Raw genomic sequence first — 57,671 nt, forward strand, 5'->3', positions numbered from 1 at the left:
GGACTTTGCGAGGTTAAGCGCCTGCGCATCCGTATTTACGGTAATAAATTCGACACCTTGTATGCCGTGGTCGATCATCCGGTTGACGGCATTGCTTCCTCCGCCGCCAACCCCGATCACCTTAATGGTGGCCTGTGATTCGATATCCAAGTCAAATTGCAACATAGACAATTGATTGCTCCCCCTTACTTACAGCTAGGATAAACGATTTCGACGTCTAAACGATCTCGATGTGGCGACCTCCGCCATAGCCGTTTAGCACGGTCGAGTATGCCGATGACAAAACAGAAAAGCGAGAAAGTTCGTTAAATGAACTCGCTTAACCAGTTTTTCATCTTCTCAAAAAGCCCTACTTTCTCTTCCGTCGCTTTCTTAACGGCCGACCGTTTCGGGGTTGCGTTTCCGCGGCTGCGGAACGACTTGTTGACAAGCTGAATGATGCCGACGCCCGCCGTATAAGACGGATCGCGTACGCCGATAAAATCGGGGGTTCCCACACGTACGGAGGAGGCCAGTTCGGATTGCGCTACGGCAACTACGCCCGGCATTGAAATGGTGCCGCCGGTTAATACGTATCCGCCAGGAGCTTCGCCGTACCCAAGACGATACACTTCCGCTCTAACCAGATGGAAGATTTCTTGAACCCTCGGTTCGATAATCGTGGCCAAGTCGACCTGCGAAAACTGCTTTTCCATATTGCTGCCGATACGCGGCACCTTAAAGACTTGGTCCTCGGCCGCATCGTCCATCGTGGCGCATCCGAATTTAAGCTTGACGCGTTCCGCGTGTTCGATTTGCGTATGAAGTCCTATGGATATGTCGTTCGTAATAAATTCGCCACCGATAGGCAGTGTAGAAGTCGCTACGATCGAGCCGCTCTCGAACACGGCGATCGTCGTTGATCCAGCGCCGATATCCACAAGAACCGTTCCGATCGACTTTTCGTCCTTCGACAACGTTAAATGTCCGGAAGCAAGCGACATTAAAGCCAGTTCGCTTACATGCAGTCCGGCTTTCTCTACGACGCGGCGCAAGTTATGTATGCCTGTTTTCGCGCCGGTAATGATAGTCGCTTCGACTTCCAACCTGACGCCGATCATGCCCCGCGGATCTTGAATGCCCTCGAGACCGTCGACAACATACTGCTTCGGTACCACCCCGATGATTTCGCGTTCCGGCGGAAGCGCGATAACGCGGGACGCTTGCAGCACTCGATCGATATCCTCATCGCCGATCTCGCGGTCGACGTTGGAAACTGCTACGACGCCATGGCTCGTTTGGAGAGCGATATGGCTGCCGGAAATCCCTACGTAAACATCCGATATTTGAATGCCGACCATACGCTCGGCATGATCTATCGCATTGCGGATTGACTGAACCGTCTGGTCGATATCGACGATGGCGCCTTTGCGGATTCCTTCCGAGTCGGCTGAGCCTACTCCGATAATATTCAGTGAACTTCCGGATACCTCGCCTATTATGGCACGCACCTTGGATGTACCGATGTCTAAACTAACAATGACGTCTTCGTTGCTCAACCGTTGGCACCTCCCATAGGTTGATAGGCTCTTGCGTTCTTATACTGTCTGACTCCTGTAACTTATTCAACATGGCTATTGTTTTCCCTCTTTTTTTCAGCAAGTTTTTTGGATAGTAATAAATTCCACAATATGCCGAGAATCGCATTAATCGGCGAAAGGGCAGTAGAAATCCATAATGATAATTTTAACAGTTTTCTAGAACGATTAGTAGTCTATTTTGCATAAAAGTATATGAGTAAAAAGTCCCCTTTTCGAGGGATTTGGGGCTAAATGCTAATTTCCTTTCACATCTCTCGGCGTTGGCTTGACGCTTTCCTTAGATGGCGTAGGAGTCGATTTGGTCGTTTCCTTAGCCGGCGTCGGCGTGGGTTTGGGCGTCGTGCCTTTGGGATCGGATTTCTTCGCGTCGCCGTTCTTGGCGTCTTTCGAATCGTTCGTTCCCGCGTCTTTGGCTGACGCTTCTCCACGGTCCTGCTCCAGAAGCTTGATTACGCCGGAACCGGCATTTTGATTCTGATCCTTCAGCTGATTGATCATCGCTCCGAGAAAAGGCAGCTTCTCCGGCAAGTACGTTACCGTAGTGGTCACGACAAAATGCGAACGGGTATAAATCTTAATTTTGTCCTCATAAGAGTCGCTTGGATCGGGTTTAATTTCGGACAAGTCGGACAGAAGCGCGGACGGGATCTCGGCCAGCGTCTGGAGCAGCTTCTGCTTCCAAGGATCTTCGTCGCGCCATCCGCTGAGAATCGGCTTGTCGAACGGAATGCCCGAGAGGGGAACCGTCGTCGCGCTTCCATCCACCAGCAGAGCCTGCAAAGTGCCGTCTTCCTTGAATTGAAAGGCGGCCCGCGCGTATTCTTTCACAACAATGGACAGATGACCGGGAAAGGATTTGGATACCTTGACGGATTCGATCATCGGCAGCTTCCCGACGCGCTTCTCCACCGCGCCCGTGCTCGTGGCAAAATAATGATTGCCGACCGCGACAGCCGAGGCTTGTCCGATCGTATCGGCCGAAACGAGCTCATTGCCCGATATCGTAATCTCGGAAATTTTACTAATCGGCGATCGGAAGAATAGGATAACCAGGACCGTAACGAAAAAGAGGATCAGCAATATAAGAAGCGCCCGGCTGCCTCGTCTTTTTTTGCGTTCGGGCTTCATGGCAGGCACTTTCGGTTCCGCAGCAGACAACCTAACACCTTCCCCTACCATTCTACCGTCAACCATTTCTTTACTAGCGGAAGCTCCGGGAAGAATGGAAAAAATCTTAGAACGCCTTTGATCCCCTCCTGCTTACAGGAAGGGATATTCGGGCGGTTATTTGCATAGTAGTGAGTATACGTTACAAATGCATGGGCTCCGTGCCGGTCTGAGCGATATCCGTTCTCGCAATCGACGAGGCGGGCCTCTCGACAGGCGTATGGTAACGGCTTATGCCGGCCCCGAGGCGGCTGAGCATATGCTCGATCCGGTCATAGCCCCGATCGATATGATGAACCTGTTCGACCACGGTCGTGCCGTGCGCGGCCAATCCGGCAATGACGAGCGCCGCTCCGGCGCGTAAATCTGTGGCCTCAACCGTTGCGCCGTACAGTCTTGGAACGCCCCGCACATAAGCGGCGTTCAAGTCTACGGAAATGTCGGCTCCCATGCGGCTAAGTTCGTCGACGTGCTTGAATCTGCCTTCAAAAACCGTTTCTTTGACGATGCTTAGTCCGTCCGCCAAAGCAAGCAGCACCATGATCTGCGATTGAAGATCCGTCGGAAAGGCGGGATGCGGCGACGTGATGATGCGCTCCAGCGCCTTCGGCCTCGTTCCGCAAGATATGTTCATTATATCACCTTCGGCGGTAATTTGAACACCGGCGCGCCGCAGGACGTGGATTGCCGAAGTAAGGTGAGCGGGGCAAACGTTTTCCAGCGTAATATTGCCTCGCGTTGCCGCTGCCGCGATCATGAAGGTTCCGGTGACGATGCGATCCGGAATGACGCGATAAATGCACGGCGTAAGCCTGTCGACGCCTTCTATCGTAATCGTATCCGTACCGGCGCCTACGATTTTGGCTCCCATCGTGACCAGGAAGTTTTGCAGGTCTTGAATTTCCGGCTCACGGGCCGCATTGTGAATCGTCGTAATGCCCTCCGCTTTTACGGCGGCCATCATAATGTTCTCCGTAGCGCCGACGCTCGGATAATCGAGGACGATATCCGCGCCCTTCAGCTTATCGGCTTTGCATACGATCGTACTGCCGGATTCTTCGATCGTAGCGCCAAGAGCGGTAAGTCCTTGCAGATGAAGATTGATTTTCCGTTCACCGATTGCGCAGCCTCCCGGCTGGTAAACGTGAACGACCCCGAATCGGGAAAGCAGCGGCCCCATCAAGAAGATCGAGGAGCGCATTTGTTTCATCAGCTCTTCCGGGATGTGGGAAGAATGCAAGGTTGACGTATGAATGGTGACCGTTTCGCCTTGATGCTTCACCCGGCAACCTAGCGCACGCAGTATACTGATCATGACATCGATATCGAGTAAGTTCGGTACGTTTTCTATTGCATGTGTTCCGTCTGCCAGCAAGCTGGCTGCTAAGATTGGTAGTGCGGCATTTTTTGCGCCATGAATCCGTATGGTTCCCGAGAGAGGTCTCCCACCTTCGATAACCAACTTCTCCAATGTTTCACCTCCAGGTCAATTCGGAAGCAATCGAACAAAGTCAACGGAGGCTTTCCGCCTTTTTTAAAATTCGCCCACCTTCAGCACTTCCGGGACGAGCTTCACGCCGAACTTCTCTTGCACGCGCTCCTGCACGTGCCCCATCAGCGCCAAAATATCGTTCGCTGTCGCCTGGCCGGTGTTGATCATAAAATTGGCGTGCTGCGTCGACACCTCCGCCCCTCCGATTCGCGTCCCTTTCAAACCGGCTTCTTCGATCAGCTTCGCGGCGAAATGGCCCTCCGGATTGCGGAACACGCTTCCGGCGCAAGGCAGATGCAGCGGCTGTGTCTGGATCCGGCGGTCCTTATAGGTCGCGAACGTGCCGGCGATTTCTTTACGGTCGCCTTGGCCGAGCTCGAAAACCGCTTCGGTGACGACGCCGGGAAGCCGGTGGAGAACGGAGTGGCGGTAAGCGTACTGCAGGTCTTCCTTCGTCATCGTGACGAGTTCCCCCGTATTGAGCATCACTTCCGCTTGTTTGAGTATGCGTGACACATCAGACCCGTGCGCCCCCGCGTTCATGTAAACGGCGCCTCCGACGCTGCCTGGAATGCCCCCTGCATATTCCAAGCCGGTTAACCCCTGTTTACTGGCTTTCACTGCCAGGACAATGAAGGAATGCGCACCTCCGGCATGGACGAGGTTGCCGTCGAATCGCGCATAATCAAGTGCCGGACCGAGCTTGATGACGACGCCGCGAATGCCTTTGTCCGCAACGAGCAGGTTGGAGCCGCGCCCGAGCACGAACCACGGCGTTTGGTGCCGGTACAGCAATTTGACCGCGCCGACGAGCTGTTCTTTCGTTTGGGGAATGAGCAGCACGTCGGCAGGCCCTCCGATTTCCCAGGTCGTGTACGGCGCCATCGGCGCGTCGAGCATTATATCGCCGACGCCGGCCTCCTGCAATTCCGCTATTACCTGTTGCATGGGATAAACCTCCTTTACAGAACAACGTGGGCGGTTTCGCAAGCATCCCAGATGTCTGTCACGGTTATAGTGTAGTTTATGTAAAAGCGGCGAGAGTGTGACAATCGCCTATATGACGATGTCCCCCACAAACAATCCCCACAAGGTGAAGCGATACTTCGAAGCTTATTCCGAATGCTTTGCGGGGAGCCCCGGAAACAATCATAAACAATCATACGTCGACGATCGTCCGGCTCCCGGCAGCGTTTTTCGTTCGTTACCGCGCCTCCGCTTCAATAAGGCCGACGATGGCGCGGACGCCGTCCTTGATTTCGGAACGGGCCATCCGCTCGATATAGTGCTCCCGCTCTTCGTATACATTGGTGACAAGAGCGTGCAGAGAATCGGCCGTAGCCTGTTCTTCCGGCAGCACCCGGCCGTAACCGGACTTTTCGAACGAGGCCGCATTGACGATCTGATCGCCGCGGCTCGCCTGGCGGGTTAACGGAATAAGCACCATCGGCTTCTGCAGCGCCAAAAACTCGCAAATCGACGTGGCCCCCGCCCGGGATACGACGACATCAGTCATCGCCAGCAAATCCGGGAGCTCCTTATTTACGTACTCGAACTGACGGTAACCTCTCGTCCCGTCAAGCTCGCGTTCGAGATTGCCTTTGCCGCAAATATGAACGATCTGGAACCGCTGCAGCAGGTTCGGCAGCTTGGCGCGGACCGCTTCGTTAATCGCTTTGGCGCCGAGGCTTCCGCCCATTACAAGCAGAACCGGCTTCGTTCGGGTGAACTCGCACATGGCGCGCCCGCGCTCGGCGGAGCCTGCTTGCAGCTCGCTGCGGATCGGCAAGCCCGTCAGGACCGCCTTCTCGCTGCCTTCCGCTGCCGCCCCTCTCTTGGCCGCCAGCGACAGCGTCTCGGGGAAGGTTACGCAAACCTTGCGGGCAAACGGCACGGACAGCTTGTTGGCCAGCCCGGGCGTGATGTCCGATTCATGAATGATGACGGGGATACCGCGCATCCAACCGGCAACGACGACCGGAACGGAGACGAAGCCACCCTTCGAAAATACGATGCTCGGCTTTAATTTTCTTAATAGCTTATAAGAATCCCAGACGCCCTTCAGTACCTTGAAGGGGTCTTTCATATTTTTCAAATCGAAATAGCGGCGCAGCTTACCGGATGAAATGTGATGAAACGGGATTCCCGCTTCATCGATAATCTGCTTTTCGATTCCGTCGGCGGAGCCGATATAGGCCGCATTCCAGCCCTCTTGACGCAGGGCGGAAATAAGCGCAAGGTTCGGCGTCACATGACCCGCCGAACCTCCTCCGGTGAAGACGATTGTTTTCAAGCCACCGTCACCTCGCGTATCGAGAAATGTTAAGCAATATGCCGAGCGCGGTCAGCATTAAGGTTAAAGACGAGCCGCCGTAGCTAATAAGCGGCAGCGTAATGCCGGTAACCGGAAACATGCCGATTACGACGCCGATGTTGATGATAACTTGAACGGCTACCATGCCGATGATGCCGACGGCGAGCAGGCTGCCGAACGTATCCGGGGCCGTAATCGCCGTTCTCAGGCCGCGCCATACGAGCAGCGTGAACAGCGCAAGCAGCAGCGTCCCGCCGATAAAGCCAAGCTCCTCGCCGATAATCGAGAAGATGAAGTCGGTTTGCGGTTCCGGCAGGTAGCTGTATTTTTGCCGGCTCATGCCGAGTCCGAGTCCGACCAGTCCGCCCGGCCCTACCGCGTAAAGCGATTGAATCGATTGATAGCCGACCCCGAGCGGATCCTGCCACGGATCGAGAAAGCCGGTGATCCGTTTCATCCGGTACGGCTCCGCCAGCACGAGGCCGACGAGGCCGACGACGCCGATCATGGCGAGTCCGGCCAGATGGGCGATCCTCGCGCCTGCCGTATAAATGATCAGCAGCGAAGCGCCAACGAGCACAGCGCCGGTACCGAGATCAGGCTGAAGCATGATAAGCCCGAACGTAACGCCTACGATGGCGAGCGGCGGCATAAGTCCCCGCGCAAAATCGGTGATCTGCAGCTTCTCTTCCGACAGCATCTTCGCCAGGAACAAAATGACGCACATTTTCATAAACTCGGACGGCTGGATCCCGAACGATGCGATCCCCAGCCAGCTTCTTGCCCCGCCGCGAACGACGCCCACGCCCGGAATCAGAACGATCAAGAGCATGACGAAGCCCAGGATCAGCGCAAGCTTGGCGTACTTCTTCCAAACCCAATAGTCGATGTTCATCATCACGATCATCGCAACGCCGCCGAGCGCGGCAAACAACAGCTGCCTCTTCAAGTAATAGAAGGCGTCTCCGAATTCGCGGAACGACAGCACAGCGCTGGCGCTATAAACCATAACGACGCCTATCGCCAGAAGCAGTATAGTGGATAACAGCATGATAGGATCCGGAGCGGAACGCGATTTGCCCATAGCCAGGCACCCCTTGCAACAAAAGTGGGGACAAGCTCCCCCTTGTTACAGGTTATGCACGGACTGCTTAAAAATGCGTCCCCGTTCCTCAAACGAGACAAACATGTCCCAACTTGCACAGGCAGGCGACAGCAGTACGACATCTCCCGACTCTGCCAAGCCGTCGGCGATGCGCACGGCTTCAGCCAACGTCTCGGCGGGAGTGTTAGCATTATCGACGCTTTTCACGGCGACTAGTCCTGCCTGCTCCGCTACGCGATTTATTTTTTCGCGGGTTTCGCCGAGCGTCACGACAGCTTTCACCCGGTTCGCGAAATACGGCAGCAGCTCCATGTAATCCATTCCGCGTTCAAGACCGCCCGCTATCAGCACGACCGGCTGGCTGAACGCTTCGATATCCATGATGGTGGCAGCCGGATTCGTCGCTTTCGATCCGTTGATGTAGGTGACGCCGTTCCGTTCCTTGACGAACTCGAGCCGGTGCTCGACGCCGCGGAACGATTTCAGCACCTCCGCGATCGTTTCGAAGGAAACCCCTGCCGCGTAAGCCGCAGCGGATGCCGCAAGCGCATTTTGCACGTTATGGCGGCCGGGTAACCCAAGCTCGCCCGCAGGAAGCACCTTGACCAGCTCGCCGTCAAACGTCCGGCAGATGATCGTATCGTCCTGCAGGAAGAAGCCGCACTCCGTTAGCTCCGACATGGAGAACGCGAGCACCTTGGCTTTCACTTTCGGCATTAGCCCGCGGCATACGTCATCGTCCGCATTCAGGACCGCGACGTCATCCGGCGTTTGGTTTGCGAACAGCTTCAGCTTGGAGCTGATGTAGTCCTCCATGCCGCCGTGGTAGTCGAGATGCGTTTGGAAGACGTTCAACAGGCAAGCGATATTCGGACGGAATGCGGAAGTTCCTTTGAGCTGAAAGCTCGACAATTCCACGACCATCCGGTTGTCCGCCGTCGCTTCCAACGCCGCGTCGCAAAGAGGCCGGCCGATGTTGCCCGCCACGATCGGCGATAACCCGGCCGCCTCCAGCATGTTGCCGATCCACGTGGTCGTGGTCGTCTTGCCGTTCGAGCCGGTAATCCCGATAATCGGCGCCTTGCAGATGTGATAGGCGACCTCCACTTCGGTTACGGTCTCGATGCCGAGCTCCAGCGCGCGGGCAACCGGCTCCGCGGAATAAGGAATGCCCGGATTTTTGACGACCAGCGATACCTCTTCGTTGATCAGTGTGAGCGGATGCCCGCCGCAAATAACAGAAATACCCAGAGCCGTAAGTTCGTCGGCTTCAGGGCATGCGTCGCGCTCCTTTTTATCGTTCACCGTAACGGCTGCGCCGTACTCGTGAAACAGCTTGGCAACGGCGATTCCGCTTTTGGCGAGTCCTAGAACGACCACCTTCTTGTCTCGATAATGCATCGGATGCATCATGCGTTAGAACACCTCGTTTACGTATAGTCCGATTCCCGCAAGAACGAGTCCGGTGATCCAGAACGTGATGACGACCCGCCACTCCGACCAGCCCGTCAGCTCGAAATGATGGTGGATCGGGCTCATCTTGAACACGCGCTTGCCTCTCGTCTTGAAGGATGTGACTTGAATGATTACGGATAGCACCTCTATCGCAAAAACGCCCCCGATTACGGCAAGCAGCAGCTCCTGCTTCGTCAAAATGGCGGCAGCCGCTAGACCGCCTCCGAGACCCAGCGAGCCGGTATCGCCCATAAACACCTTGGCGGGATGCGCGTTAAATACGAGAAAGCCGAGTACCGCGCCTACCGTCGCCGCGGAGAAAATCGCCGTTTCCGGGTTGTGGCTCTGCACCGCGATAATCACGTAAGCGCCGAAGGCGATTGCGCTTGTACCCGCAAGCAGGCCGTCCAAGCCGTCCGTAAAGTTTACGCCGTTGCTCGTCGCCAGCATCAGGAAAGCGACGAACGGGTAATACAGCCAGCCGAGCTTGATGTCGACGTTCGCAATCGGAATGTGAACGTCGGTCGAGTGCCCCATCCGGATAAGGAAGTAACACACCACCGCCGAGACGATCAGTTGACCGAGCAGCTTTTGCTTCGCGGTGAGCCCCAAGGAGCGTTTGAACAAAATCTTGATATAATCGTCTAGAAATCCGATTAATCCATAACCAAGCGAGGCGACCAGAAGGACGATCAGCTCGGAATTTTTGTCGGCAAAACGAAGCGCGGCTACCGCCAGCGCCAGTATGATAATGATACCGCCCATTGTCGGCGTCCCTTTTTTCTTCAAATGGCCCTGCGGACCGTCAGTGCGGATTTGCTGGCCGAATTTCAGCCTCCGCAAAAGCGGGATTAGCAGCGGCCCCGCAAGCAGCGCCAAAACGAAGGCGGTTGCCAGCGGAAACAGGATCTCTTTACTATCAATCATGACGGCACCCCTTGCACATTTCTTACATCCGTTTCCAAGTCGATAGCCGGACTGTTGGCAGTCCGGCAAGTTGCAGCGCGATTTCCGTTACCGTCAAACCGTTTCGTCCTCCGCTTGCAGCGCATGGATGACTTCCTCCAGCCGCATACCCCGGGAGCCTTTGACGATAACGGCGTCGCCTTCTTTAAGCAAACCGCGCAGCTCGCGAATCAAATCCGCTTTGTCGTCGAACGGACGAACCCGTTCCCCGCCGAACCGCACGGCCGCTTCCTCCGCGATATTCCGCGCTAGCTTGCCGTACGTGAAGACGCCGTCGATCGATTCCGGATCGAGGCCCCGGCCGATTTCGCGGTGGAATTCTTCCTCGCTGGGGCCGAGCTCCAGCATATCGCCGAGCACGGCGAATTTGCGGGAGTAGCCTTTAAGCTCCGTCAATAGCGACAGCCCCGCCTGCATCGAAGTCGGGCTTGCGTTGTAAGCGTCATTGAGCAGGAACGCGCCGTTCTTCAGCTTGACCGGCTCGATCCTCATGCTCGTAAGCTCAACGTCCTTGAGCCCTTGATCCAACTCGTCGTCGCAGACGCCCATGAATTTCGCTACGGCAATAGCCGCTAAAGCGTTGACGACGTTATGGAGACCGAGCAGCGGAATGTAAAAGCTGCGAGAGCCCGGCAGGTTCGTCTGGAAATGGGTTCCTTCGCCGTCTTGCATGACGCCTACCGGATATAGATCGTTCCGGTCCGAAGCGCCGAAGCGGTACCGGAGCATCGAGGCAGGCTGCGGCATATCCGGAAGCACCTGTTCGATCAAAGGCTCATCGCCGTTGTACACAAAAAAGCCGTCCGGCTTTAAACCGCTTAATATTTCCGTCTTGGCCCGGGCGATTTCCTCCCGCGTTCCGAGCTGGAGCAAATGCGCCTCCCCGATGTTGGTCACAATGACCGCTTCAGGCTCGGCGATCCGAGAGAGCAGCTCGATTTCGCCACGACCGCTCATTCCCATTTCCAGTACGGCCATTTCCGTCTGCTCATCCATTTCGAGGAGCGTCATCGGCAGCCCGATATGATTATTCAGATTGCCTGCCGTCTTGTGCACCTTATACGTCGTGCCGAGCAGCGAAGCGGTCAAATCCTTCGTCGTCGTTTTGCCGTTGCTTCCGGTAATTCCGACGATGCGCACCGGCAGTTCGTTTCTATAGGCATGCGCCAGCTGCTGCAGCGCCTCCAGCGTATCGTCGACCTCGATCAGCGGCAAGCCGTCTTCCGGCTTCGGCCGTCCGATTTGCCACAATGCTGCGGCCGCGCCTTTGGCCAGCGCCTCCAGCACATAATCGTGCCCGTCCCGCTGGCCTATGAGAGGCACAAACAAATTGCCCGGCTTTATGTTGCGCGTATCGAAGCAAACGCCCTTCACGACGATTTCGGTTACATCCGTGCCTGAAGGGCTTCCGGCATCGGTCAAGCTCTTGCCGACCATTTGTGCGATTTGCCCGCATGTGCGTGTAATCATTTGTTAAGTCCCCTTATCGCTTCCCTGGCTTCTTCGCGGTCGTCGAAATGATGCGTGACGCCCCCGATCAATTGGTACGTTTCGTGACCTTTTCCCGCAATCAATACTACATCGCCAGGGCTTGCCATTTCAATAGCCTTTTTAATCGCTTCGCGCCTATCCTCTAGCAGCTCGTACCGGTCTGCCGGAAAATGCGCTTCCTGCAAGCCCGGCTCGATGTCGAGTAAAATGGCCTGCGGATCCTCCGTACGCGGATTGTCGGAGGTGACGAATACATAATCGCTGTAGCGCGCAGCGATATTCCCCATGATCGGACGCTTGGTCCGGTCCCGGTCCCCGCCGCAGCCGAATACGGTAAGGATTCGCCCTTCGGCGAACTCCTTGATCGTTGCAAGCGCGTTTTCCACGCCGTCCGGCGTATGCGCGTAATCGACCGCCACAAGAAACGGCTGGCCTTCGTCGACCGTTTCCATTCTTCCGTCGACGACAGGCATTGTCGCAAGGCTGGCTCTGATCCGCTCCACCGGGACGCCTTCAACGAGCGCCGCAGCGATAGCGCCAAGCGCGTTGTATACGTTGAACTTGCCGATAAGCTTAAGCGAGATGTCGGTCCCGCCCGCAAAGGAATGCAAGCGGAAGGAAGTGCCTTGCGCCGTAATCCGAATATCCGTCGCACGGACGTCGGCCTCGTTCGCAATCCCATATGTAATCACCTGGGCCGGCGTTACGTTCGCAAAATAAGCGGAAGCCTCGTCATCCGCGTTCAGAATCGCGTATTTGCGATCTTCAGGATTCGCATAGAACTCGTTGCCCAGCCGCGAGAAGAACAAGCCTTTCGCTTCGCGGTAGGCGTCCATCGTGAGATGGAAATCAAGGTGATCCTGCGTCAGGTTCGTAAACACAGCCGTCCGGAATCGTGTCCCTAGCACCCTTCCGAGCTGGAGGCCATGCGACGACACCTCCATAAAGCAATAGTCGACATTCGCGTCGCTCATCCGGCGAAAACTTTGCTGCAGATCGGGACTTTCCAGCGTATTGCCTTCGTATTCGATTCTTTCGTCCCCGATTTTGAGACCGAGATTGCCCATCAATCCTGTTTGGAAGCCTTGCTCCCTCATGATATGTTCCATTATATGAGCCGTCGTCGTTTTCCCGTTCGTTCCTGTTACGCCGATGACCTGCAGTTCGCGGCTCGGATAGCCGTACAAATGATTCGCGATGACGGCCATCGCAAACCGCACGTTCGGTACGATCAGCATCGGAACGTTGACATCCAGTTCGCGCTCGCAAAGCAGCGCAACGGCGCCGTTAGCTATGGCGTCGCCGGCAAACTGGTGACGGTCTTTAAATTTCAAATTCGGCGGCGTCGGCACACACAAATATAAATCGCCGGATTGTACCAGGTGCGAATCGATCTTCAGCCCCGTAAATTCGACTGTGCCGTCCCCAATCAGTTTCTTTACAGGCAATAGCGCCGCCACTTCGTTCAGCCTCATGGGAAATCCCCCTCTCCTCGGCCTGCCGCTCGCCGTCCGCTCCCGGATTCGATCGCTCATGCGACAGGCGATGCCCCTCTACTATCTTTATTACCTATTTCAACGTTTCATTGACATAAATATCGAAAAATGAACAAAAAATCAACTGCCGGCTTCCTTTTTGGCGTCCGACATAAAGATACGGATCGTCGAGCCCTGCTCCAGCCTTGTGCCTGCGGCAGGCTGCTGCTTGACGACCATATTGCCTTCACCCGATTTGCTTAGCTGAAAATCCATGTTCATATCTTCGTAAATATCCTGAACCGTCATGCCTACAAGATTCGGCACCTCGAGTATTTTTGTGTCCCCGTATACGTATTCGCGTTCGACTTGCTCTTTGCTCGGCTCCACGTTCATATAGCGCAGCGCGTCGCCCATAATGTTGCGCACGACAGGCGCCGCGACCAAGCCGCCGAACTGGATGCCTTGCGGATTGTCGATCGCCACGTATACGACGACTCTCGGTTTGTCCGCCGGCGCGAAGCCGATGAACGATACGATATGCTCGTTCGCCGAGTAGCGGCCGTTGATGACCTTCTGCGCGGTTCCGGTTTTGCCGCCGACGCGGTAACCGTCGAGAAACGCATTTTTCCCCGTCCCTTGGGCTACGACTCTTTCGAGCGCGTAACGAACCTGCTGGGACGTTTCCTCCGAGATGACGGTACGCACCAGCTCCGGCTCGATTACATCGATCACTTCGCCCGTTTCCGGGTTCACCCAGCTTTTGGCGATGTGAGGCTTGAACAGCTTCCCGCCGTTAATCGCGGCGGATACGGCGGCAACCTGCTGGATCGGGGTGACGGAAACCCCTTGCCCGAAGGAAGTGGTCGCCAGCTCGACCGGACCGACCTTCGACATTTTGAACATAATGCCGTTCTCTTCGCCGCCGAGATCGATTCCCGTTTTCTTGCCGAAGCCGAACCGGTTAATGTAATCGAACAGCGTTTCTTTGCCGAGCCGGTTCCCCATGACGACAAAGCCGGGGTTGCACGAATTTTCGACGACCTCGAGGAACGTCTCGCTGCCGTGGCCGCCCCGCTTCCAGCAGCGCAATCTGGCGCCGGCCACTTCGATGTAGCCGGGATCGTGGAACTGCTCTTTAAAATTCACTTTCTTTTCCTGCAGCGCCGCAGCCAGTGTGATGATTTTGAACGTCGACCCCGGCTCGTACGTCATCCAGATCGGCAGGTTGCGGTTAATGACCTCGGACGGAGAGTTTCTATAATTCCCAGGCTCGTAGGAGGGCTTTCCGGCCATCGCAAGCACTTCGCCGTTCGTAGGATCCATCATAATGGCGATTGCATTGTTCGCTTGATATTTGAGCATCGCTTGATCGAGCTCGCGCTCGAGGACCGATTGCAGATAGCTGTCTACCGTCAGCTGCAAATTCAAGCCGTCCATCGGCTTGGAATAGCGGTCGGTCGAGTTCGGCATCTTCTTGCCGGAAGCGTCCGACAAGAACGACACGCTGCCTCTGATGCCGGTCAGCTGCTTATCGTACTGCGCCTCTACGCCGGTCAAGCCCTGGTTGTCGATGCCTGTAAAGCCGAGAATATGCGCGGCAAGCTGACCGAAAGGATAGTACCGCTTGTTGTCTTCCGCGACGACGATGCCGGGCAAGTTCAGAGCCCGGATCTGATCCGCCTTCTCCTCGCTTATTTTCCGGCCGCCGGGCTGTATTTTGACTATGAGCTCGCGCTTCGTAATCTGATTGTATATCGTTTGCTCCGAGAACTGCAACGCAGCGGACAGCTTGGCCGCCGTCTGCTGCGGATCCTTGATCTGCGCAGGAATCGCCATCACGGAGGGCGAGCTGATATTGTACGTCAGCTTGACGCCGTTGCGGTCCCATACTTCCCCGCGCTTCGCCGCGAAAGGAATATTTCTGCGCCAAGACTCCTCGGCCTTGACCGCAAGATCGGAGCCGATCCACAGCTGAACATAGCCGAGCCGTACGACCAGCGCCGCAAAAACGAACGTTCCGGCAATAAGCGCAAACAATAAACGTTTGCGAATCGTTACGTTGGAAACCTTCATGACATGTCCCTCCCGAGCCTATGAAAATGATTCGACCGCCGCCTGTTGACAGACAAGCGGACAAGATCGTTTCATATCCAGACTATTCGGGACAAACAGGGGTTAGAACAAGCTTATCCGGCATCGCCGGATAAGCTTGTTCGTTATCGCTTCGCGCCGGATCCGCTCTGCTGGCTGGACGCCCCGGCAGAGCCCGTCTTCTTCCCGTCTTCGGTCTTGACGGGATCCGCAGCTTTCTTCTCGTCGGCGGCGGACTGCTCGTCGATCGGCTTGAGCTCCAGGGCGACAACCTTGGTGCCTTTCTCATCGCTGACGGACTGCGAGGCCACGTACCCTTCCCCGCTCGCCTTGCACTGCACCTCGAGCTCGGCGCAAATCTCCATCGCCTCGCGCAGAGATGAGCCTTTCATATCGGGAACCTGCGCGCCTTGAGACTCTTGGGTCATCAGCAGCACGCGCTGCGACATCGCGATTTCGGTTCCGGCCGCCGGAGATTGCTTCAGCACCTTGCCGCCGGTGCCGAGCACCTCGGATTTCAATCCGGTTTGCTTCAAAAGCGTCCCCGCTTCGGCCAGCGTTTTGCCGGTTACGTCGGGAACGACTGCGATCGCTTCGACGCCCGCCGTCGTCTTCGAAGCGGACGAGCCGGTATTGCCGCGTACGTTCATGTAACGGAGGCTTTGCGTCATGATGTCCTTGAACACCGGCGCCGCTACCTCGCCGCCCTTGTGGTAGTTTCCGCCTAAATCCGGCTGATCGGCGAGAACGGCGACCAGCAGGCGGGGATTTTCCACAGGCGCGAAGCCGACGAAAGTAATGACCCATGTATCAGTCGAATATCCTTTGCCCGGAATAACGATGTTAGCCGTGCCCGTCTTACCCGCAACCCGATAGTCGCTAATGTAAGCGCGGCGGCCCGTTCCGATATCCTGGTTGGCGACGACCTGCTCCAGGTAAAGGGAGGTCTGCTTTGCCGTTTCCGGCGAGATGACTTCGCGGACGACTTTGGGTTCAAAAGATTGGATGACTTCGCCGCTCTGCGGATCGATAACGTCTTTGATGATATGCGGCTCCATCAACTTGCCGCCGTTCGCGACCGCAGCATAAGCAGCTACCTGCTGGAGTAAAGTAGTGAGCACTTGACCTTGTCCGTAAGTCGCTGTTCCGTACTCCGAATCATATTTCATATTGACGATTCCCTTTATCTCATTCGGCAAAGCGATACCCGTCTTTTTGCCAAAACCGAAATTCATTATGTAATCCGTCAGCAGTTTAGGCCCAAGCTTCTCGAAGCCAAGTTTAACGAAGGCTACATTACTGGATCGAAGCAAGCCTTCCATATAGGTAATCGTACCCCATCCCTTCGTTTCATGGTCATGAAGCTCTCGACCGCCAATCGGAATTTTACCTGATACGAATCTGTCGTTCGGGTCGAACTTACCTTCCTGTACGGCACCGGCCAGCGTCACGACCTTAAACGTCGAGCCCGGCTCGTATTGCGATGCGACCGCATGGTTGATGTAATCGCTTTGGCTGTTAACATCCCAATATTTATTCGGGTTGAAATCGGGCGCATTCGCCAGAGCCAGTATTTCCATCGTCTGCGGATCGACCGCAATGGCCGTCATGCTTTTGGGCTTCCATTTGTCATAGGATGTTTTAAGTGCGGTTTCCACATAATATTGGATGTTTTGGTCGATCGTCAAGCGGACGGTTTTACCATTTTCCGCCGGATTGATCGAAATCTTCGAATTTGGCAGCTCTACGCCCATCGCATCTCTTTCATGATAAAGCGTTCCGCTCTTGCCGCGCAGCATCTCGTCCAGCGTCGACTCGATGCCCCCGACCGCTTTTCCTTCCTTATCGATATAGCCGAGAACATGGGACGCCAGCCGGTTGGAAGGATAGTACCGCTTCTGTGTCTCCGTGATGGAGATACCGGTTAGCTTCGACCGCGTTCGCTCGGTCAGTTCGACGATGAAGGCATCGAGCCGCTTTTTCGTTTCTCCGTCAATTTTCCACCCTTCGGGTTTGATTTCCACATTTCTCAGAAAGCCGCTTCCGTCCGACTTTTTCTTCGTCACGAGGCCGTATATTTTTTTCTCCAGCTCCGCAATGACGGCGGGATCTTGACTAGTGGTCAGAATACCGGCCAAGCCGCGGGCGATGTCCCAGTCGAGCTGGGCCGAATTGATCGCTTTCGGATTCGTTTTCTTCTGATTGATATAGTCGGGATCCACCGAAACCGTATAGGCGACCGCCTCTTCGGCGAGCGTTCTGTCGTTGCGGTCCAGAATGTCGCCCCGCTTGGCAGCCAGAACTTCCGACTTGCTCCAAATATCCTCCGCCTTTTCGCGCAGAGAGGATGCTTCGACAACCTGCACCCAATACATGCGGGCAACCAAACCGGTAAACAAAAGCGTAAAAAAGACGCCCAGCAGAAGCGAGCGCAATTTGGTTTTCTTCTCCATCTTTTTCCCTCCGTTACGGTTTTTCGGCTGCCTTCGGCGCTTGAGCGACCGGTTTACCCGGAACGTGTACGACTTGCGTTTCATCGATCGGCTTCAAGCCGTTTTTCTCGACTTCGATCTTCAGACGGTTCGGATCCATCAGCTTGTTGACTTCCTGCTTAAGCGTGCTGTTCTCTGCTTCCAGTTTTTTTAGCTTGCTTTGGATACTTTGAATATTGTTGTTCATTTCATAGATTTGCGCGTAGCGCCAAATAATGACGCCGGCGACTACAACGCACACGAATACCGTGAACAAATACATCAGCTTTTCTTGTACCGGAATCGTCCTCGCTTTATATACGACCTTGCGCGTTTCGCGAATGCGGACGCGGCCGGCCTCCTTCGGTTGTTCCTTCGGTTTCGTAGCTAAATTGCCATGCATGTAAGCCATCCGGAGTCACTCCTCTCGTTTATAAGGGTAAGGGCGCAATGCCATATCGATAAGGCTTGATTGTAAGGCGGCTCTTTACACTCTTTCCGCCACGCGCAGCTTCGCCGAGCGGGCCCGCGGATTCGCCTCCAGCTCTTCTGCGGAAGGATCGAGCGGCTTTCGGTTAACCAGCTTGAGCAGCGACTTTTTTTGACAGACGCATAGCGGAAAACCGGGCGGACATGTGCATTTTTCTACATATTTCGCGAAAAGCTGCTTGCAAATCCGGTCCTCGAGCGAATGAAACGTGATGACGGATATGCGTCCGCCCGGCGACAGACAGCGGATCGAGCTTTCCAGCGCATCTTCCATCGCCCCGAGCTCGTCGTTGACGGCGATTCGTATGGCTTGAAAGCTTCGTTTGGCCGGGTGCGGCCCCGTTCGGCGCGCTGCCGCCGGAATGCCTTCTTTAATGATTTCCGCCAGCCTGCCCGTCGATTCGATCGGCGATTTTTCCCGCTCCGACACAATTCGAGCCGCAATGCGCCGCGAAAATTTTTCCTCGCCGTACTCGTACAAAATTCGCGCAATTTCGCTCTCCGGCCATTCGTTTACGACCTCGCGGGCGGTAAGCCGCTCGGAACGGTCCATCCGCATGTCCAAATCCGCGTCATGATTATAGCTGAACCCTCGATCCGCTTCGTCCAGCTGAGGCGAAGATACGCCAAGATCGAACAGGATCCCGTCCACCTGGGGTTCGCCGTCTTTTACCGGCACATCCAGCCCAAGCAGCACGTCCCGAATATCGCGAAAATTCGTTTTGACCAGCGTCACGCGGTCGGCATACGGCTTCAGTCTTTGCTCGGCATTGGCTAGCGCCGCATCGTCCTGATCGAGTGCGATCAGCCTGCCTTGGGGCCCCAGCTTCGATGCGATCAGCTCGCTGTGACCTGCGCCCCCCAGCGTGCAGTCGACATAAATGCCGTCCGGCTTAATCCGTAATCCTTCAACCGCTTCTTCCTTCAATACCGTGATGTGATGAAACACCTGCAGTCCTCCTTGATGTCCGGCGAACGGCTCCTGCATGGCTGCAGGGAGAACGCCGATTGGCCTTTCTATATGAATCTTGGTGAGCGATCGCGGCAAACGGCATGTTACAGATCAAAATTAAAGTCGACAAGCTTCTCGGCAATCTCGTTAAACGATTCTTCCGATTGGGCGAAGTAGCTTCCCCATTGCTCTTTGCTCCAAATTTCCACCCGGTTCGAGACGCCAAGCACGACGCAATCCTTGGCCAGCTTGGCATGTTCCACCAAATTGCCGGGTATATTTACCCTTCCCTGCTTGTCTAGCTCGCATTCCGTGGCGCCGGAGAAAAAAAAGCGGGTGAACGCGCGCGCGTCCGACTTCATAAGCGGCAGCGCCTTGAGCTTCTGCTCGAGCACGGCCCATTCCTGCATCGGGTACACGAACAAGCACTGGTCGAGGCCGCGGGTAAGAACGAAAGTCGAGCCGAGGGCTTCGCGAAACTTGGCCGGTATGATCATACGGCCCTTTTCGTCGATGCTATGCTGGTATTCCCCCATAAACATCGAACCCTCTCCCCCTTCCCCCACTTTGCCCCACTTTTCACCACTAAATATGAGTTATTCGCCACCAAAACAAAAAGTCCTGCTCCATGTGCAGGACTTTTCGCAATCCGATTAAGTTTTTTATTGCGCGAAAGTGCAAGCCTAAAGCATTTTCGGCGTTATTTCTTCTCCTGATCGTTCTTTTCTTCGTCCGTATCGCTTGCTTTCGGGGGTGTCGAATCGATCTTTTCGCCATATACGCCTTGGTGCTGCTGCGGGTTATTTCTGCGGCCTTTGGCGTAGCTGTAAATAACCGGAATGCCCACTATACCCAGCACGAGCAGGATCGGGAGCGCCCCGGCTAGAAAGACGAAAATCCCTTCAAACAGATCGACGAGAAAATCGGTGCTGCCTTTCAAGGCATTTCCCGCTTTGGTAACGGCCGACTTCGGCGGTTCTCCCTCGTTTGCCGTCTTCGCCCCGCTTAAACGCTCATACAAACGCAATTCGATCGTGGACAACGATACATTTTGATCGATGAATCGCATGCGCCCTTTGATTTTCTCGATATCTTCCTGAACTTTGCCAAGCTGGTTCGAAAAAGCGACGAGATCGTCGGCCTTCATCGCCTTCTCCATGAAAGAGAGGAGACGCGATTCCTCCACTTCCTTCCCTTTCAGCCTGGAGGCGAGATCGACGTATTCCTCCGTAACGTCCTGCCCCTGTACGCTGCGCTGCAGCTTCAGGTGGCCGAGCTTGCCAAGATCGGCAAGAAACGTCGAGAAGCCGTTCGCCGGCACCTTAATGGTAAACGTTCCGCTTTTTTCGCCGCTCGTTTGATTTTCGGAAAACACCAAAATATACCCGCCGTTCAACGTTATCAAATTTTGTATGTCCGTTTGCGCGTCGTCATAGCTTTTGACTTCCATCGCGATATTCGCCTTATAGATCAGCTTGCGGCTGATTGCATCGGATGCGTCGCCCATCCCCGATCCGGCCGCCGTTTTCGGCTGCGAGGTTGCGGCGGGGGAAGTCTGATTTTTATCGGCGGCAGCGGTGCCGGCCGTTTTGGCATCGGCCGCCGATTTTTCATTCGCCGCCTCCGGTTTGGCGGCGGCATTGTCAGCGGTTTGCGCGGTGCTTCCGCTCTCGGATAAAGCGTTTTCATTCGCGGCGCTGCAGCCTGCCAGCAACGCTGCCGTGATCAGAAGTGCAGCTGCCGCTTTCCAGCCGTTCCTTTGCGCCCCCCTATCTTGCTTGTGACCGGAAATAGACTGGCATTCCGCTTGCTGTCTTCCCCTATCCCGTTCGCCCGAACCTTTAAAACCCGCACCTCTCGCGTTCACCAAACTGCCGTTTTCTTCTGCATTTTTCTTTACACTGTCTCTGTTCTGCATACCAAAAACCCCCTTCGTCCCGGTTTACGGATCGGATAAAACGCCTTGCGGCATTCAATCTGTAAACGAAGGGGGTCTTGGAAATGTTGCATATATTTGGAGGATGAGCCCAAATATAGTTGCGTTCCGCTAGAACGATTCCCTGACGATCAGCTGCTCGATCGGAAAACGAACTGTCGGATGTGCGGCGGCCGCCTGTTTGCCGACGGTAATCATCATGACGGGCACGTACCGCTGCGGAATTTGAAAGGCTTCTATGAGCATCGGCCTGTTAAAACCGCCCATCGGGCACGTATCGTAGCCTTTCGCTTTGGCAGCCAGCATGACCTGCATGGCGGCTAAGCCCGTATTGAGCATCGCCTCGTCGCGCGGCGTTTGCCCGCCTGCGGCGTAAGCCTGCTCGATATTCGCCAGCAGCGTATCGTAAGCCTGTTTCGGGAAAGCCCCTGCCTCCAAAGCAGGCCGATAGACGGCTTCCGCGGATAAATTCGCTTGCAGATCGCCGAGCATGACGATGACGGCCGAGCATTCGCTAACCTGCCGCTGATTATTGGCAATAGCCAAAAGCCGGTCTTTGTTGCGCTGTTCCGCAATGACGAGAAACCGCCAATGCTGAAGATTCCAGGAAGACGGGGCGTTTGCGGCCTGTTCCAAAATAGCGGTCAGTTCTTTTTCCGGAATCGTAAATCCGGCCTCGTATTTCCGAACGGAATGGCGGGAACGCATTGCTTCTTCCACGGTCATAAGCGTCGTTTGTGCGGCAGATGCCATCTTGACCTTCCTCTCGCAAGGGAATAATGGAACGGAGAATTACTCGATTAGTTTCTCCCGTTTCGAAAGCCGATCGTATGGTAATTTCCCGCAGTACGCTTCGGCTATTCCTCGTTCCCTTGCCGTCCCCGTCTTTTCTCGTACCGGTCGTCGACTTCGCTCGCCATCTGACGGTATCTTTCCGTTTCCTCGCGCACAGGATCTTTTGCCGCCTGAATGCGTATCTCATATTTGGCCGAAAGCCTCTTTACCGCCGTCTCTCCGGGGTCATCCGCCTTAAGCTCCCCCTCGGAAAGCGCTTCGCTTAAGTGCTGCTCCAGTTCCGACTTCTTATCCAATCCGCCGCCTCCTCTCTGGCTCCCATTGATTAAGCTTAGTATGAAGCAAACAGGCGTCATGTCATACAAGCTAAAGGCTTTCCCCTTGCTGCTGCGGCGGTCATGCAAAAGAAAAGCGCTCCCCCGCAAAGAGGAACGCCTTTTTCTTCTAGTGCTCTGCCCAGCTGTCCAGATACGCCTTCTGTTCCGCCGACAGCGAATCGATCCCGATGCCCAACGATTCCAGCTTGAAGCGCGCCACTTGCTCGTCAAGCTCGTAAGGCACGTTTACGACTTGGCTGCCGATTTCCTTATACTGATCGTTCACGTACTTCAGCGACATGGCTTGGAGCGCGAACGTCATATCCATGATTTCAGCCGGATGCCCGTCGCCTGCCGCCAAGTTTACGAGACGTCCTTCCGCCAAAATATAGAACTTCCGTCCGTCCGCAAGCTGATACTCCACAATGTTGCGGCGCACCGTGCGGATCGAGACGGCCAGCGCTTCCAGCTCGGGCTTGTTTACTTCGACGTCGAAATGGCCGGCATTGGACAATATCGCGCCATCCTTCATCACTTTGTAGTGCTCGCCGGTGATGACGTCGCGGTTGCCCGTTACCGTCACGAAGAAATCGCCGACCTTCGCCGCTTCGCTCATCGGCATAACGGCAAAGCCGTCCATGTACGCCTCAACCGCTTTGATTGCGTCGATCTCGGTAACGACCACGTTCGCGCCAAGCCCTTTTGCGCGCATCGCAACCCCTTTGCCGCACCAGCCGTAGCCGGCTACGACGACCGTCTTGCCCGCAACGACGAGATTCGTCGTCCGGTTAATGCCGTCCCATGCGGATTGGCCTGTACCGTAACGGTTATCGAATAAGTATTTGCAGAATGCGTCGTTCACCGCGACCATCGGGAACTTCAGCTGCCCTTCTTTCTCCATCGCCTTCAAGCGCAAAATGCCTGTCGTCGTTTCTTCCGCGCCGCCGCGAACGTTAGCAAGTAAATCCTGACGTTCCGCATGAAGAATGGATACGAGATCGCCGCCGTCGTCAATGATAAGATCCGGAGCGGTCTCCAGCGTTTTGATCAGCAGCTCCTTGTATTCCTCCGGACTCGGATTGTATTTCGCGAATACCGTAATGCCGTCCTCGACCAGCGCCGCACAAACGTCGTCCTGCGTCGACAGCGGGTTGCTGCCAGTAATGGCGACTTCCGCGCCGCCCGCTTTGACTACCTTAGCCAAGTAAGCGGTTTTCGCTTCGAGGTGCAAGGAAATAGCGACTTTCAATCCTTTAAAAGGCTGTTCTTTCTCGAATTGCGCTTTGATCCGATTCAGCACCGGCATATGCGCGCTCGCCCAATCGATTTTCAAATGGCCTTCCGGCACAAGCGCCAGGTCCGTTACGATGCTTCTTTCTTTCGCAGACATATACAACCTCCAAGTGATTATTGATAATAGATTTTCGGGTCCCCCGCAAAGTACCGGAATAAGCTACCGTGCATGACGTCACTTTATGGGGATCGTTATAGATGGACGACGCGGTGGAAACCGTCCGATTCGTATGGCGTTTCGGCTAGCACGTGCAGCCATGAATCTCCATACTTGTTCAAGTAAGCATACACATTATACACTCTTTCCTGCAGTTTGCCGATAGGTGATATCGTTAATTTGATTCGATCCAGCTGCCGCACCGCCGATTCGTGCTGCGATTGCCGGGCGTCGATCGCCTTTGCTTTCAGAAAGCCGATCTGCTCGGAAATTTTCTGCATATTCGTTTCCCCCAGCTTGCGGAGGCCTGCATTAATGCCCGCAATATCTTCGACAAGCGGAGCATACATATCGTGAAACTTCGTAACGATCTCGTCAAAGCGCTCTTCGATGCGAAGTTCGTCCTGTCCCTTCAGCCATTCGTTCTTCTTCTCGTCGAAACGGGCCAGCGCATCTTCGAAGGAGAACTCGTACTTGGCCATGTACTTGACCAGCGTACCTTCCAGCAGCGTATATTCCTGCCTTGGAACGATGACGGGCATCCGCATGCCCAGAGCATGAAATACGCCCTTCAGCTGCGACCAATAAGCGATTTCGCCGGGTCCCAGCACCACGCCCAGCACGGGCAGCACGAAGTCCTGCATCGCCGGCCGCGTCATCACGTTGTTGCTGAACCGTTCGGGCGATTGCTCCGTCCACTGCAGCAGCTCCTCCATTCCGATCCGGAACTGCTTCTTGCGATCGGTGAATTCATCTTCCTCCGCTAGGAGCAGCACTCGCTCGCCGTCCTCCCGGTACAGAAACAGGTTCGCGCTGTTCTCGGCCGTTTCCGCTTGCGGGCGGTAGCCTAGCGCTTCGACCCTTGCCATTCCGGCCTTTACGGCATCTTGAATGTCTCGGTGCGACTTCAAGATTTGTCTGAACATCGGGCCTTCCAGCTTGCGCAGATCGGGATCGTCGGAATCCAGCAAAACCAAGCCGTGCCTGCCGAATAAATCGGCAATAATCCGCGCGAAAAAAGCGACCAGCGTATCCGAACGATCGGCGAACGCACGAAGCTTATCAAGCAGCGGCGCTTTGAATTCGGTATCGGGCAGCAAGCTCCCGAGCTGATTGACCGCTTCGTTCCATTCCGGGATTTCCAGTCTGCTGATGGACGTCCGAATTCCGGTTGGATGGCTGATTTGGATTTTCTCCAGCGATTGCTGCGCGTTCAGGACGTATGTATGATTCACTTCATCGAAATCATGGTCCTCCCCGGCAATCCAGAAGACGGGCACGACGGGTCTGTTCAGTCTGGACGAAGCTTCCCGGGCTGCCTGCAGCACCGTAATCGCTTTGTATACGACAAGGAGCGGCCCTGTAAACAGTCCCGCTTGCTGCCCGCCCACGACAACCAGCGTACGCGGATCGCGAAGCAAACGGATATTTTCGATCGCTTCCGGCGCGTTCTCCATCTTCTCGTTAAAAGCGAGCAACAGCTCGGTAAGCTCGGCGCGACTTACTCCCGTCGTCCTCCCGTTATCAAGCCACTCGGCCCGTTCCGTCCAAGCCTCCGGAGCATAATCGTAAAGCGTTTGGACATCCTCTAAAGCGGACGTATATTGTTCGGCTAAAGGCTGGCTCTTGGGCCAGCGAACCGTTTCGATTTTCATCGTTATTGCCTCCCCTTGGCACGTGCGTGCCGGCATGCTAGCACAACTTGATTGTACACATCCGTTTTCGTTTCGTCAAAGCTTACGCGATAAAAGCTACTAACATGCCTATAGCCGAAGGCAGGTTTTGCTCCGATTCGTTCCATTAGTCAACGATAGTCAATTCGGGGAGCGAGCTTAGCATTGATTCCTTGATTCTCTTCCAATGCGGAGCCAGACGTTTCGCGTCTTCTTCGCTTACCAGATGGATAGGAATGACTTGATAACGGCGAAAATTCTCATATTTATTATAAGTGGGAATGAATGCGGGGTCTTTCAGTTCAATCGACGAACCGGCGGAATCGGTTGTTTTGATCACGCGAATTTGGGCGATTCCTCCGATCAGTTGTCTTACTTGATCCTGTGCGGACAAGAAATTGCCGAGCGAATACATGACAAGACTTCGTTTGCCGTCTTCGCGCGGCAGCCAGACGATGGGCTGCAGCACATGGGGATGCGTTCCGACGATGATGTCTGCGCCCCAATCCGCTAGCCTCCGGGCCAGCGCCTTCTGCGCTTCGCTTGGAACCGTCTCGTTTTCTTCGCCCCAGTGAGGAGAAACCACAACGACGTCGGCCTTTTTTCGGGCCTCCTCAATATCCCGCTTGATCGTGTCTTCATCGAGAAGATTGACCAAATACGGCTTATCGCGCGGAACGGGAATGCCATTCGTGCCGTAGGTGTACGCGAGGAACGCAAAGGTAATGTCATTCTTCGTCAAAGTTCGGATCGTATCCCGGTCTTCCTGCGATACGAAGGTACCGGTATACGGCATGCCGATCTTTCGCCAGTGCGCAGCCGCGCTTACAATCCCTTTCTCCCCCATGTCCATAGCATGATTGTTCGCCGTAGTCACGAGCGATATGCCTATGCTGGCGAGAGCGTCGCCCACTTCGTGCGGACTGTTGAACAGCGGATAGGAGGATAGCCCCAGCTCGCTCCCGCCAATAACGGTTTCCTGATTCGCAATCGCGATATCGGATCGCTCCAGCAAATCCTTCACCTCTTTCAGCATCGGCTTGAAATCATAAGAACCGTCAGGTTTTGACGCATCTTGGTATACCGTATTATGAATCAGGATGTCTCCGATCGCCGAAAACGTAACGGAATGGACAACGGGAGCCGGGGATGGTAAAGGTGATGGTGATGGCAACGGCGGCGCAGACGAAGGAGTCGGCGCTTGTGTAGGCTGCTGCGTCTCGGGCGGACCGGCGGATTGCGAAAGGGACGTAGGAGAAGGTGTGCCACTCGGCGATTGTCCGCCGCCGCAACCGGCCAGCATGAGTCCAAAAAGCACGAGCACTGCCGAGCACATCGTTTTTCTGCTTCTTTCCATGATCGACCTCCTTCCGCCTGCTATGGAGCGTTCACCATTTCCGGACTTTTTAACAATGTATCCTAAAGGATGCCCTGCATGATCCCTATTCGAAAATATGACGAGGTATTCGGCAAAAATAACCGCGAGCCGCGAGCCTATTATCAACCGAAAATCGGCAGTCGATTCTGTAAGGTTATTGGTAAACGACGGAAAGGTCCAAGGTTCCGCAGCAAGCGGGCCGCCGGTATTAGAGGTTGTTTAAAAAGTCCCCTTTTGATAACGAAGCAGAACAGTGGGTTATTCGACATCGAATCTTGCATTCATCCGGTAACTGTGGTACTCACGTAGGTTTTGCCTACGCTCCGTGTCCTCGTTCCTCGGATTCATCCAACCTTCTCGGTTCTGAAAAGTGGCCTTTTTAAACACGCACTATTAATGAAAAACGCCGCTCTCCTTTGAAGAAAGGAAAGCGGCGTTCCCGCGTTTAGGCAAGCAGCTTCAAGCCGATAGCGGACGATAAAATCATGGCGATAAACAATACCCGGACCCACTGCTTCGGCTCTCCGAAAAGCAGCATCCCGGCAAGTGCCCCGCCGGCCGTTCCGATACCGGTCCAGACCGCATAGGCCGTCCCCATCGGAATTTCGTTCATCGCCAGCGACAGCAGCAGGAAGCTGACCGCAAAGCCGCCGATTAGGACGCCGAACGATTTCCATGAACGTTTTTCGTTTACTTTTTGAATGCCGATCACGCCAACCACCTCGCCGAGCCCGGCAAAGACGAGAAACAACCAGCTCATGCCGTTTCCCCCTCCTCGTCCTTCGACTTGGTTACCATCTTGAGACCGATGACGCCGGCCAGCAAAATAAGAATAAACAATACTTTCGTCCAGCTGAACGGCTCTCCGAATACGATCATTTCCATGATAACCGTGCCTGCGGTCCCGAGTCCGGTAAATACGGCGTACACCGTTCCGACCGGCAGCACGCGCGTGGCGCGTATCAACACGTCGAAGCTTATTGCGATAAAAACGATCGTCAGCAGCCATTCCCACCATGCCGAGGAATGCTTGAGACCCGTTACCCAAGCGACCTCCATCACGCCGGCGCCGATAACCATCAACCAGTTGCGATTCATGCTGCTCCCCTCCCAAGGTAAGCAGGCGTAACCTTTCTATTTGTCGGTCCGCCTTACTGCCGAATGTCCAATCCCCGCCAGTACAACGTCCACGCCGATTCCAGACGCTTCGAGTACCGGTCCTTGCCTCCGTACATCAGTTCCACCAGCAAACCGTCGAGAAGACACAGGAAGGCTACGGCCGCCTGATTGGCCTTCTCTCCGTCCCGCTCCTTCCGGAATGACGGAGCCTTCTCGAAAACGGCGACTAGCGCCTCCTCGATCTTGTCCAAATATTCGTCATACATCGAATCCAGCGTGTCGCCTTGCAGCGAGGCCGGCGGAAAAAACATCATCCGCATCCAAAACTTCATCGCGCCGTCGCCTTCGAACCGCTCCTTGAAGTGAGCGATCAGCCCAAGGAGGGTCCTGTCCAGAAGCGCATCCTCGAACCGCGACAAGCAATCGGCGACAGACTCGATTTCCCGCTGCGCGACATCGCTGAATATGCCCAGAAACAGCGCCTCTTTGCTCTTGAAATGTGCATAGATCGAAGGCGTCCTTATGCCGACGTCCGCCGCGATCTGCGAAAGTGACGCGCCGTCGTATCCGTGCTTGGCAAAATGGACGAGAGCTGCTTCTTTAATACGGCTGGCTGTCATGTTCTTCACCACCTAACGAACGTTAGTTAGGTATACTATCTCACAACCTATATGGGATGTCAACGGCATTTCGATAAAAATTCGGTGTTCGGTTACCACTCCGCAATCGTTCCGTCCTCTTGACGCCACACCGGATTCCGCCATTGATGGCCTTCCGCCGCCATTTCCCGAACCTTCGCTTCGTTAATCTCGACACCGAGCCCCGGACCGGTCAAATTCGCGACAAAGCCGTTCCGGTATTCGAAAATCGCCGGGTTGACCAAGTAATCGAGCAAATCGCTCCCTTGGTTATAATGAATGCCTAGGCTTTGCTCCTGAATGAAAGCGTTCGGCGTACAAGCGTCGAGCTGCAAGCAAGCCGCTAGCGCAATCGGTCCGAGCGGACAATGCGGCGCGACAGCCACATCGTACGCTTCCGCCATCGCCGCTATTTTACGCGTCTCGAGAATGCCGCCTGCATGGGACAAATCCGGCTGGATAATATCGACCACGCCTTGCGCAAGCAGCTCTTTGAAGCCCCAGCGCGTATACATCCGCTCACCGGTGGCGATCGGGCAGCTCGTATAGCGGGCGAACTCCGCCAGCGCCTCGTTATTCTCCGGGAGCACCGGTTCTTCGATAAACATAGGCCGGAATGGCTCAAGCTCTTTGGCCAGCACTTTAGCCATCGCTTTATGTACGCGGCCGTGGAAATCGATGCCGATGCCGATCTCCGCTCCTACCGCGTCGCGGACGGCCGCGATACGCGCCACCGCTTGATCGACTTTCGCGAACGAGTCGATGTAGTGCATTTCTTCCGTTCCGTTCATTTTGACCGCCGTGAAGCCCGCTTCGATTTGCCGCTTGGCAGCGTCGCCGACGTCGCTCGGCCTATCGCCGCCGATCCAGCAGTAGACGCGAGTCCGATCGCGGCAAGCTCCCCCAAGCAAATCGTACACCGGCGCTCCGTAACATTTCCCTTTAATGTCCCAAAGCGCCTGCTCGATGCCCGACATCGCGCTGCACAGCACCGGCCCTCCTCGGTAAAACGCCCCCCGGTACAGCACCTGCCAAATATCCTCGATCCGCATCGGGTCTTTACCGATCAAATAATCGGCCATTTCCAGAACGGCCGCTCGCACGGTATCCGCCTTGCCTTCGACGATCGGCTCTCCCCAGCCGGCGATGCCTTCATCCGTATCGATCTTGAGGAACAACCAGCGCGGCGGCACTTTAAACAATTCCAGTTTCGTTATTTTCATCGATCGTCATCCTTTCACGGCGCCCGCAGCTAGACCGCTGACAATATACCGCTGGGCGACGAGAGCGATAATCAGCACCGGAAGCGTAATGATGCAGGCGGCTGCCATGAGCGCGCCCCAGTTGATTTCCGAATAGGACATAAAATTGAATACCGCGATCGGCAGCGTCTTCGTTTTGTCCCCGGCTAAGATGATGGAGAACATGAAGTTGTTCCACGAGAAAATGAACGACAGCAGCGAAGACGTAATGACGCCGGGGCCGGAAATCGGCATAATGATCCGCAGAAACACCTGATGCCGCGTACAGCCGTCGATCAAGCCCGATTCCTCGATTTCGACCGGCAGCGCTTCGAAGAAAGAGATCATGATCCAGATAATGAACGGAAGGCCGACAAGCATATGGCTCAGAATCAGAGCCGTGTACGTATCGACCAGATTGATCTTGGAGAACAGGATGAACCATGGAATCAAGAAGGTGATCCCCGGAATGATCCGCGCTACAAGGATAACGAGCCCGAGCTGCTGCAGCTTGTATCTGGCGATCGCATAGGCGGCCGGAAGTCCCAGGACGAGCGACAGCACGGTCGACCCGACGGCGACGATAAAGCTGTTGACGATAAATTTCATGAAATCGTATTCTTGAAAAACGCTCGTATAGTTATGTCCCGTCGGCTTGAAAAACAAAAAGTTGCTCGTCGACATGATTTGCGCTTGCGTCTTGAACGAGGCGAGCAGCATCCATAGGAACGGAAAAGCGAATACGAACAGAACGACGAACGTCAAAACGGCCATCGTCGTCCTGCCACCCTTTTTACGCTTCATTACACGGCCTCCAATCGTTTGCGAACCCAGATCATCAACAGCGTTAAAGCCATAACCAAGGCGAAGAAAATAACGAGCAGCGATGAAGCCATTCCCAGCTTAAAGTACTGGAAGCCGAGCACGTAGCCGTACAGATTGAGCGTCTCCGAAGCAAAATTCGGTCCGCCCTGAGTCGTCGCATAGATGATATCGAATGTTTTCAGAACGTCGATTAGCCTCAGCATGGCCGCAACGATAATCGTGGGCCTCAGGAGCGGCAGCGTAATGGCGGTGAACTTCGTCCAGGCGGAAGCCCCGTCGACGTCAGCCGCTTCGTACGGATCGCTTGGCAGCGTCGATAGTCCCGCCATAATAATAAGCGAGATCATCGGCGTCCATTCCCAAACGTCGATGACGATAAGAGACGGCAGCACTTGGCTCGGGGAAGCCAGCCAGAGCAGCGGCTTCAGGCCGAGCGATTTCAGCAGCGTGTTGGCTACGCCGATAGAAGGCTCGTAAATGAGCAGCCAAACCAGACCCATCGCGACGGGCGTGGCGACCATCGGCAGCAGAAATACCGTCTTCACCAGATTTTTGCCAATAAACTCGCGGTTCAATAGAACGGCAATGGCGATCCCGAGCACGGTTTCGAAAATAAGCGCGACGAACGTAAAATAAAACGTCGCCCTCGTAGCGTGCCAAAACCGACTGTCATGAAAAAGCGCCACGTAGTTTTCGAGTCCCACCCATTTCGGCGGAGTCGTCGCGGACATGCTCCATTCGAAAAAGCTGATCCGCAGCGTATACACGATCGGAAACACCATCATCAAGAGGACGAAAAGAACGGCCGGCAGCGTGTATACCCATTTGAGATTGCGGTCAAACCAGTTGTATCCCACTTGCTTCATCCTTTCGCTGGCACCGATCGGGATAAGCGGGAGAGCCTCCTGTCACCCTCTACGCAACGCGCGAAAAATATGCCCTGGAGGCTTACTCTCCCTTCCGATACCCGTTCGTTACTTGGATTTATCTTTGTCGATAATGGTTTGCAGCGCTTTATTGGCGCTTTCGGCGGCGGCCTGCACGTTCGAATCGCCGTTCATGATCTTCTGCACGACTTCGCCGACGGCATCGCGCGCCTCGCCGACGCTGATGACGACCGGACGGTCATGATCGACGCCGACATTCGACGATTCCTTAATAATCGGAACAAGCTCGGACGGGAATCCGGTTACGCCCTCCGCTTTGTCCCATACGGTCATACGCGCGCCGGGGTTGCCCTGCTGCTGCGTCTTCAGCACGATATCCTTCGAGGTCGCCCATTTGATAAATTCCCAAGCCGCATCCTTATTGGCCGCCTTGGCGTTGACCGCAAGCGCCCATGAAGTAATGCTGTAAGGCTTGGATCCGGCTTTGCCGCCCGGAAACATGGCGAACCCGACTTTATCGGCTACCGTCGACTTTTCCTTATCGGTAACGTTCTTATAGAGGGAGTTGGCGTCCGTCATAAAGGCCACTTTCCCCTGCGCGTATATGCCGAACGCTTGCGGCCAGGACATGTTCAGCACGCCCGGAGGACCGTAATCCCTTAAAAGCGTCCCGTATGTGGTAAACGCCTTGACCGCTTCCGGCGTATTGATTGTAGCCTTATCCCCTTGCATGTAGTCCGCTCCCTCCGAATACAGGAACGAAGACAATTGAGTGACGAGCGGGGAACGCTGGCCGCGGGCGACGAAACCGTACATTTCGTTTTTGGGGTCATGCAGCTTCTTGACGGCCGCCGAAAGCTCATCAAGCGTTTTCGGAACGGCGATGCCCGCTTTCTCGAGAAGATCCTTCCGGTAATATAAAATTTCCTGTTCGGTAATAATCGGAATGCCGGCAAGCTTCTGGTCGACGGTTGTCGAACCGATCGCCGATTTGGAGAAATCCGCGAAATCGTAGGCCGCGTCCTTGTTCGAATACTCGTCAAGCGGATGCACCCAGCCGTTCTTGTAAAACAGCTTGCCTTCCTGCAGCGGACGGTACATGAAAACGTCCGGAGTCGCCGAGCCCGATGTGAACTGAACGGTCAGCTTCTGCGTCAACTGATCCTCGAAGAAGCTTTCGACTTTCACCTTCATGCCGGTCTGCGCTTCGAAATTCGGGAGCAGCGCTTTGATCGCCTCGCCCCATGGATGGTTCGCCGTTACCAGCGAGACCGTTTTGCCTTGAAACGGCTTCGCTCCCCCGGCCTGATTCGCGTTGTCCGCGCCTTCCTTCGGTTTATTCCCGCAACCGCCGGCAACGGCTGCCGCAATCGCAAGCGTCAGTGAAACGCTCAGGCCCTTTTTCCAATGATTGATCACTCTGGCTCCTCCTTATGCTTGGTTTGGTTTATGCAGCCGGGCGGTCGCCGCAAGCCGCAATTTTTCCCGTAGTCGATAAATCGCATGCATTTCATAGACTCCCTTTATTCGCTTCAAAATAATCGCGTCCGCATACGAAAAAGGGCTGCCCGAAGTAGGAAATCTACTCCAGACAGCCCGATATGGCGGAAGCTTCTCCCGTTACAGGAGTCCTAAACGTTTCATTTCGGCAGCGTATGCTTCGTACAGCCCGATTGACGATTCGTGCCCCGCATGCGCCGTCGAACCCGGCTTGTTCATCATGCCCAGGTATTGGTAGCACAGCACCTTGTCCGCATATTTCGATAAAATGGCCAACTGCCGCTCGACTCGCTCGAATGCCCCCGGCATAAGAACCTTGCCTTGAAAGCGGAACAGCTCCAAATCCGCCCAAAGCGGCTTCCCGGCCTTGTCATGCGCCTCCCGCAGCCGAACGAACGTCTCCTCTACCGCAGCGAAGGACGTACGGTCAACGCCGATTTCGTCCTGGTAAGCGATATAATCGACTTCAAGCGCACGAAGCTGACTGACGAAACGGTCGTCCCCGTTAATGGAACGGGTCCCATACGGCGCGATCATCACCTTATGCGGTCCGATCTTGCGGCAGTAGCCGGCCAGCTCGTTGGCATACGAAATATACTCGTCGGGAAAGTAAGTGAAAATCGCGGCCTCGACCGGAAAATACCAGCCGGCGAACGAACGGTGATGCCCGTAGCGCTGCACAAGCTCGTCGGCCACCTTAAACCGCAAATCGTTCTTGTCGCCGCGAGTCGATAAACTGCCCATAATCGGGGTCGTAAAGAAGCCCAGCCCCAAATAGAAGGAAAGCCCCCTGCTGTCCCCTGCCGCAAGCACCGCTTCTAACGGATCCCGACAAACGAGATCCCAGCGCCAAGGAATCGCCTCCGATGGGTAGAAGGACTTCCCGTGCAGGGCAACGTTAAGCAAAACGAACGTGTCCATGCCGATTTCGGCCATTTCTTCGATTTTGGCTGTCCAGTCGTCCGCCGTAAATTGCTGGGTCGTGGCATTCCACGTATCCCCTTCGTAGGGATTCGGATGATAAAAATCGAACCAGGTGCCGCTAATTGCTTTCATCGGTTTGCTTCCTCCATTCCTATCCGGAAAACCAATCGTCCTTTACTCTTCCATAGCCATCCGATCCAGAATCAAATACGAAACCGTCGCCGCAAAGCCTGCCGCTTTCCGGAACGTCGTCGTCACGGGAGAACGTTCGGGATCGTCCGTCTTTACTTTCGACTGAAACAGGCCAAGTCCTTCTCCGGCCAGCCTCTCGTTAACGGCCCGCAGCCGCTCCGTAACATAGGTTTCCGCTTCGGGAATATCCGGGAATTGCACGTAAGCCAAGCAGATTTCCCAGACGCTGGCCCAATCCCGGCACCACCATGGGGCTTCGTTGTCGTCATCCGGCTCCCGTTTCATCGCCTCCAGCATCGTAAGCGTCGCCGCTTCCGCGATTCGCGTCCACCGCCGCGCAAGCTCGGGCTGCAAATGCTTGACCGAAGAGGCGCCGAACGCGACGATCGTCGCCTGATAGCTGACGCTGTTGCCCATCCCGACGGTGCCGTCCCAATATTCGGTATACGGCCACCAGCCGGGGCTATTTCGTCCGAAACGGTCGGCCAAATGCCGAAAGGTTGCTTCCAGCCGGCGCAAATAAACTTCGTTTCCGGAAAGCTCATAGGCTCTGCCCCATGCATGAGCGGCATACATGTCGCCGTTCAGGACATCATGGCCTTTGGCATCCGGACGCTTATAAACGGCTCCCGGATTTTCGGCCGCCACCTGCGTCAGCAGGTAATCGGCCGCAAGCAGCAGGCTCCGTTTGGCAGGCTCGCTGCCCGTAATACGGTGAACGTGATACAGGCTGTTCGCAATTGCTCCGATTTCGGCGATGTCGACGGTCTGCGGCTCTCCCTTCTTCACGTAGAACGGCTGTCCGAAAGCCCCGTTCGGAAGCTGTCTCGATTCGACGTTCGCCGCAAGCTTCTCCGCGATTGCATATCCGTCGCCGCCGTGCAGCAGCCCATCCAGGGCAAACAGGCAAGCGGCTTGCCCGACGGTGCAGCAGCTCGCCCTGTCCCCAAGCTCTTCGTCCCAAACGGTCAAGCCGACGCTTTCGGGATCTTCCTGCAATAAGCCGATGAAATACGGCTTTATTTTAGTAATGATAGAAGCAATTTGTTCGTTCATGGCCGTTTCTCTCCCGTTTTCGAAAATAGCCCGGCTCACCGCGTACGGTTGCCGGGCCGACTTCCGTTTCTCTTGTTTGTTGGTCCGCTCTTCGAACAAGAGCTGTCTCGAAGCTATTCCGTCAACGCTTGATGATCCTTGCTGCCGGACCATGCCTCTATGAGCGCATTGGCATCGGCATCCAAAGCCGTTCTGGCTGCATCCGAGATGTAATCCTTCTGAGGCTTTCGCTCTCTTTCCTTCTCCTGCTTCGAATCGTCAAAATCCTTTTTGGACGGCTTATGCAGCGTCTTCAAGAAGTCTTTCATTTCATCTGCCGCATCCTTCGTTTTTCCTTTCGCCAAATCCTTTTTGGCATGCTCGAGATGCTTGTCGAGCTTCTCCTTCAGCGATTTGCTCAGTTCGTCGGAAGAATCGTACCGGTCCAGCAGCTGCTCCATGGATGCAAGGCTTGTTTTCACGGTAACGCGAATCGTCCCCTGAGACTGATTGCCCGCCCGGTCGGTCACCGTGATTTGGATCGTATGCATGCCGAGCTTGCCGGCCCAGTCGATCTTCGTCCCGAAGGCATATGGTTTGCCGTCCACCGTTACGGTTTGCTCCGCTACGCCCGAGAGCGAATCCTCCGCCTGCAGGGCCAGCGTAATCAGCTTGCCGTCGAGGATTGTCGCCCCTTCGGCAAGCGGGCTGCCGTTCGCTTTCAAGATATACGAAGGAGCAGTTCGGTCAATCCAAACGTCGGCGCGTTTAACGGTTTCCGAATTGCCTGCCCGATCGACGCTGTAGTAGGTGACGGTATGCTTGCCTTCCTGGCCGATCGCCGCTTGCGTCCCTTCCTCTGAAGGTTCGCCGTCGACGCCAATATATGTCTTCGCAACGCCCGACAAATCGTCGGTCGCTTGCAGTCTTACGGTCTGCTCGGTGCGATGCCAGCCCGGAGCCGCATCGTCCGTCGTTACGGGAGGCGTATGATCGGGAAACGCCGGATAAGTGCCCTTGATCGATGCGTACATCTTGTCATACACTTCCCGCTGGGTTTCTACGGCGCTTGCTTGAGCTAGCTGGAGCGTATCGGTCCCCATGTACCAGGCGCGCACCGAGTTGTTCATATATCCCGCGGTAACCCCTTGGTCCAAATAGCGCAGAAACTTTTGCCTGTCCGCTTCAACCGTCAAGCCGTTCCAGTGAATTTCCATCTCGACCCCGAGTCCGAAACGCTTGGCGAGGTTTGCCGCCTCGGTCGGTCTCGTATCGGGGCTTTCAAAGAATGCATAATTCGGCTGCATAATAGCATAATCGAAGCCTAGCGCCTTCCATTTGTAGAAGCCGTTCGCTTGATAGAACGGGATCCAATAATTCATCTTGCCGTTCTGATGAATATAGGCGTTTAGCTGCTGAAGCAAGCTTTCTTCGGCATTGTTCGGCAGCACCTCGATCGACTCGCTTAGCCAGTAAAATCCGTCGAAGCGCAAATTCGGATAGCGCTGCGGATCCCATCTTTGCAAAATCTCATCGACGTACCATTTCACCGCGGCCAGCCGATTGGCGAGCGCTTGCTGCTCCCCGATGCCGGAAGCGTTAAAGCTTAGCGCGTTGCCGTTTACCGTGCCGAAGTTCGTCTGTGCGGTAAGCGGCTTCGGAATGGAGATCTTCACTTTAGCCTTGTAGCCCGGCTGATTCAGAGCCGCTTTCGCTTGACCGGCGGCTTCGTTCAAGGCCGCAAGCTGGTTCGTCCCGTCGAACAGGAAATCGATGTATTCCTGCCAATCCGTCTTGTTCGCCGATGCGGCAGCCGTAGTCGCGGACACGTACGATCTTCCGCTTGAGGCGGTTGCGTACGGCAAGAACGTGAACGAATCGAACAGCATATCCTTGATTTGCCCGTCCCGGTTCATGTAAGCGACGGCCGGCAGCAGCTTTTCCGCAGTTTTGGATTCCTGAATCGTACCGTTCGTGTGCCAGCCGGCGTAGATCAGGTAGTCATTGCGGGTTCCCCAAGTCTGATCGGAGCCCGGAGCGGGGAATGCATTGAATTCTTTATACGGATCCTCGTAACCGAGATCGGGCGCCACGACGGCACCGTCTGCGATACCCTTCCGTCCGTTAACCTCCACCTCGTCGACGAACGCCCAAACCGATACGTCGAAGCCGATCTTCACTTGGTTCGCAATGTAATGCAAACCGCTCAGCTTGAATGCCTTATGCTTGGCGTCAATCGTCTCGATATTCGAAGCCGGTACGCTCCCGATATACCGCCAAGTTTGCCCGCCGTCGTCGGATAGCGAGAAGCTGACGTTCGAAGGCATGCCGATGCCTGCTGCGGCGTCCTGCATCACCCTCATGCTCACTTCGTTAACGGTTGACGTTTGGCCGAGGTCGATGACGAGATTTCTGCCGATATTCCGGTAGAAATCGACGTATTTGTCCCGGTTTTTGTTCCAATCCCCGTTGCCGAACACATTATCGGTCAATCGGCCGAGCATGGCCTTTTCTTTGACCGTCTGCGGCTGATCTCCGGAAATCAGGCTAAGAACGGGCATTTTGCCGTAAGCGAGATTGGATGCCAGCTGCTCCGGCGTTTTGGGGAATGTGCCCTTGACCGATTTGTACGTCACTTCATAAATATCGCGCTGGGCCGGAACGGTGCTGTTATAGGCGTCCTGGAGCGTCAAATTGCCCAAGTACCAGCCTCTGACGGAATCCTTCATATAACCCGCGGTTGTCCCTTGGTAGACGTATTGATAGTACTTTTGACGGTCCGTCTCGTTCACTATGTTGCGAAGCTCCATTTCGATGCCGAGACCGTAGCGCTTCGCGAGTACGGCGGTGTCGGTCGGCCTCGTGACCGGGGCGGCATCCTGGAACGCATAATTCGGCTGCATGACCGCATAGTCGAAGCCGTAATATTTCCACTTCTCGAAGCCCGATGCCTGGAAGAAAGGAATCCAGTGAACGATTTTGTTCTGCTGGTGAATATAAGCGATTGCCTGCATGACCAAACTCTCTTCGATATTGTCCAAGTAATAATGAACCGACTCGTCGAGCCAGTAAAAGCCGTCCAGTCTCAGGTTCGGATACTTGGCCGGATCCCACCGCTGCAAAATTTGATCGACATACCATTTCACGGCCTTGACGCGGTTCGCGAGCGCCTGCTCGTTGCCAACATCGGCTTGGTTGAAATTGAGGTTGACGCCGTCGATTACGCCGAATGCGTTTTGCGCGCCGACCGGATTCGGGATGGCAATCTTGACTTTGCCTTGATAACCCGGCTGGTTCAGAGCGGCCTTGGCCTCACCGACCGCCTCGTTCAAAGCGGCGAGCTGATAGGTGCCGTCAAACAGGAAATCGATATATTCCTGCCAGTCCTGTTTGTTGGACACTTGATTTGCGGTTGCGCCGCTTTTGAAGATGAGGGACCGTCCGCTCGAAGCCGTCGCATACGGCAGGAATGTAAACGAATCGAACATCATGTCTTTGATCTGTTTGGCCGGGTCGATATACGCGACCGCCGGGAGAAGCATCTCCTTCGTTTTGTCATGGCGAACGGTACCGTTCGTATGCCAGCCGGCATAGACCAGGTAATCGTTGACCGCCCCTCTCGTCTGCTCGGAGCCCGGAGCGGGATACGCATTGATTTCCTTATACGGGTCGAAGTCCCCTCCTGCCGGAATCGTCGCCCCGTCTACGATCCCTTTTTTGCCCATGATCTGCAGTTCGTCGGCGAATATCCATACATCAACGGGGAAGCTGATCCGAACCTTGCTTGCCTGGTAATTCAGACCGCCGAGACGGAATACCCCCGCTTTCGCGTCTACTTTATCGACTTGGTCTGCCGCCACGGAGCCCAAGTAGGTCCACGTTTGGCCGCCGTCGTTCGACAGCGAGAAGCCTACGCTTTGAGGGAAATAGATGCCGGCGCTTGCGTCCTGCATCGCCCGGAAGTTCAGCTCCTTCACCGTGGAAATCTCACCCAGGTCGATCACCAGATGCCGGCCGATATTCCGGTAAAAATCCACGTAAAGCGTACGGTGACCGTTCCAGTCGCCATCGCCCAGAACGCCGTCTGTCAGCCTGCTTGCCATGGCCGCTTCCTTGGCCGTTTGCGCCGCATCCCCTGAAATGAGCGAGACGGCGGGTGTTTTGCCCGAGGCCAAATTGTCGTAATACACATTCTCGTAGACGGAACCCGTAACCGCAGGCGAGCCCGCTTCCGCCAAAGCCGTTCTCCCGGCGAGCGCCGGCGCAATAAGCGTAAACAAGACGGCTGCAACCAGCCATTTGGACAGGAGTACTTTATATCGCATGCATCAAGCTCCTTTTCACCTAGCGAGTGAACTTGCTTACAAGCCGGATCATTTAAACCCGGTTAACGTAATACCCTGAATAAATCTGCGCTGCACGAAGAAATAAAGGACGATGATCGGAACGGTAAACAAGGCGGAGGCGGCCATGAGCGGCCCCCAGGATACCTTGTATTCGCCGATGAAAGCGCGCAGGCCGATCGACAGCGTCCACATTTTGGGATCGTTCAAATAAAGCAGCGGCCCGAGAAAATCCCGCCACTCGTTGAGGAAGGCGAACAGCGCGACGGAATAAAGCGCCGGTCTGGCCAGCGGAATGATAATCTGCCAATACATGCGAAATTCGGAGGCGCCGTCGATTTTGGCGGATTCCGATATCTCGTAAGGAATGCTCATGAAGAACTGGCGCAGCAGGAAAATGTAGAACGGGATGCCGAACAAGTTCGGCAGGATGATCGGCCAATACGAATCGACCATGTTGAACTTGTTGAACATGACGTATACCGGAACCATCGTCGCCTGCGCCGGCAGAATCATCGTTGCCATCATGACCAGGAAGATGAAATTCCGGCCTTTGAAACGCAGCCTCGAAAGCCCGTATGCGACAAGCGGAGCCGAAAACAGCTGCCCGATCACGGCGAGGATGCACAGAAACACCGTATTCAGCGTATATCTCAGAAACGGAATCGTCTTAACGGCGCCGACATAGTTGGACCATTCGATCTTCGACGGAAACCAAACGGTCGGAATCGCGAAAATTTCGTCGTTCGTCTTGACGGACGTCAGCATCAGCCAGTAGAAGGGCAGCAGGAACAAAATGCCGACGATCCCCAGCAGCAAATGCGGCAGCACCGATTTGCGCAGGACGACTCCCAGGCTCCTGCTCTTCCTCGCTTCCGGCTGCGGCCGAACGGACGGAACGGAAGCTTCCCTCATTATTTTTCACCCCCGTAGTACACCCAGCGTGCGGACGTCTTGAATACGACCAAGGTCAAGGCAAGCACGAAAATGAACAGCATCCACGCCATCGCCGACGCGTAGCCCATATTCAGGAACGAGAACGCCGTCTGGTATAAGTAAATGGCGTAGAACAGCAGCGAGTTGCCCGGGCCGCCGACGGATTGCGACGCTTCCGCGAATACGATCGCTTCGGTGAAATATTGGAACGTACTGATGAGGCCGATAATCAGAATAAACAGCGTTACCGGCGAAATCGCGGGCAGGGTAATGTTCCAAAATTTGCTCCACTTGCCGGCTCCGTCGATTTCCGCCGCTTCGTAATACGTCTGCGGTACGTCCTGCAGGGCGGCCAAATACATGACCATGTTCGTGCCCGTCCCCCAGAAGCCCATCAGAATGATCGCAGGCTTCGTCCAATTCGGATCGATCAGCCAGTTCGGCTGGATGAGGCCCAAATAACCGAGAAGATCGTTGACGAGCCCGTATTGCGCGTTAAGCAGCCACATCCACAGCAGCGAAATCGATACGGACGGGACCAGCGTTGGCAGGAAGTAGATCGTTCGATAGATCGATTGCCCGCGCACGTTCATGTTGAGCAGCAGCGCCAAGGCGAGCGCGAAAGCCACATGCGGCAGCAGCCCGACGACGACAAGATAAACCGTATTGTAGAGCGACATATAAAATTTTTCGTCTGCGAACAACGCGGTATAGTTTTCCAACCCCACCCATTCGGGAGCGGAAAACAGGTTATACTCCGTCAAGCTGTAAATGAACGACATGATCGTCGGGTACAGCTTGAAAATCAAGAAACCGACCGTAAAGGGACTCGTAAACAAAAGGCCGACGAGTATCGCCTTCCGTTCCCGTTTTTTGATGCCCGTCATGTTCCGGCTCAGGTCAGCCAAAGTCTTCAGCCTCCTTTCCTTGCAACTCTGCATGGAGTAGAGGACGGGCGGCCTCTCAGCCGCCCTCCCCGCTCATGCCGCACTATTTCTTCGCTTTGTCGGCGAGCGGCTGAACCTTCTCGGCGACTTTATCCATCGCTTCTTTCGGGCTCTGCTGCCCTTTAAGCGCTTTCTCCGTTTCCTCGGACAAAAACTGCAGGTATTGGTTAATGTAAACGTTGTTCGGGAAGCCCTGCAGGTTTTTGCTTTTCGCTCGATCGTAGAAATCCCACAGCGTCTTCAGCTGTTCGTTCTTTTTGAGACGGTCGTCGTCAAGCACCTTGGTCAGCGTCGGGATTACTTTAGAGGCCGTTGCAAATTCCACTTGCGCGTCGGCGCTCATCAAATATTGCACGAACTCCCAAGCCGCTTCCGGATTTTTGGCCTTCTTCGGAATAAAGACGGCGCGCGGTGATACGAGCCCCGCTCCTTTCAAATCCGGCCGGTCCTTCGGATAAGGGAACGGCGCAATGCCGAGCGGGCCGTCCGCTTTCCGCTCATCCGGGAAATTGTATTCCCAGCCGATCATCATCGCCATTTGACCGGTCAGCAGCGGATCCTGCGGCGTTCCCCGCTGGCCGAGCCCCGACCGGAACTTGCCGATCGCGTCGACGCCGAATTCCTCGTAGTACTTGCGCTGATAGGCGATCGAATCGACGTTCTCCTTTTTATTCGGCGTAACTTTGCCGGTCGCTTCGTCCACCCAGGATCCGCCGAATACGAGCGGCCAGAACACGTTGTCGATCCACGGGTAGTCGGGTAAGAAGCCCATATTCGTCAGATTGCCGTTCGCATCTTTCTTGGTCAGTTTCTTCGAGTACTCAAGAAGCTGTTCGAGCGTTTCCGGCGGCCCGGTCAGGCCCGCGTCCTGGAACGCTTTCTTGTTATACATCAGCGTGCTGCCCATACTCATCGTGAACGGCACGCCGTAATATTTGCCGTTAACCTTCATCCGATCCATAGCCGAAGGAATGACGGCAGCCGGGTCGAACTTATCTTTCTTGAAATACGGATCCAGTTCGAGAATCGCGCCGGCGTCCGCCCATGGGCCGAGGTTGTTCCAGAACGTAAGCGCCACGTCCGGCGGATTGCCGCCCGATATCGCCGTAAGCTGCTTGGTCGCGTCCTGGTTGCCGAGCACCTTAACCGTAATCACGTCCTGCTTCTTGTTGAACGCCGCAACCTGCGCTTCGATCGGACCGGAATCCTTCTCCGACCATACGTGCCAGAACGTAATTTCGACCTTCTCCTTCGGCTTCTCCGACGGCTTGACAGAAGCTGCCGCGGACGGCGATGCGGAAGGACTTGCCGACGCCCCTTTCGAATCGGTATTGCTGCTGGAACATGCCCCCAAAACGGATAGCGCGAGCACAGAGGAAAGCATTGGGGTTACCGCTTTTTTCATTTTACTCAACCGAACTACCTCCCCAATCAATTTTTGATGCCCCTACCGAAAACCACATGCTTACTCCTTGCAAACCTTTAGGCTCATGGCCCTTTCGGCATCCCCCCTCTCATTGACGTTCGCCGGATTCTAGAAGTCTTTGACGTCTTCTAAACCTAACGACTAAGACCTCAAGGACTGCTAATTTCCGCTTCGAATGCCTACAATTAAAATGTAACCGTTTACACACGCCGTCAGGAAGATCCGGTACGGCTTCGCATACCCCCTCCCCCGGATTGCTCCGGGGAAAAGGCTCTGCGTTTCCGTAACCCTTCATTCATTGCAGCGCTTAATAGGGATACTCCCTTCGACGCTTTGCATAGGTCAATCCATTACTTCCAGTTGCCTTGAACATTTGCGGCTTTCAAGGCGTCGTTCACTTCCTTGATCATTTGCGCTCCGCCTTTGTCCTTCCATTCCTTGACAAGCTTATCCCAATCGGAGATCGGACGCTGTCCGTAAATCATTTTCGTTTGCTCTTCGTACATGTATTTCCACAGATCCACTTCTTTGGACAACCTCGTTTCGGAGAATACGGCATTGACCGGATTGAAATAGTGCTTCGTATCCACGTGCAGTTTTTCGAATTTGGCGGCTACATCGGCAAGCACAGGCACTTTGTACGTTTTGGAGTAAGCGTTCGCGTCGTCGCTCGGCGCCCATGGTACGGCAAGCGGCATGTAGTCCTGCGGCTTCAAGCCTTTTTCGCCGCTTTCTTTCTTGACAGTGCCGTTCTCGACCTTGTAGCCTTGGCCGTCGTTGCCCGTGATCCAGTCGAAGTCTTTGTTCGTCGCGTTCTGCTGGTTGATCGGGTAAAACTTGCGGCTGTAATCCAGCATTTCGAGAATGCGCTGCAGCTTCTCCGGCTCTTTGGCCAGTTTCGCATTAAGCAGCGTAATACCCGAGAAGCCTTGGTGCGCGGTGAAGCCCTGCGACCCGTCCGGTGCTTTGAAAGGCGGAATCGGCTCCAGCTTGGCGCCAGGGGCGACGTCCGCAAGACCTTGCGCATACGTTTCGTTCATCCCGCGCGGCGTGCCGATGAAAATGCCCGCTTTGCCGCCGTAAAACTCCTTGTTCGTCTGTCCCCAGTTCATAACCGCGAAGTCCGGCGTTGCGGCGCCTTGCTTGTAAAGATCGGCCATCCAAGTAATCAGCTCTTTGCGCGGCTCGGTAATGATGCCCGGCACGTAGTTGCCCTCGGTGTCCTTGTGGTACCATGCCAGGAAGTCCCAGTACGCGCCCATCGAGAACGGCGGGTTGATGTTTTGCGACATCGCAAGGCCGTACGTATCGTTTTTGCCGTTTTTGTCCGGGTCTTTCGTCGTAAAGGCGATTGCAACTTGCTTCAGCTCTTCGTAGTTGGTCGGCATTTTCAGCCCCAGATTGTCGAGCCAATCTTGGCGGATCATCGGCGTCAGCTGGTAGTTAAGTGGGAAGTAGGCCGGAAGACCATACATTTTGCCGTCGATGGACACCGACTTGCGGACGTTATCCGGAATGAGCTTGAACGAATCGTATTTATCTAGATAGTCGTTCAGCGGGAGGAACGCACCTTGCTTCGCCCATTTGAAATATTGCGAATCCTGATGATTTTCGAGCGTAATGATGTCGGGCAGATCGCCGGATGCGACGGTTGCGCTCAATTTCTGCAAATAGTCGGTGACGACTACGATTTGCGGCTTATATTCGATGTTGAATTTCTGGTTGATCATGTCGATTCCTCGTCCATTGGATGGAGGAACGGACCCGGCGTAACGGAAGTCCAGCGTCGTGACGGTATATTTCTTCGGAGCTTCGCTCGGTTTGGCGCTAGCCGCTGTGCCACCGCCGCTTGGGGACGGCGATGATTTTTCGTTGGAGCTCGAGCCGCAAGCGGCGACGCTAAGCGACAAAGCTGCGATAGCGGCAGCGGATGCGATTTTTTTAATCTTCATGTGTAAACCCCTCCGTGTGATGGTCATTTCATCGAATTTGAATCGTATGCATTCTACGTTACCCTTTTACAGAGCCCAGCATCACCCCTTTCGCGAAATGCTTTTGCAGAAACGGGTACAGCACCAGAATCGGAACCGTCGCCAGCAAAATGGCAGCCATCTGAATCGTCTCTGCGGGAGGAGCGAACTCCGTCGCCATTTCCAAGCTTGCCTGCGGCTCGCCTACGACGACGATCTGCCTAAGTACGACCTGAATGGGCCAATCCGCGGAATTGTTCAAATAAAGCAGCCCGGTAAAATAGTTGTTCCAATGCGCCACCGCGTAGAACAAGCCGAATGCGGCCAGCGACGGTTTGGACAGCGGCAAAATGATTTTCCAGAACACCTTCAAATCGTTCGCCCCGTCGATCACGGCCGCTTCCGTAATTTCGGAAGGAATGCTCAGGAAAAACTGGCGCATCACGATAAGATAGTAAGGGCTGATCGCCGCAGGTAGAATGAGCGACCATATCGAGTTAATGAGTCCGGTCTCTTTAACGACCAAGTAGGTCGGAATCATGCCCGCCGTAAACAAAAGCGTAAAGACGACGAAAAACATTATCGTCCGCTGAGCGAACACGGGACGAGACAGCATATAGGCCAGCGATGCCGTAAACAGCAGGTTGACGAGCGTCCCGATCACCGTAATCTCGATCGTTACGCCGATGGATCGGACAAACGGCTTGGAATTCAGAATATATTCGTAGGCCGTTGTCACCCAAGTTTTGGGGAAAAGCATAAACTCGCTCTGCAAAAACTCCTTATACGTCGAGAACGATATCGTAAACACGTACAGGAACGGGAACATCATCGCAGCGCCGATTACGGCAAGCAGGAGGTAGTTGACGCCGTTGAACAAGTAGCTGGAAGCCGATTTCCGGTTCATTAGAACATACCCTCCTCGCCGAAGCGTTTCGCCAGATAGTTGGCGCCCGTTACGAGCACCAGACCGACGAGCCCCTTAAACAGCCCTACCGCGGTAGCGAAGCTGTAATCCGATTGCTGCACGCCCTTTACATAAACGTAAGTATCGAGCACATCCCCGACTTCCTTCGTAAACGGATTCAGCATCAAATAAATTTGCTCGAAACCGACGTCCATGACGTTGCCGAGGCGTAAAATAAGCAGGATGACGATCGTGCTGCGAATCGCCGGTAGCGTAATGTGCCAAATTTGCCGCCATCTGCCGGCACCATCGACGATAGCCGCCTCATAAAGCTGAGGATTTACACCGGCCAGCGCCGCCAAGAAGATGATCGTTCCCCAGCCCGCTTCCTTCCAAATCACCTGCGCGATCAGCAGCGGCTTGAAATAGGCCGGATCCGTCAGAAATGGTATCGCTTTCATCCCGAACGTATCCTTCAAGAAATGGTTGACGAGACCGTCTCCCTTCAGAAAAACCACGCAAATGCCGACAACGACGACCCAAGACAAAAAGTGCGGCAAATAAATAACCGATTGCACGAACCTTTTGAACAGCTGGTTCCGTACTTCGTTCAACATAAGCGCAAGCAAGATCGGAGCCGGAAAAGCAAACACGATCTGCAGGAACGAAATGTTAAACGTATTCCAGAGCACCCTCAGCACTTCTTTATTTTCGAAAATCGTCTGAAAATGCTTGAAGCCTACCCACGGGCTGCTAAAAATCCCTTGAAACGGGCTGAAGTCGTTAAAGGCAATGACCAGTCCCGCCATGGGAATGTATTTATAGACGAGAAAATATAACAATCCCGGCAAGCCGATAAGCAGTAAATAGCGATCCTTCCATAGCTTGGTTAACAGCTTGCCGCGAGCTTTTGCCGGCTGGGTCTGCAAGCGTTCCGCTGTGCCAATCCCCGATGTCGTATCCAAAAAGAAGCAGCCCCTTTCCCTGATGTTGGTTTCGTTTACGCATGCCTATTTGGTTCTGTCCGTGCGTCTTTTTTTCCTAATGCGTTCTGTGTGTGACCTTCCCTTCAATATTCTGTACTCTTCAGCTTGTTCTTGTCCTCGTTCGACTGTTCTTGAAAGCTATGCAGGCCGTCTGGCGAAACCGCCTGTAATCAACATAGCCGTATCCCGCTTTAAGGGCAATTATCACTTCCCGCTTGCTCGAGCATATAAAGATAAAAGCTTTGCACCAAAAGAAAAAAGCCCCCCGAAGCATGCGGGGAGCGGATTTATAGCGGCAAGTCACAGTCGTCGGTCTTCCGTTCAGTCCTCATGGTGTCGGAATTGCTTGCGGTATTGGCCTGGCGGCATATCCGTCACTTGCTTGAAAATGCGCGTAAAGTTTTGCACCGTCGTGTACCGGAGCCGTTCGGCGATATCCTTGATCGGCATCTCGGTATGCGCCAGCCATTCCTTGGCTTTGTCCATCCGGTAGTCGATCAAATAATCGCCGAACGCAAAGCCCGTCTCTTCTTTAAAAATCCGGCTGAGCTGGGAAGTCGAAACGCGGATCGTATCGGCCACCTGCTGCAGCGACAGGTCCGATTCGAAATGCTCGTGAATGTAGAAAAGCGCCTGCTGCACGAGCTTTTTGTTTTTGGGCACATTCGCATCCTGAAGCGCTTGAACGACGGCAGGAAAGACGGTCTGCTCCAGCCACTCCTTCACTTCGTTAAGCGATTTCATCCCGTATAGCTGCTTGTAGGTGTCCCTATCGAACCATTCGCGCGGTTCCTTGCCCCATTCTTGAAGCAAATAATCGAGCTCGCCGAGCAAATAAGCGAATAACCCCAGGACGGTTTCGGAATTGTGCACGTAATGCGGCACGACTTGAATCATTTGCTCCAGCTGATTGTTGGCCTCGGCCAGATCGCCCTTGGCCAGCGCCGTGACGATCTGCTTCTGCCCGCGCAGCAAGGACGAGCTGGATTGCCGGATCGAAGGCTCGATCGCGTTGCGCGATATGGTGACGTCATGCCCCATCAGAAGCCGGTAGCCGAGCAGCTCCAGCCCTTCCTGATAGGCTTCGCCGATACCGTTGTAGCCCTTTTGCCCATTGCTGACGGCGACGGTAACGGTAAATTGGAAATAGTGACGTACCTTCGCGCGAAATTCGTTCGCCAGCGCAGACAGCGCCTGATCGGATTGCTCGTTCGTTTTCTCGACGCCGACGATAACCACGACCTGGCCGGGCAGCGGTGCCGCCGTCAAGCAGGAGAACGATTCCTCGGCGATTTCCTCGACCATTTTGCGTAGGGCGTAGAGCATCAGCGATCGGTCGTTTTCTTGATAATGCTGCTTGAACACGCCGTATTCGTCCACATCGACCAGGCATACGTAGAAAGAAGCGCCCCTGAGCGGCACGCCGTATTGCTCCATCTTGCCGCGAAAATCCGCGTCGTTCATTTCGCCGCGCAGCAACTGCTGAACGAACGACTCCTTCCAATAAGGCATCCGCTCGCTTAGCTCGGTACGCAAATGATCGTTCGCTTTGGCCATATGCTGAATAATCGAATCCAGCTCCTCCAGCCCGTCCCGAAAGCTCTGTCCGGGCTTGCGGTCGCCGGCGAACTTTTGCAGGAGCCGCTGAATCGGATTGTACAGCTGACTGGAGCCGATTAAGGAAAACAATACCCACAGCAGCGTAAGCAGCCCGACCAGGCTCCACGTCACGTACTTGATGTTGTCCGATTTCCGGGACAGCTCCTTGGTAGGCGTCATCGCGATATACGTCCAGTTGTTTAAGGCGGACTTCTGCGAAGTGAGATTATAGCTGACGCCGTCCAGCGTGAACTCGTCCGTAAACGACTCGGGATTTTGCCAGAACCGGTACAATTCCGAGGAAGTCGTCAGCTTGGAGCCCAGCTCCCGCTTGTCCTGGCTCATGACGATCGTCCCTTTGTCGTCGATGACGAGAAGCTTCCTCTCCTCGCCAAGCTGCGCCTGATTGAACAGCTCGATGAGCCGCTCCGTCTGGACGTGGATGACCAGCACGCCGTCGGGGGATTCGACGCTGAAGGTCGGCACCGGACGAACGATCAGCAGCTCGTTCAAGCCCTGATCCTGGTTCGGCGGGATGACCGCAGCCGCATTATATTTGTATCCCGTGCGTTTCACCAGCTCGTTGTACGCAAAATCCGACTGGTTGATATAGCCTTCGCGGGTGGAATACACTTTTTTGAATTTGTTGTAGATGAGGGAGATATCCAGATTGATATCCGAATACGTCCGCAGCTTCTGCACCGTATCGATCGCCGCGAACGTTTGACCGAGGTCTGTCGTTACCGGCCCGATCTCGACGGACTTTTCAATGACGATATTGCTTGCAAGCTGCAGCGAAGCGCTTTCGAGCTTCTTCAGAAAATCGTTGATTTGGTACTGGAATTGACGCAAAATAATTTGATGGTTATGATCCACCTCTTCTTGCACGATTTTCGCGGTACTGAATGTGGAGAACGTACCCAGCACAAGCAGCGGCACGATGCTCAGCAAAAACATGTACGCGAAAAGTTTTCTTTTAAATGAGGCTTGCTTCATCCATGGTAACATTTGCAACCGTTCCAACCCTCCTTCTATACGGATCGGTCAGACATAGCGCGCGCCAGACAAGAACGAATCTATCATAACATACTCCGTTCGAATCAAACAGCGAACTTCGGGGAAGACCGCCGGATTCGCAGCCCGACGCTGAAACGAGTATCTTTCCACACAAAAAACGCCCTGTCTCAAGGAGACAAGGCGTTGTTCGATTCCCCTTATTAGGCGTTCGTTTCCTTCTGGAATACGGATTGCCGCGCGTGCGAGGTTACCTTCTCGATCGCATGCGACAGCTCGCGGTAAACGTCGGTTTCGACCTGCGCCCGCAGCTGGGTTTTGGCGAACACCTCGCCCTTGTCGGTCGACACGTATTTAGGCGGAAGGCTGTTGAGCGCGATCGCCATGACATCGTTTTGCGATTTCTCGTCCAAAGCGCTCGCCTGCCCGCCGGCGGCGATAAGATCCCTCAAACAGTTTCTTACGATCTCTTCCATCATGTTGTGTACGCTCATTGGCGGCTCCTCCTCGTTGTTTGGTTGAATTAGCCTAAGTCATCGTCATATAACGAGCGATTCCGATCAGAAGCAGTACGAAATATAATAGCGATAACACGAAAAAACCGAGCCGTGACAACATTTTCAGCAGCTTCACGACGTTTACTTGACCGTACTTGCGGTTCTGCTCCCTGCCGATCCAGGCTGCAGCCAAAAGAAACAGCAGGATGACGAACCAGTAAAGCAGCGACGAGCCGAATACATTCGCCGTCATGATGGATAGAGTCGCTAACAGCAGAACGAACGTGACATCCATGGATACGCGCGTCGACTGCTTCTTGTCTTTGGTCACGCCGAAGGTGACGAACCAAACGCCGAAAAACGTGACGAACGGCACGATCGCAATCGCTGCCACAATATGCCGAAAAACAACGACGATCGCATCCATCCGCATCGGCCCCCTGATCTTCTTTCTCTATCTCTCTTTGACCACCGAACGTTCCCTGGCTTTCACCAAAGCATATATGGTGCGATTAACCGGCAGCTCAAGCTTGTGCTTGGCGGCCTCCCTCAGCAGACTCCCGGTAATCCAATCGATTTCCGTCGTTCTGCCCGCCTCGAGATCCTGCAGCATAGAGGAGCGGTTTAAGGCCGTCTTCCCGCAAACGGCAAGCAGCTCGTTTTTCAGTTCATCCGTTTCGAACCCCAAGCCCTTGGTCCTCGCGACTTCGCAGCCTTCCGCCAACAGCCCGTCCATCAGCTCCATGCTTTCCGGCATTTGCGGAAGCTTGCCGTTCGTCACGCCGAGCAGCGCGGTCAGCGGGTTGATTACCGCGTTTACCAGCAATTTTTGCCAGACGAATCTATCCATGTTGTTCGACAAAAACGTCTCGAATCCTGCCGAAACGAACATTTCCCGCAAATTATTTTCAATTTCGTCAAAAGAGGCGCCGGCGTTCGCGTCCTTATCTGCAGCAGCCGTCGCACCTGAGCGAGGGAACGCTTTGCCGATTCGCGTAACGCCTCTTCCCGTATGGCAGACACGGTTGAGACCGTCTTTCCTGGCCCCTTCCGTCGTCACCGCCAAATAAATGCGGTCGGGCGCTACCTCTTGCGCAAGCCGCTCTACGTGCCCGACGCCATTCTGCATGCATAACAGCCTTGTCCGGGCTCCCATCCGGTTAGCGAGCCAACGAGCGAGGCCAGCCGTTACATGTTTCTGTTTCACGGCAAGCAGCAGCCAATCCGCCTCGGCCTCGGCAGCCGGAGCCTCGAGCTCCCGGTAGCGGTCCGCCTTAACCGTACTTAGAACCGATTGCCGCCCCTCGACGAGCTCAAGTCCCTCCGCGTTCAAGCGGTCCGCCTGCTCACCGGTGCGGGTTACTAGCGTGACGGCGGCTCCGGCAGCCGAAAGCCGCCCTGCGTAGAGCATGCCGATCGAGCCGGAACCGACACAAACGACTCGCATATTCGCGTCACTCCTTCCTTTTGCTTCACTATACCATGCTGAGGGTAAAGCCCAAACCCCTATCTCTCGGCTCCCATCCCCATTTCGTCTAAACTTCGGAGGAGCAAGCCTATGAATCGTTCCGGGCAGTAAAAAAGACCCCTTGCAGGTCCATATCCGAACCCCGGGATCTTCTGTGCTTGCTATTCGATTCGTTCGAGATTGCCGTTGGCATCCATTTTGAAGCGGGCTTTGCTCTCCTCGTCTTCTTCCACGAGAAACGCCAGCTTGCGGGCCCGGTCCATGATCTGAATCAACGCTTTATAGTCGTCGTTCACGACCCGATAATCGGTTTCTACCTCATTGACTTGCTTGCTTAATCTTTCATTTTCGAGACGCAGTCTATCTAGCTCCTCCTGCGTATCCTGCAATTCCTTCTCCATATGCCGGCTTTGGCGCGTCATATCCTGATAGGCGTTCTTCCAGTGGCGCAAATAGCGAATGACCGCATCGATCGAAATCGAATCCTCGGAAGCCATCTCGCTGCGCGGAATGCCCACTTCCAGCTCCACCGTCGATACCGTCGCCAGTCCGGGCAGGACGGACGAGTGTTTTTTCATCTGATTGCGTTTTTGTCTTTGCGCTTTGGCGATTTGAATCGCCGCCTCGTATTTTTTGCGAACGCAGCTGTTCCAGCGAAACCCGCAAGCGGCCGCCGTCCGTCCGATTCTTTCGCCAACTTCCTCGAATGCGGACAATTGCGTGCTTCCCTCGCGGATATGTCGCAGCGTCACCTCAGCCAATATTAGATCGTCCTCTTCACTCCATGCATCTTGTCGAATCGCCGACATCCCAATACCTCCCAACAAAATACTCGTTATCTCTTCATGGATTAAAATCGCAAAAGTTTCGGCAGCCTATACGCCAAGCCCATTCGCAGCCGTTACTTATTTTTATGCCCATAATAGAGTTCATAGAATCTATTTCATACTAAATGGTATTGCCATTTTTTTGCGCCCTCATACATGATTTCAAGTTAAAAAGGTTACACTAGCTTTAAAGCGGAACGCCAACCTTCGAACAAAGTTTTCGATTTCGTCACCGATTAACGGTTTACACTCCGAAAGGCAATATGTATAATGGAGGAAGCGTAAAGCGACCGTCGTACAGAGAGGGGGATTTCGAGTGTCACGCATGTTTCGCGTACTTGGCTTTTGGGCGCTTGTGATCGGCATGATGGCTGTTGCCGGCGGCATGATCCCGATGGCCTTAATATTTTTCTTCCAAGCAGCCTTATTTGTTATGCTCGGCTACATGAACTTATCTGAGCGTACCTACATAGTGATGTTCTGGGGGTACATGCTTTTGTCGTTTACCGGTTTTACTTACTGGTCATTCTTCCACATGAGCATCTAACGGACAACAATAAAAGGCGATCTTCCGGACAAGCCGGAGGGTCGCCTTTTTTATGGTGATGTCGAAGTCTTACGCGGTCCCGGGATCACCTTCCGCTTTCTGCTGAATCAGCACCTTGAACAGCTCGCTCATCTGATCGCTCAGCAGCAGCTGCCGAACGGCCCGGTTTCGTCTTGCTTCCGGTCCGAACGGATCGGTCGAGCGGTGCTCCTGCAGCAGCTCGAGAATGCCCGCTTCCAGCAAAAACTGCTTCTGCGTCATCAGCTTCCAGCTAGTAAGCCCCGCTTCTTCGCCGGCGCGGATGCACGCGCTGAAATTGACGTGCGCAGTCATATCCTGTTCGCCGGTAAATCGGTAAGGATCGTCATGCGCACGGTGTTCCTTGTAGCAGACGAGCGTTCCGTTCATCCGGTGCCGGGCATACAGCTCCTCCGCCACGTCACCGTAGTCGATCGTCATCAGCACGCCTTCTCCAAGCGTTTCGGCCATCCGCTTCATCCAGCGGGGAGCGTCCAAATTGATTTCGGCTGTTTGTCCGTCAGCAAGCCGAATCCCTTCCTTCGCCAAATAGGCAAGCACGTCATCGTTGTCGCAAGGGATTTCCCGTTCGCAGAAAGACGCCTTCTCTTCGTCCCAGCCTACGAATAGCTCCATTATGACTTGCCCGCCGCGCCGAATGCGATGAACGGCGAACGCATCGAGCAGTTCGTTGGAAATGACCGCCGTTCGATACGTACGATCTTGCGCCGCTATCGTCAGCCATTCGTCCGGCTCCATGATCCTGACCCGCTCGGCATGCGAAGCAAGTGTTGTCATGAGCAGCTCCGCATGGTAGCCGCTGCGTTCGACCGCTATGTAAGAAAGGCGTTCATAGAAATCCGGATAGCTTAGCTGAAGCTCGTCCAGCAGCTGCAAAGCCAGCTGGCCGGTTCCCGCCCCCCATTCGGCGATCCGGATCGGCCCCTCGCTCCACCGATTTCCCATAAGCCGAATTAGGGAACGCCCGACCATCGCTCCAAAAATGCCTCCGACGGCGGAACTTGTATAGAAATCGCCCGTTTTGCCGATTTTCGGCTTCCTGCTGCCCGAATAATAACCGAATGCCGGGTGATACAGGCAGTACTCCATATATTCGCGAAACGGTATCGCTCCTTGCGGTCGTTCGGCAATCAGATCCTTGATATATACGACCAACGGGTTCTTATGTTCCCCTGCTTCGCCCATGATGAATCCCCTCTCGAATAGCTTAGGCTCTATCCTTAAATGTACCACTTTGACTACAGACAAAAAAGGGCGAAAACGATATAATGTAAGAATCGAAATCACCCAGTAACGTTTGCAAAGGAGCATTTGCCTTGACTCGTACGACCCGCAGCAAGCTGAAACCGTTCGTTCTTGCGGCACTCGTCGCCCTCACGGGAGCGTTCGCTGCCGGATGCAGCGACGACAACGGAGAAGCGTTAAAGAAAACCGTTCTCGACTCTTTGAACAAACAAGCGGACATGAAATCGCACTCGTTCTCCGGAACGGCCGATTTGAACATCGGCGCGCTGCCCCAATCGGCCGATGCGAATCCTGTAGCATCCAGTCTTCTCTCCATGTTCCAGAACAGCAAGCTGGAATGGAACGGAGCCGCTACGACCGAGCCCGTTCGACTGGAGGCAACCGTCAAATCGACGCAAGCCGGCTCAGCAAACGCGCTTGAGCTGCCGCTGCTGCTCAAGGACAACAAGCTGTATGTCAATCTCCCTCTGATCAATAAGAAGGACGAATTTTTTCAGATCGATCTTGCCCAGCTCAGCGCAATGAGCGGTCAAAATAACGCTTTGTCGGCGGAAAGCTTCAAGCAAGCCACGCAAACGGCTTCCGGAATCGGCAGCGTCCTCATCTCGGATCTCAAACCGAAATGGTTCGCAGAGGATAAAGAGCCCGCCGCTTTCCAGGATGGAGCCAAAGGAACGCTTATCCGGATCGACATTACCGACAAGAACAAAAAAGAAGTAACGGACGCCATGCGCGCCAAGCTGCCGGAGATGATCGACAAACTGGCAGCGGGCGGCTTCGTCGCTAAAGGGCAGGCCGACAAGCTCAAGGAAGACGCAAAGACGATATCCGTGGAAACGCCCGGCAAGCTGACCTTTGCGATCGATGAACAGGGCTTCGCGCGCGAGCAGCAAATCGAAATTGCCTACACGCAAGCAGGCAAGGACGGCCTGCCTGTCAAACGTCATCTGAACCTGCACCTGAAAGCGGAAGGCATTAACAAGGAACCGAAATTCGTCAAGGAAGTCCCTACCCAGGTCAAGCCGTTTGAGGACGTGCTGCGATTATTGTTCGGCGCGGGCAAAGCCCCCCAAAAGTGACGCAGCGCTTTTACAGGTTATCCGGTTACTTTTTGGGCCTATCTTAGACCTTCATCCCTTGCTTCCTGCATATCCGAATTGCGGGAAGCATTTTTTGTGAGCTTGTACGATACGATTAGTAGTAGGATTTTTTTAGGAAGGAGGAACAGCTATATGAGCAAGCTGCTCCGCGTAGCGGCAGCGCTGCTGCTTTTCGGTACATTTGCGCTATTTGCGCGCTCGCAAAGCTTAGCCGAGCCTTCGCTTGAAGAAACTCGCAAGCTCCTGCAAAAAAGCTTGACGATTTATGAAATCGATCAGGAAATCGACCGGCTTACCCAGCAGGAAAAAGGCATTGCGCTCCAATTATCCGATACGAGCGAACAGATCGGCAAGCAGGACGCACAGGTCGGCGAAACGCGCCAGCATGCCGGCAAAGTGCTGCGGGCCTATTATATGGGTGAACGGGATTCACTATGGATGCTCATGTTTTCCGCCAGGTCGTTCTCCGATGCCATTGCCGTTTACGAGTATTTGAGCATGATCGTCGAGAATGACCATAAATCGCTCACCACCTATCAGGAAGCGTACGCCAAGCTCAAAAAGCTTCATGGCGAGCTGGAAACGACTCAATCCGAGCTTCGGAAGGTAAAGGACGAATTTATCGCCCAGCGCGAGAAAGCGGTAGCCCTGCAGAAGGAATTAGACGAACAAATCGCCGCCGTACCGGCAGCCCAAATGCAGGAGGTACGCAATCAAATCGAGGACTTTACGAAGGAATGGAAGGAAAAAGGCGTTCCGCTGTTCCGGACATACTTGTCGGCGATCTCCGAATCGATGCAGAGCTTGCCTGAGCTGCTAACCGGCGAGAATGCCTCCAAATATTTAAAAGGCACCACGTTTACGATTACGGACGCGGAATTAACCGAATTTTTCCGTTCGAAGAACAAGATGTTCGATAATTTGACCTTCCGGTTCGCGAACGGATCGTTTATCGTAAACGGCGTCGAGAAAGAGATTAAAGTAGGCTTAAAGGGCCATTATACGGTTGAAAACGACCCTGTCAACAAGCTGCAGTTTCATGTCAGCGAATTGACCTATAACGACTTTACGCTGCCGGAAACGTCCAACCGGGCGCTCGAGCAGGAATTCGACCTTGGCTTTACGCCAAGCAAATATGTGAAGCAGATTCAAGTTTCCAGCGTAAGCACGGATGACGGGAAACTAACGATAGCGCTAAAAATTTCGCTTAAGTTTTAGACGGACTTCTTCTCTCTCCTACCAGGCTACTCCCATAAAAAAGGACAGCGAGCAATCGCTGTCCTTTTGGTATTCGGTACCCTTACTATGCAAAAGCTCAAAATCTTCTGTATCCGGCGGTTTACGGTGAGGGTGAAACCGATTCGGTTTTCTTCGCAGCCGTCCAAAGCTTCGAAGCTTTCTCGGCAAACGACTTCGGATCCTGCTCGCCCTTATACAACTTGCTCATTTCATTTTGCAAAGCGCTCAGCTTCTTGCCTGCCTCCATATCGACCGGATGCACCTTGCCTTGATCGAAAATCAGCCACTTGTAGGAGTTGAAATGCTCATCCGACCGAATCGGCGCGAGGTTATACGCGATGATTTGCGCCGGAAGCACCTTCGCTTCCGCCCAAAGCTTGTTGCCGGCATCCGCCGTCGTCATTTCCTTGATCCAATCGATCGCCGCCTTCGGATTTGCGGATCGGGACGAAATGCTAAAGCTTCTTCCTTTGAGCCACACGCCCCCGTCGTTCGTTTGGGGAGCGTTCTGCGGCAGCGCGGCGATCGACAGATCGGATTTCGCTTGCTGCTTGAAGGCGGAAACCGTCGTGACCATGGCGGCCATTTTTCCTTTGGACAGCAGGTCCCAAGGGTTCAACTGGGCGGAAAGCGGCGGGAAGTTTTTGGCAAATTGCTTGGCGTTCCAGCCCTCCTCTTGCGGTACGAAAAACGACTCCAGCGCTTTGAGCGACTGCGCTTCGTTCAGTTTCATCGTCAGCTGCTTGCTGTCCGGCCAAGCTCCGCCCAGTGCTATGAACAAGGCGATCAAATCGTTCGGCTCCGTTAAATCCGTATAAACGCCATAGCTTCCTTCGTCCGGCTTCAGCAGCTTTTTGTTCCAAGCGATCAGCTCAGCGGCCGTTGCCGGCGGCTCGGTCCCGAGCTTGGCCTCGGCGGCCGTTTTTTTGTTCCAGGCCATGATGTACGGATCGACGTCCTTGGGAATGCCCCATATGTATCCATTCCACTTCATCTGATTCATCAGCAGCGGAATCACTTGCGCTTGCTGCTCCGTCGTGAAGTATTCGTCAACCGGCAGCAAATATCCCAAAGCCGCAAGCTCGTTTACCCAAGCGTTGTCGAGCAGCATGATATCGGGCGCCTCGCCTAGCTGGCTTTGCTTTTTGAGCTGTACGAAAGCGTCGCGGGACGCTACGTTCTCCAGCTTCACGGAAATGCCCGGATGCGTATCCGCATATTGCGTACTCAGCTTTTGGAGTATCGTAAATTCGGCATCTTTCATAGAGACGACGGCACGCAGCGCATTCGCAGTTTTGCCTTTATCGCCTTCGGCCGCACCCTTTGCGCTTTTGGCGACGGCTCCTTCATCCGCGACCGTGCTCTTTTCCTGAATGGAGCCCGTGCATTGTGACAATAAGATGATCGATACGCCTAATATGGTAAAAAGAACGAGTAAGCTTCTTCTTTTGGTCAACATAAACGCTCCCTTTTTAACAACAGCTATGCAATCGCTTCCTCTACTATATCAAATCTTCCACTATCGCAACAAGCAAGACGCGCACATATTGTCGAATCGATTTGCATCGGCCTGCCGATTTTGTTACCGTAGTAGAAGAAACGGACGCAAGCGGCGCTTCT

The 57,671-nt window shown here is 54.5% G+C and carries 48 protein-coding genes (1 of these 48 running past the window's edge); 3 read left to right on the top strand and 45 right to left on the bottom strand.

Annotation, left to right across the window (positions count from 1 at the left end):
• The 43 genes from ftsZ to ACKGJP_RS23765 all read right to left on the bottom strand — a co-directional run.
• Window positions 1-165, bottom strand: the 5' end (the start) of a protein-coding gene (ftsZ, locus tag ACKGJP_RS23555) for a cell division protein FtsZ (RefSeq protein WP_409347237.1). Its footprint begins 966 nt before the window's first position; only the first 165 of its 1,131 coding nucleotides appear in the window; the start codon lies at window positions 163-165; its stop codon lies off the left edge, out of view.
• A 140-nt stretch (window positions 166-305) separates the two neighbouring features.
• Window positions 306-1,538: a cell division protein FtsA gene (gene ftsA / locus ACKGJP_RS23560; RefSeq protein WP_409341237.1), complete on the bottom strand. Its 1,233-nt coding sequence runs from the start codon at window positions 1,536-1,538 to the stop codon at window positions 306-308.
• Between the two features lie 276 nt (window positions 1,539-1,814).
• Window positions 1,815-2,738, bottom strand: a complete 924-nt coding sequence (locus ACKGJP_RS23565) for a cell division protein FtsQ/DivIB (RefSeq protein ID WP_409341238.1) — start codon at window positions 2,736-2,738, stop codon at window positions 1,815-1,817.
• A gap of 151 nt (window positions 2,739-2,889) precedes the next feature.
• Window positions 2,890-4,218, bottom strand: coding sequence for a UDP-N-acetylglucosamine 1-carboxyvinyltransferase (gene murA, locus ACKGJP_RS23570; RefSeq protein WP_409341239.1), 1,329 nt, complete (start codon window positions 4,216-4,218; stop codon window positions 2,890-2,892).
• A gap of 63 nt (window positions 4,219-4,281) precedes the next feature.
• Complete coding sequence (gene murB / locus ACKGJP_RS23575) at window positions 4,282-5,187, bottom strand: UDP-N-acetylmuramate dehydrogenase (RefSeq protein ID WP_409341240.1); 906 nt, start codon at window positions 5,185-5,187, stop codon at window positions 4,282-4,284.
• Between the two features lie 256 nt (window positions 5,188-5,443).
• Window positions 5,444-6,532 carry an undecaprenyldiphospho-muramoylpentapeptide beta-N-acetylglucosaminyltransferase gene (locus tag ACKGJP_RS23580; RefSeq protein WP_409341241.1) on the bottom strand — a complete coding sequence of 363 codons (1,089 nt, stop codon included), beginning with the start codon at window positions 6,530-6,532 and terminating at the stop codon, window positions 5,444-5,446.
• 7 nt (window positions 6,533-6,539) lie between these two features.
• Window positions 6,540-7,637, bottom strand: a complete 1,098-nt coding sequence (spoVE, locus tag ACKGJP_RS23585; protein WP_409341242.1) for a stage V sporulation protein E — start codon at window positions 7,635-7,637, stop codon at window positions 6,540-6,542.
• Between the two features lie 45 nt (window positions 7,638-7,682).
• Window positions 7,683-9,071, bottom strand: coding sequence for a UDP-N-acetylmuramoyl-L-alanine--D-glutamate ligase (murD, locus tag ACKGJP_RS23590; RefSeq protein ID WP_409341243.1), 1,389 nt, complete (start codon window positions 9,069-9,071; stop codon window positions 7,683-7,685).
• Between the two features lie 3 nt (window positions 9,072-9,074).
• Window positions 9,075-10,040 carry a phospho-N-acetylmuramoyl-pentapeptide-transferase gene (mraY, locus tag ACKGJP_RS23595; protein ID WP_409341244.1) on the bottom strand — a complete coding sequence of 322 codons (966 nt, stop codon included), beginning with the start codon at window positions 10,038-10,040 and terminating at the stop codon, window positions 9,075-9,077.
• Between the two features lie 93 nt (window positions 10,041-10,133).
• Entirely contained in the window at window positions 10,134-11,549 is a 1,416-nt protein-coding gene (murF, locus tag ACKGJP_RS23600; protein WP_409341245.1) for a UDP-N-acetylmuramoyl-tripeptide--D-alanyl-D-alanine ligase, read from the bottom strand.
• Window positions 11,546-13,045: a UDP-N-acetylmuramoyl-L-alanyl-D-glutamate--2,6-diaminopimelate ligase gene (locus tag ACKGJP_RS23605; RefSeq protein ID WP_409341246.1), complete on the bottom strand. Its 1,500-nt coding sequence runs from the start codon at window positions 13,043-13,045 to the stop codon at window positions 11,546-11,548. The genes murF and ACKGJP_RS23605 overlap by 4 nt, the downstream gene beginning before the upstream one ends.
• 141 nt (window positions 13,046-13,186) lie before the next feature.
• Window positions 13,187-15,121 (bottom strand): stage V sporulation protein D, encoded by a 1,935-nt coding sequence (locus ACKGJP_RS23610; protein WP_409341247.1) that lies wholly within the window; start codon window positions 15,119-15,121, stop codon window positions 13,187-13,189.
• A 143-nt stretch (window positions 15,122-15,264) separates the two neighbouring features.
• The gene (locus tag ACKGJP_RS23615) at window positions 15,265-17,592 is read right to left on the bottom strand and encodes a penicillin-binding transpeptidase domain-containing protein (protein WP_409341248.1); all 2,328 of its coding nucleotides are present in this window, start codon (window positions 17,590-17,592) and stop codon (window positions 15,265-15,267) included.
• A 13-nt stretch (window positions 17,593-17,605) separates the two neighbouring features.
• Window positions 17,606-18,022: a cell division protein FtsL gene (gene ftsL / locus ACKGJP_RS23620; protein ID WP_409341249.1), complete on the bottom strand. Its 417-nt coding sequence runs from the start codon at window positions 18,020-18,022 to the stop codon at window positions 17,606-17,608.
• A gap of 75 nt (window positions 18,023-18,097) precedes the next feature.
• A complete protein-coding gene (gene rsmH / locus ACKGJP_RS23625; protein ID WP_409341250.1) occupies window positions 18,098-19,048 on the bottom strand; it encodes a 16S rRNA (cytosine(1402)-N(4))-methyltransferase RsmH in 951 nt (316 codons plus the stop codon).
• Between the two features lie 107 nt (window positions 19,049-19,155).
• Window positions 19,156-19,593, bottom strand: a complete 438-nt coding sequence (gene mraZ, locus ACKGJP_RS23630; protein WP_409341251.1) for a division/cell wall cluster transcriptional repressor MraZ — start codon at window positions 19,591-19,593, stop codon at window positions 19,156-19,158.
• A 158-nt stretch (window positions 19,594-19,751) separates the two neighbouring features.
• On the bottom strand, window positions 19,752-20,969 hold the full coding sequence (locus ACKGJP_RS23635; RefSeq protein WP_409341252.1) for a DUF4349 domain-containing protein: 1,218 nt from the start codon (window positions 20,967-20,969) through the stop codon (window positions 19,752-19,754).
• A gap of 129 nt (window positions 20,970-21,098) precedes the next feature.
• On the bottom strand, window positions 21,099-21,740 hold the full coding sequence (locus ACKGJP_RS23640; RefSeq protein ID WP_409341253.1) for a nitroreductase family protein: 642 nt from the start codon (window positions 21,738-21,740) through the stop codon (window positions 21,099-21,101).
• Between the two features lie 104 nt (window positions 21,741-21,844).
• Window positions 21,845-22,078 (bottom strand): hypothetical protein, encoded by a 234-nt coding sequence (locus tag ACKGJP_RS23645; RefSeq protein ID WP_409341254.1) that lies wholly within the window; start codon window positions 22,076-22,078, stop codon window positions 21,845-21,847.
• Between the two features lie 148 nt (window positions 22,079-22,226).
• Window positions 22,227-23,489: an adenosylhomocysteinase gene (locus ACKGJP_RS23650; RefSeq protein WP_409341255.1), complete on the bottom strand. Its 1,263-nt coding sequence runs from the start codon at window positions 23,487-23,489 to the stop codon at window positions 22,227-22,229.
• A gap of 95 nt (window positions 23,490-23,584) precedes the next feature.
• Complete coding sequence (gene bshC / locus ACKGJP_RS23655) at window positions 23,585-25,204, bottom strand: bacillithiol biosynthesis cysteine-adding enzyme BshC (RefSeq protein WP_409341256.1); 1,620 nt, start codon at window positions 25,202-25,204, stop codon at window positions 23,585-23,587.
• Window positions 25,205-25,349: 145 nt separating this feature from the next.
• The gene (locus ACKGJP_RS23660; protein WP_409341257.1) at window positions 25,350-26,579 is read right to left on the bottom strand and encodes a CapA family protein; all 1,230 of its coding nucleotides are present in this window, start codon (window positions 26,577-26,579) and stop codon (window positions 25,350-25,352) included.
• Between the two features lie 466 nt (window positions 26,580-27,045).
• Window positions 27,046-27,360, bottom strand: a complete 315-nt coding sequence (locus ACKGJP_RS23665) for a DMT family transporter (protein WP_409341258.1) — start codon at window positions 27,358-27,360, stop codon at window positions 27,046-27,048.
• Window positions 27,357-27,698, bottom strand: a complete 342-nt coding sequence (locus tag ACKGJP_RS23670) for a DMT family transporter (RefSeq protein ID WP_409341259.1) — start codon at window positions 27,696-27,698, stop codon at window positions 27,357-27,359. Before ACKGJP_RS23670 ends, ACKGJP_RS23665 begins: the two co-directional genes overlap by 4 nt.
• A 53-nt stretch (window positions 27,699-27,751) precedes the next feature.
• Entirely contained in the window at window positions 27,752-28,339 is a 588-nt protein-coding gene (locus ACKGJP_RS23675) for a TetR/AcrR family transcriptional regulator (protein ID WP_409341260.1), read from the bottom strand.
• Between the two features lie 92 nt (window positions 28,340-28,431).
• Window positions 28,432-29,580, bottom strand: coding sequence for a galactonate dehydratase (gene dgoD, locus ACKGJP_RS23680; RefSeq protein WP_409341261.1), 1,149 nt, complete (start codon window positions 29,578-29,580; stop codon window positions 28,432-28,434).
• Window positions 29,581-29,586: 6 nt separating this feature from the next.
• Window positions 29,587-30,402 (bottom strand): carbohydrate ABC transporter permease, encoded by an 816-nt coding sequence (locus ACKGJP_RS23685; RefSeq protein ID WP_409341262.1) that lies wholly within the window; start codon window positions 30,400-30,402, stop codon window positions 29,587-29,589.
• Complete coding sequence (locus ACKGJP_RS23690) at window positions 30,402-31,280, bottom strand: carbohydrate ABC transporter permease (RefSeq protein ID WP_409347238.1); 879 nt, start codon at window positions 31,278-31,280, stop codon at window positions 30,402-30,404. Before ACKGJP_RS23690 ends, ACKGJP_RS23685 begins: the two co-directional genes overlap by 1 nt.
• A 117-nt stretch (window positions 31,281-31,397) precedes the next feature.
• A complete protein-coding gene (locus ACKGJP_RS23695; RefSeq protein WP_409341263.1) occupies window positions 31,398-32,729 on the bottom strand; it encodes an ABC transporter substrate-binding protein in 1,332 nt (443 codons plus the stop codon).
• 201 nt (window positions 32,730-32,930) lie between these two features.
• A complete protein-coding gene (locus tag ACKGJP_RS23700; protein ID WP_409341264.1) occupies window positions 32,931-33,866 on the bottom strand; it encodes a DUF4434 domain-containing protein in 936 nt (311 codons plus the stop codon).
• A gap of 42 nt (window positions 33,867-33,908) precedes the next feature.
• On the bottom strand, window positions 33,909-34,982 hold the full coding sequence (locus tag ACKGJP_RS23705) for a hypothetical protein (protein WP_409341265.1): 1,074 nt from the start codon (window positions 34,980-34,982) through the stop codon (window positions 33,909-33,911).
• A gap of 113 nt (window positions 34,983-35,095) precedes the next feature.
• The gene (locus ACKGJP_RS23710) at window positions 35,096-39,286 is read right to left on the bottom strand and encodes a DUF4855 domain-containing protein (protein WP_409341266.1); all 4,191 of its coding nucleotides are present in this window, start codon (window positions 39,284-39,286) and stop codon (window positions 35,096-35,098) included.
• A 48-nt stretch (window positions 39,287-39,334) separates the two neighbouring features.
• A complete protein-coding gene (locus tag ACKGJP_RS23715; protein WP_409341267.1) occupies window positions 39,335-40,219 on the bottom strand; it encodes a carbohydrate ABC transporter permease in 885 nt (294 codons plus the stop codon).
• A complete protein-coding gene (locus tag ACKGJP_RS23720; RefSeq protein ID WP_409347239.1) occupies window positions 40,219-41,127 on the bottom strand; it encodes a carbohydrate ABC transporter permease in 909 nt (302 codons plus the stop codon). The genes ACKGJP_RS23715 and ACKGJP_RS23720 overlap by 1 nt, the downstream gene beginning before the upstream one ends.
• 103 nt (window positions 41,128-41,230) lie before the next feature.
• The gene (locus tag ACKGJP_RS23725; protein ID WP_409347240.1) at window positions 41,231-42,592 is read right to left on the bottom strand and encodes an ABC transporter substrate-binding protein; all 1,362 of its coding nucleotides are present in this window, start codon (window positions 42,590-42,592) and stop codon (window positions 41,231-41,233) included.
• Between the two features lie 371 nt (window positions 42,593-42,963).
• Complete coding sequence (locus tag ACKGJP_RS23730) at window positions 42,964-44,565, bottom strand: extracellular solute-binding protein (protein ID WP_409341268.1); 1,602 nt, start codon at window positions 44,563-44,565, stop codon at window positions 42,964-42,966.
• Between the two features lie 58 nt (window positions 44,566-44,623).
• Window positions 44,624-45,490 carry a carbohydrate ABC transporter permease gene (locus ACKGJP_RS23735; protein WP_409341269.1) on the bottom strand — a complete coding sequence of 289 codons (867 nt, stop codon included), beginning with the start codon at window positions 45,488-45,490 and terminating at the stop codon, window positions 44,624-44,626.
• The gene (locus ACKGJP_RS23740; protein ID WP_409347241.1) at window positions 45,490-46,419 is read right to left on the bottom strand and encodes an ABC transporter permease; all 930 of its coding nucleotides are present in this window, start codon (window positions 46,417-46,419) and stop codon (window positions 45,490-45,492) included. Before ACKGJP_RS23740 ends, ACKGJP_RS23735 begins: the two co-directional genes overlap by 1 nt.
• A 378-nt stretch (window positions 46,420-46,797) precedes the next feature.
• A complete protein-coding gene (locus tag ACKGJP_RS23745; RefSeq protein ID WP_409347242.1) occupies window positions 46,798-49,083 on the bottom strand; it encodes a helix-turn-helix domain-containing protein in 2,286 nt (761 codons plus the stop codon).
• A gap of 209 nt (window positions 49,084-49,292) precedes the next feature.
• The gene (locus ACKGJP_RS23750) at window positions 49,293-49,583 is read right to left on the bottom strand and encodes a late competence development ComFB family protein (RefSeq protein ID WP_409341270.1); all 291 of its coding nucleotides are present in this window, start codon (window positions 49,581-49,583) and stop codon (window positions 49,293-49,295) included.
• 34 nt (window positions 49,584-49,617) lie between these two features.
• Window positions 49,618-50,013: a DUF3397 domain-containing protein gene (locus tag ACKGJP_RS23755; RefSeq protein ID WP_409341271.1), complete on the bottom strand. Its 396-nt coding sequence runs from the start codon at window positions 50,011-50,013 to the stop codon at window positions 49,618-49,620.
• Window positions 50,014-50,040: 27 nt separating this feature from the next.
• Window positions 50,041-51,033 (bottom strand): ketopantoate reductase family protein, encoded by a 993-nt coding sequence (locus tag ACKGJP_RS23760; RefSeq protein WP_409341272.1) that lies wholly within the window; start codon window positions 51,031-51,033, stop codon window positions 50,041-50,043.
• Window positions 51,034-51,215: 182 nt separating this feature from the next.
• Window positions 51,216-51,863, bottom strand: a complete 648-nt coding sequence (locus ACKGJP_RS23765; RefSeq protein WP_409341273.1) for an RsfA family transcriptional regulator — start codon at window positions 51,861-51,863, stop codon at window positions 51,216-51,218.
• Window positions 51,864-52,197: 334 nt separating this feature from the next.
• On the opposite strand from ACKGJP_RS23765, the gene ACKGJP_RS23770 reads away from it, so the two are divergent.
• Window positions 52,198-52,428, top strand: coding sequence for a DUF2626 family protein (locus ACKGJP_RS23770; protein ID WP_409341274.1), 231 nt, complete (start codon window positions 52,198-52,200; stop codon window positions 52,426-52,428).
• A gap of 69 nt (window positions 52,429-52,497) precedes the next feature.
• On the opposite strand, the gene ACKGJP_RS23775 is transcribed toward ACKGJP_RS23770, so the two are convergent.
• The gene (locus tag ACKGJP_RS23775; RefSeq protein WP_409341275.1) at window positions 52,498-53,652 is read right to left on the bottom strand and encodes a class I SAM-dependent methyltransferase; all 1,155 of its coding nucleotides are present in this window, start codon (window positions 53,650-53,652) and stop codon (window positions 52,498-52,500) included.
• A gap of 131 nt (window positions 53,653-53,783) precedes the next feature.
• Here ACKGJP_RS23775 and ACKGJP_RS23780 point away from each other — a divergent pair, with 131 nt between their 5' ends.
• The gene (locus ACKGJP_RS23780) at window positions 53,784-54,791 is read left to right on the top strand and encodes a hypothetical protein (RefSeq protein WP_409341276.1); all 1,008 of its coding nucleotides are present in this window, start codon (window positions 53,784-53,786) and stop codon (window positions 54,789-54,791) included.
• 153 nt (window positions 54,792-54,944) lie between these two features.
• Window positions 54,945-56,030, top strand: a complete 1,086-nt coding sequence (locus tag ACKGJP_RS23785; RefSeq protein ID WP_409341277.1) for a hypothetical protein — start codon at window positions 54,945-54,947, stop codon at window positions 56,028-56,030.
• Between the two features lie 121 nt (window positions 56,031-56,151).
• On the opposite strand, the gene ACKGJP_RS23790 is transcribed toward ACKGJP_RS23785, so the two are convergent.
• Entirely contained in the window at window positions 56,152-57,510 is a 1,359-nt protein-coding gene (locus tag ACKGJP_RS23790) for an extracellular solute-binding protein (protein ID WP_409341278.1), read from the bottom strand.
• Window positions 57,511-57,671 lie beyond the last annotated feature (161 nt).

Origin of the sequence: Paenibacillus litoralis, assembly GCF_046244365.1 — a bacterium.
GTDB lineage: Bacteria > Bacillota > Bacilli > Paenibacillales > NBRC-103111 > Paenibacillus_V.

Coding starts and splice junctions, on each gene's coding strand:
- ACKGJP_RS23785 (WP_409341277.1), top strand. CDS start 54,945: ATGAGCAAGCTGCTCCGCGTAGCGGCAGCGCTGCTGCTTTTCGGTACA.
- bshC (WP_409341256.1), bottom strand. CDS start 25,204: ATGAAAATCGAAACGGTTCGCTGGCCCAAGAGCCAGCCTTTAGCCGAA.
- murB (WP_409341240.1), bottom strand. CDS start 5,187: ATGCAACAGGTAATAGCGGAATTGCAGGAGGCCGGCGTCGGCGATATA.
- ACKGJP_RS23735 (WP_409341269.1), bottom strand. CDS start 45,490: ATGAACCGGAAATCGGCTTCCAGCTACTTGTTCAACGGCGTCAACTAC.
- spoVE (WP_409341242.1), bottom strand. CDS start 7,637: ATGGGCAAATCGCGTTCCGCTCCGGATCCTATCATGCTGTTATCCACT.
- ACKGJP_RS23650 (WP_409341255.1), bottom strand. CDS start 23,489: ATGTCTGCGAAAGAAAGAAGCATCGTAACGGACCTGGCGCTTGTGCCG.
- ACKGJP_RS23665 (WP_409341258.1), bottom strand. CDS start 27,360: ATGAGCTGGTTGTTTCTCGTCTTTGCCGGGCTCGGCGAGGTGGTTGGC.
- ACKGJP_RS23745 (WP_409347242.1), bottom strand. CDS start 49,083: ATGTTACCATGGATGAAGCAAGCCTCATTTAAAAGAAAACTTTTCGCG.
- ACKGJP_RS23750 (WP_409341270.1), bottom strand. CDS start 49,583: ATGAGCGTACACAACATGATGGAAGAGATCGTAAGAAACTGTTTGAGG.
- ACKGJP_RS23660 (WP_409341257.1), bottom strand. CDS start 26,579: ATGGAAAGAAGCAGAAAAACGATGTGCTCGGCAGTGCTCGTGCTTTTT.
- ACKGJP_RS23640 (WP_409341253.1), bottom strand. CDS start 21,740: ATGGCATCTGCCGCACAAACGACGCTTATGACCGTGGAAGAAGCAATG.
- ACKGJP_RS23635 (WP_409341252.1), bottom strand. CDS start 20,969: ATGCAGAACAGAGACAGTGTAAAGAAAAATGCAGAAGAAAACGGCAGT.
- mraY (WP_409341244.1), bottom strand. CDS start 10,040: ATGATTGATAGTAAAGAGATCCTGTTTCCGCTGGCAACCGCCTTCGTT.
- mraZ (WP_409341251.1), bottom strand. CDS start 19,593: ATGTTTATGGGGGAATACCAGCATAGCATCGACGAAAAGGGCCGTATG.
- ACKGJP_RS23720 (WP_409347239.1), bottom strand. CDS start 41,127: ATGACGGGCATCAAAAAACGGGAACGGAAGGCGATACTCGTCGGCCTT.
- ACKGJP_RS23715 (WP_409341267.1), bottom strand. CDS start 40,219: ATGAGGGAAGCTTCCGTTCCGTCCGTTCGGCCGCAGCCGGAAGCGAGG.
- ACKGJP_RS23790 (WP_409341278.1), bottom strand. CDS start 57,510: ATGTTGACCAAAAGAAGAAGCTTACTCGTTCTTTTTACCATATTAGGC.
- ACKGJP_RS23775 (WP_409341275.1), bottom strand. CDS start 53,652: ATGGGCGAAGCAGGGGAACATAAGAACCCGTTGGTCGTATATATCAAG.
- dgoD (WP_409341261.1), bottom strand. CDS start 29,580: ATGAAAATAACGAAACTGGAATTGTTTAAAGTGCCGCCGCGCTGGTTG.
- ACKGJP_RS23685 (WP_409341262.1), bottom strand. CDS start 30,402: ATGAAGCGTAAAAAGGGTGGCAGGACGACGATGGCCGTTTTGACGTTC.
- murF (WP_409341245.1), bottom strand. CDS start 11,549: ATGATTACACGCACATGCGGGCAAATCGCACAAATGGTCGGCAAGAGC.
- ACKGJP_RS23605 (WP_409341246.1), bottom strand. CDS start 13,045: ATGAGGCTGAACGAAGTGGCGGCGCTATTGCCTGTAAAGAAACTGATT.
- ACKGJP_RS23755 (WP_409341271.1), bottom strand. CDS start 50,013: ATGGATGCGATCGTCGTTGTTTTTCGGCATATTGTGGCAGCGATTGCG.
- ACKGJP_RS23705 (WP_409341265.1), bottom strand. CDS start 34,982: ATGAACGAACAAATTGCTTCTATCATTACTAAAATAAAGCCGTATTTC.
- murD (WP_409341243.1), bottom strand. CDS start 9,071: ATGATGCATCCGATGCATTATCGAGACAAGAAGGTGGTCGTTCTAGGA.
- ACKGJP_RS23615 (WP_409341248.1), bottom strand. CDS start 17,592: ATGGAGAAGAAAACCAAATTGCGCTCGCTTCTGCTGGGCGTCTTTTTT.
- ACKGJP_RS23725 (WP_409347240.1), bottom strand. CDS start 42,592: ATGAAAAAAGCGGTAACCCCAATGCTTTCCTCTGTGCTCGCGCTATCC.
- ftsL (WP_409341249.1), bottom strand. CDS start 18,022: ATGGCTTACATGCATGGCAATTTAGCTACGAAACCGAAGGAACAACCG.
- ACKGJP_RS23610 (WP_409341247.1), bottom strand. CDS start 15,121: ATGAAGGTTTCCAACGTAACGATTCGCAAACGTTTATTGTTTGCGCTT.
- ACKGJP_RS23760 (WP_409341272.1), bottom strand. CDS start 51,033: ATGCGAGTCGTTTGTGTCGGTTCCGGCTCGATCGGCATGCTCTACGCA.
- ACKGJP_RS23730 (WP_409341268.1), bottom strand. CDS start 44,565: ATGAAGATTAAAAAAATCGCATCCGCTGCCGCTATCGCAGCTTTGTCG.
- ACKGJP_RS23700 (WP_409341264.1), bottom strand. CDS start 33,866: ATGAAAGCAATTAGCGGCACCTGGTTCGATTTTTATCATCCGAATCCC.
- ACKGJP_RS23675 (WP_409341260.1), bottom strand. CDS start 28,339: ATGACAGCCAGCCGTATTAAAGAAGCAGCTCTCGTCCATTTTGCCAAG.
- ACKGJP_RS23670 (WP_409341259.1), bottom strand. CDS start 27,698: ATGAATCGCAACTGGTTGATGGTTATCGGCGCCGGCGTGATGGAGGTC.
- ACKGJP_RS23765 (WP_409341273.1), bottom strand. CDS start 51,863: ATGTCGGCGATTCGACAAGATGCATGGAGTGAAGAGGACGATCTAATA.
- ACKGJP_RS23710 (WP_409341266.1), bottom strand. CDS start 39,286: ATGCGATATAAAGTACTCCTGTCCAAATGGCTGGTTGCAGCCGTCTTG.